Origin of the sequence: Streptomyces sp. NPDC060366, assembly GCF_042725135.1 — a bacterium.
In the GTDB taxonomy this organism is placed as follows: domain Bacteria; phylum Actinomycetota; class Actinomycetes; order Streptomycetales; family Streptomycetaceae; genus Streptomyces.
Map to the genome: position 1 here is coordinate 224,113 of NZ_JBHXDC010000008.1, position 56,021 is coordinate 280,133.

A 56,021-nucleotide genomic window follows, 5' to 3' on the forward strand; every position below is an offset into this window, starting at 1 on the left:
CGCGATCGACGGCATCCAGATGACGTTCGACGCCCTCGCCGTCTTCAGCTTCGTCTACGGGCAGGTCGGGAAACCGTACGTCCTCGTCCTCGACGACTTCGAGAAGGTCTACAGCTGGCGGCGCAAAGAGCGCATGCTCTTCATCAACGCCTTCGAGATGCTGGTCAACTGCTATGTCAACGAAGGCGGTCTGCTCGTCTTCTGCATCCAGCCGGACTCCTGGGGCAAACTCCCGCCGTCCCTGCACGAGCGGGTGTCGCCGTTCTGGCTGAACAACTGGAACGCCCGGCGGACCGAAGAACTCATCAGCGCCTACGTGAGCGGCCCGGCCTCACAGACGGACGCGGCGGCGCCGGAGACACCCTTCGCGCCCTTCACCCGCCCCGCCGTGGGCGAGGTGGCCGTCATCTCCGACGGCGTCCCCCGCAGAGCGCTGCGCATCTGTGAGAGCGCCTGGAACACGGCGCTCGGGCCGCGCGGCGAACCGGCGCCCATCGACAGTCGCATCGTGCACCGAGCGGTACGCGCCGACTACGAGACACGCTCGACGGAGGAGGTCTACAGCCTCCTCGACAAGGCGCTCACCGAGGAGCAGTGGGGCCGCGCGGCCGGGCCGGAGGGGCTGAACGAGTCGGTCGTCGGCAGCCATGGGCACGCGCCGTACTGGGTACGGGTCGCGGCCGCCTCGTGGATCGCCATCGTCCCGGTGGGCTCCGTCCTCGGCGACGACGACGTCGAGGCCATCCGGCGCGTCACCGACACCGTGCGCGACGTGTTCCAGTCCAGCCACTGCGAGGTGCTCATCGTCGTGAACGGACAGGTGTCACGCACCATGCGGGACCGCGTCACGGCCGTGACGGACACCGTCCCGCTCGCCGTGGGGGAGCGGCGGTTCGCCCGTGACCTCACGCTCGGCGTCGCCAAGCTCGCCGACCGGCTCCGTACCAGCAGCCGCGACGCCCAGCTCGAACGGGTACGCGACCGGCTCGACACCATCACCGCCCAGCAGTCCGACATCATGCGGCGGCTCGACAGCGTCGAGGTCGGCATCACCCGGCACCAGCACGCGAGCGCGGTCCGCACGGACCGGACCCCCGAACTCCCGCTGCCCGACACCGTCCAGCCCTATTTCACCGCCGCGTTCGCCGGAGTGGACCGGCTGCTCGACGGCACCGGCGAACCGTCCCCCGATCTCGGGGTCGACGGCAGCGGCATGGCCGCCCCCGGTGGCCGCCCGCACCGCATGGACTTCAGCGAACGGCGGATGGAACTCCTGGGCACCGCCGCGCACGCGCGCAATCTCATCAAGGCGTTCCAGCGATCCCTCGCCGACTGGTGGCGCACCGTCGGCGGTGACGAGGGCGGGCCCATCGACCGCGAACAGCACCAGAGCCTCTTCGTCATCTGCCGCAGCTTCGAGATCTCCATCGAGGTGCTGCCACCGCTGAGTCCCGTCGCGTCGCCCGGCGAAGTGCCCGGCGGCTCGTTCCGTACCGGTTCGTGGGAGGAACCGCCCGTGCCGTACGACAGCGATCCGGGGGAGCTGCTGACCGCGCTGGCGGGCGACGTGCTGCGCTCGACGCGCGCCGTCGTCAGGAGCCGGCTGCCGAGATCCCCCTGACCAGCTCGCGCAGCCGGGTCTCGGCGTTGGCCACCTCGAACTGGTCGAGTGTGACGCCGAGGACGAAGTCACCCTCGCCCCCGCCCAGCCAGTGGATGTACACGGCGCCCTCCTGCACGTCCAGCACCAGCCGGGTGAGCCCCGACAGACCGATCGACTGCAACGGCTCGGCCAGACTCGCCACCGTCGTACGGAGGCGGAACGCGATGTCGTGGTACATCGCGCGCTTGGCCGCGGCCACGACACCCACCAGATGGGGACTGATCAGCCGGTCGCCGAGAGCGTCACCCGCGCACACCAGCGCCCAGTCGCGGTAGTACGCCGCGTACTGAAGGTCGTGCCGGTTGACCAGCGACTGCCAGTCGCGGCGCAGTGCGGACACCAACACCTGGTCCGCCGTCCGGTCCGCCTCGAAGTTGATGTCCTGGGGGCCGTCGAGCGCTCGCAGCGGACGATTCTTGTCACCGCCCAGATGCTCGTCCGGCTGATGCAGTACCGCTTCGCGGATGTCCGCGACCGTGTCGTTCATCATCCAGTCCAGCCCATCCACCCCGGCGTCCGCCAGGGTGACGGAGACCAGATGCTGACCGCGCTTCAGCCGTCCGTAGTGCATCGCCCCGCCGGTGGTGACGGCCAGCACCCGCATCAGATAACCGGTTTCCAGCCGGTCCAGTGTCGTGCTGAAGTCCGCCACGCAGCGCAGCAGTTGGCGGCCGGGCCGACCCTCGGTCTCGACCTCCTCGTCCCACGGCAGGCCACCGGCCGCGGGGAACGGGGGCGCGCCCGCCGGCCGGACCGCGAAATCCACGATGTTGTTGCTGAAGTGCGCGATACCCCGGAACAAGGGCGTTTTCCGGGCCGCGGCCAGACACCGCTGGGCGAACTCCTCGTAGGCGTCGTCGGTCCAGTGGTCCGCCTTCAGCAACTCGGCACGGGTGCCCGCCGATTCCTCGAGGCCGGCCTGTTCCGTCATGTCCACTCCGTTCCCCTCCCCGGGCCGCCGCCCGCCGATGTCACACGCCGGGCAGTTCCACGTCGATGTCCCCGCGCCGCCGCGCCATCTCCGGAGTGAGAGGCCCACCCCTCAGCTCGGCCTCGGTGATGGCCAGGTTGTCCGCCGCGACGGCCCGGAACGGGTGCCGTGCCATCTCCAGCCTGTCGTAACCGTCGCGGGCGAACTTCTCCAGCGCCGCCGCCTCGTCCAGCCGGCCGCTCGCGAAGAGCGCGCCGGCGACACCGACGGCCGCCGCCATGACCCATGGATGCCCGGCGCCCATCCGCTCAGTCAGCGCCGACTGCGCGGCGGTTCCGATCTCCAGCGCGGGCGCGTGCCGCCCGGCGTACCGCAGATGAACCCCGAGCCGTACCCGGCAGAGCTGCGCGAACGGATGGGCGGCGCCCAAGGTGCTCTCGATACGGGTCAGACAGCGCTCCGTCTCGGCGACCGCCTCCTCGAACTCACCCAGCACACAGAGATCCACCGACAGACTGAACCGGCAGCGCAGCGTGGCCAGATGCTGCTCCCCGAGCCTTTCGAGTGCCAGCTCCAGCACCCGCAGATCGCGCTCCCTGGCCTCGTCGGGGCGGCCGAGCCGGCGCTCGCTCACCGCGAGCCCGTTCTCGGCGTCGACCCGCAGAGGCACCCCGAGCGGGTTCGCGTCGGAGGACGAGCGGCGCAGCATCAGCCGCTTCAGCAGGTCGAACGACTCCGCGTTCTGCCCGAGATTGCGGTGCATGGCGGCCAGGAACGGCACCAGCTCCACCACGCGCGCACTGTCCGGGCCGCCGATCGCCCGTCGTTGGTTGTGCAGGTTCTGAAGCAGCCGCAGCGCCTTGTGGTAGTCGCCGTTCAACGCCAGGGACAGCGCGAGCGTGTGTTCCACCAGGGCGGTCGCCTCGTGCCGGGGCCCCAGCAGTTCCAGCATGCTCTGCGCGGCGCTGTCGTCCTCGGCCAGCCCGTCCGAGAAGTTGCCCACGGCCCTGAGGCCCGCCGAGTACAGCCTGTTGGTCTGGAGCGCGCGGGGGTGGCTCGGACCGAGGAGCGCGCGGTAACCATGGAGGGAGGTGCGCGCCAGCCGCCCCGCGTCGCCGTACTGGCCGAGCCGCCGGTGCGCCTGGGACTTCAGGGCGAGCAGCCGCAGATACTCCGGGGTCCGACCGTCGTGCCACGAGTTGACCGCGAACTCCGCGACCCGCAGGGCCTCTTCCAGCGACACCTTGTCCCCCGACCGCACCAGATCGTGGAGATGGCCCAGCAGCCGGCCGCGCACCTGGGGGCGCTCGTCGTCCCACAGTTTCAGTGCCTCGATCTGGCGGGCCCGGCGGTCCATGTACTCCTTGGCCCGGGGGCCCTCCCGGCGTCCGGTGCCGTCGGCCGCGGGCTCGTACCGGCCGACGACCTCGCGCAGCTCCGCCTCACGCCCGGCCCGCCGTGACCCCATGCGCCGTACGACGAGCTCCCGGACGACTCCGTGCATCCGTACCGGTTCGTCGGGGCGGGCGAAGTCGAACTCGACGAGGCCGTAGCGGTTCAGCGCCCACAGGGCGACGTCGACCATCAGCGGCTCGTCGAGATGCGCGCCGTCACCCGGCTCCGGGGCCGGACCGGACATCGGCGCGTCCCCGGGTGACGGAGGTTCGCGGCGCCGGCGGACCACGGCCGCCTGCATCTGGGGCGACCGCAGCAGTGGCAGATCCATCCCCGCGCCGGCCAGCAGGGCGCACACCTCGGCCAGCCAGACCAGCGGGTCGCTGCCGCCCGCCACCCGGGCCCACACATGGGCCGCCGCCGTCTCCTCCAGCGAGGCGAACGCGACCTCCAGCAGGACACGCGGCAGCGGTACGTTCGGCATGTCACGCAGCAGCCTTCGCTGATGCCTGTCGAACAGTTCGGTGAACCGCTCCACCGCCCGCCGGATCGCCTCCGTACGCATGAGGTTGTCCGTGTCGACGCCCCGTGCCGTCTCCACGCCCAGCCACGCGGCGGCCAGATACACGCTCAGCGGCAGCAGTCCGACCGTCTGGCCGACCCGGCGGGCGGCGGCCGCCGGCAGGTTGGGGACCATCACCGAGAGCAGCAGTTCGCTCTCCTCGGCGGTGAACGGCTCGACCACCACCGCCCCGGAGTCCGCCGCGCTGTCGGTGCCCCGGACCGTCGCCAGTACATGACAGCGCTCCGACGGGCGAGGCAACAGCCCCCCGATCTTCTCCAGTTCGGCGGCGGTCGCGATGTCGTCGCAGATCAGCAGCCACCGCTCGTCACGATTCGCGGCCGAGCGCTGCAACTCCCTGACGGTCTCGACGACATCACCGGCCCCGTCCAGGCGGAAGGCCCGCACCAGGCCGGTGAGGCCCCGGTCCAGCTCCTTCGGCGTGACGGCCCGCAGCCACCACACCACGTCGTAGCCGCCGCTGAAGCGGTGGCAGAACTCCAGGGCGATCTCGCTCTTCCCGACTCCCGGACGCCCCGTCACCCGGCAGATGCCGCCCGTCCGGCCCGCCGTGGTGAGCGCCGCGCGCAGCCGGTCGAGGGTCTCGTCGCGCCCGACGAAAGAGGCGTTGCGGGGAGCGATGTTCTGCCTTCTGGGCCGGTTGGGGAAGTTGAGCCTGCGCGGTCCGGGGGCCGGCGGGGCGGCCGTCATGTTGAGACCGCGCATCAGCGTCTCGACCGCTCCGGGCTCCGGCAGATGACGCAGATCGATCTGCTGATGATGGGAGAGCCGGCGGGGCGGCGCCTCCTGCTCGACCAGCACCAGACGCACATTGGGGTGCGAGAGGTCCGCGAGGAGGTCACCGCGCTCGGGGCGCAGGCCCGTCGGGGAGAGCAGCAGCACCATGGCGTCGGAAGACGGGCGCTGCCCGTTGTACGCCGCGAATTTGAGCCTGGTCACCGTGACCCCGGCCGCCGCGAGCTGTGCCTCGATCCACTCGGCCCAGGCGAGGTGGTGCGCCGCGTGGACCACGAGGGCGTGCTGGGAGCCCCCGGCCCGGCCGGAGCCGAGCGCGTCGGCGAGCTGGGTGAAACTCGGCGCCAGGGGCCGGTCGGCGGGGGCCTCCCCCTGTCCGGCCGTCAGCGCCAGGGCGCGCTGGTACGTCGCGTCGTACGGAATCTCCACGTACCCGGTCCGGCCCGCGCCCCACAGCGGCTGGAAGCTCTCCCGCACCCGGTCACGGGCCAGGCGCAGCTGGTCCTCCATCCGGGGGTCCGCCTGGAGGCCCACCGCCACGACGTCGATCCGGCGCGCGTCGGCGGCGGGGACACCGGCGGCGAGCGCCGACGCGGCCTGGATCGACCACGAGTTGAGCGAGAAGCAGGTGACCAGGGTGTGGGGGAGATGGGCCCACCGGGTGAGCTCGTCCTCGGTGCGGAAGACCGGCGCGTCGATGAGGACCCGGTCGTACTCGCCGAAGGGGAACTCGTCGCGGCCCGGCAGAGCCTTGAGACCGTCGAGTTCGTCGAGGGTGACCAGGCTCAGGACGGGGCTGTTGTCACCGGGCGCGATCCGCCACCGACGCTCGGGAGGCAGGGCGGGCGGCGTCGACGCGCTCACCGCCGGGAGGGTTACGGGACCGGGCGCGGCGCCCCCGTCGTCGGGCTCCGCGCCGGGCGGAAGCAGTCGGCGGAGCATGTCGGCGGCCCGTACTCCCGCCCGTCGGGCGTCCAGCACGAGCACCCGCCGTCCGGAAGCGGCGAGCGTCACGGCGACACTGAGCAGGGTCGACGTCTGCCCGATATTCTCCGCCGTGGAACAGAACATGGCCACCCGCGGTCCGCGGATGTCGACATCGGCCTCGGACATCGTCGCTCCACTTCTGGCCGCGGAATCCCTCGCGCGAGCGTGCTCAGTATATGAGTTGAGAAAAGGAACGTGGCGGAATCGGGGCGCCCCGGTCCGCGGTTTTGTCGTCGGGCGTGTCCGTGCTGAGCAGGAAATCGGGCCGATCGGCGGACTCGCGGACACTGCGCAGCGCGTGGGCGAGTACGTCGCCGGGCAAATGCTCGATTTCTTCGAAAGACAGCTCCGACAGATCCACCATCAGAGATTCCAGGTCGTCGCGCGGATCACCGTGCGCATCGCCGTGGTCGGTCATTGTGGATCACCCTCACCGTCCGACGGAATTCGTGGGAATACGTCACCGAGACGAAGAAGTGCCGGATCGGCATGGTAACGGACCGTCAGAACCGCTACCAGGGCGTTGCGGGAAATGATCGAGGCACGTTCGCAACTCCCGTCCGCGCCCCCAGGCCAATTCGCGCCCTTGACTGCCGAACCGCAGGGCAAGAATCCTTGGCGTGCAGGGGCCGAATGATCGTCACGGGGAGACGCACAGTGCTGCACGAAGGCGGCGTGACCCTTTCCTCGTACCGCATGACCGGAGCACTGTTCGACCGGATCGCCACGGGCGGCGGCGGTGCCGAGGCGGTCGCGGTATTCGCCGGCTCCGAACACAGCAGACGTCTCGTACTCCTGCGCGCCGTGGTGGCCCGCGCCGAGGAGCGGGGCGGGGCGCCGGGAGCCGACGCGCGCCGCGCGTGGTCGGTGCTGAGCGCCGCCCGGCACGTCTCGCCCGCCGTGGTGCGTGAACTCCTCTGCTATCCCGCGACGGGCCTGGGGCTTCTGCACGGTCTGCGGGCCCTCGACGAACCGCGTCCGGCACCGACCTCGCCGGCGCCGCTGACCTCCCTGTCCGCGCTGTCCGCAGCGGCGGCGGTGCGGACCGGGCTGACCAGGACGCTCGCGCTGCCCGTCAGCGCCGAAGGGGTGCTGCTCCCCTCCATGGGACTCGCCCGGTTCAGAGGCGTCCGGGACGGTGAAACGGCCCTGGTGCACAGTGGCCCGGACGCCGCGGTCGAGGTGGACGGCCGACGCGTGAGCGTCCCGGCGCGGCACTGGGAGGACGGCGAGGACTGGCTCGCGGTGCGCCGGGCGGCGGTCGTCGGCGACGGGGAACCGCTGCTGCTGGACGACCTCGATCCCTACGCCTTCCCCTCGGCCCAACGCGCCCCCCGGCTGACCGAACGGCAGTACGCCCACTGGCGGACGACGATCCGTCAGGGGTTGCGGCTGCTGCGCTCCGAGCACCCCGAGACGGCCGCCGAGGTCGAGGGCGGACTGCGCACGCTGGTCCCTCTCCGGTCGCCAGGACCGGCCGGAACGAGTTGCAGTTCGGCGGAGGCGTTCGGCTGTCTGGCGCTCTCCTCACCGTCGTCCGCGGCCTCGGTGGCTCTGGCGTTCACCCACGAGACGCAGCACAACAAACTGAGCGCGCTCCTCCATCTCTTCGACTTCTTCGCGACGGACGACCCGGCCGCGCGCTACTACGCGCCCTGGCGCGGCGACCCCCGGCCCCTCTCCGGACTTCTCCAGGGCACGTACGCGTTCCTCGGCGTCGCCCAGTACTGGAACAGGTGCCTGGGTTCGGCGCACGGACCGGACGAAGCGCACATGGCGGAGCTGGAGTTGGCGCGCTGGCGCCAGGCGGTGCGCACGGGCGTGGCACAGCTGACGGACTGTCATGCCTTCACCCCGACGGGGCGCCGCTTCGTGTCGGGCATGCGGACCGCGCTGCGTGAACTGAGCGTGCGGAGCCTTCCGTTGACGGTTGTGGCGCGGGCCGACGACCTGGCGGCGGAGCATCGCCGTCGGTGGGTCGAGGCGAACGGGGCCGTGCCCGGCACACCCGAGTGGGCCGGCTGAGCGGGCGGGACACGGCCGCCCGCGCGGCGTCGCGGCGGCCGTTGCCCGTGTCAGGGCCGGTAGACGCGGAGCCTCGCCACCTCGTAGGACATCTCCGTGGTCGCCGGATCCGGGGGCGGGTGGTAGCGGCCCGCGCACACCGAGAGGTTGACGATGAGATGGGCCCGCCAGTCACCGCCCACGCCGGTGCGGTCCTCGAAGGCGCGGGCGCCGTTGATGTGCCAGACGACCGAGCGGGCGCCGAGGTGGATCTCGAAGTCCACCCAGGCGCCGGGGCGGATCGCCCGGTCGCGGTAGTAGCGCCGACCGCCGTTCACATGGTTCGACAGCTCCAGCAGGTCCGGATTGTCCGGGTGGTACTCGAACACGTCGATCTCGTTGCCGCCGTCCAGCCAGGTCCAGATCGCCGGCCACGCCCCCTGCTCACGGGGGAGGCGGACCCGGGTCTCCAGGATGTCGCCCGAGCGGACCATGAAGTCGTCGGCGCTGCCTTCGGTGGTCAACAGCCCCGTCTTCCAGGTGCCCCGGGGCATTCGCGTCGCTCGGAAGACACCGGACCGGCTGTAGTCGGGATCCGCGGTGAGGTGGTCCAGTTTGTCGTCGCCCGGGTTGGTCGGGCCGCCGTCGGGATACGCCCAGGAGCGGCCGGCCACCCACTGGTCCCGCGACGAGAAGTCGGCGGTGAACACAGGTCGGCCGTGGGGGGATTGAGGAGAGTGGGAGTTCGCGGATTCGTCCGCCGTACCGCTGGATCCGAACATGCCGTCGATCACCTCGATCTCGCACCGCACCACGCGTCCACGGTCCGGAACGGTCCGGGTCCAGGGCGGTGACCTTGGGATACGTACCTGTCGGGGCGGAAGACGAAACGCCATGAAAGCCCGCACAGTTGTGTGGTCCGTCGCCATGGCCGCGTACGGGAGACGCTTCCTAGTCTCGGGCGGAGTCGACGAAAGGCATCGGATGAGTGTGGACAAGGTGGTCGCCCGCGCGGCGGACGCGATCGCGGACATCGGGCGCGGAGCGTCGCTGGGGGTGGGCGGTTTCGGGCTGTGCGGTGTCCCCGGAGTGCTGATCGACGCGCTCCTGGCGCGTGGGACCGGCGAGTTGCGGGTGGTGTCCAACAACTGCGGAGTGGATGACGGGGGTCTCGGGCTGCTGCTGCGGCGCGGGCTGATCTCCCGGATGACCAGCTCCTACGTGGGGGAGAACAAGGAGTTCGCGCGCCAGTACCTCAGCGGCGAGCTGGAGGTGGAGCTGGTACCCCAGGGGACCCTCGCCGAGCGGCTGCGCGCGGGCGGATCGGGCATCCCCGCGTTCTACACGCCGGCGGGCGTGGGAACCGCGATCGCGGACGGCGGACTGGCGTGGCGTTACGGCGCCGACGGCTCCGTCGCCGTCGCCTCGCCGCCCCGCGAGACCCGCACCTTCGCAGGGCGCGAGCATCTCCTCGAAGAAGCCATCACCACGGACTTCGCCCTGGTCAGGGCGGCGGCGGGCGACCGGCACGGCAATCTCCGGTTCCACGCCTCCGCCCGTAACTTCAATCCGCTGGTGGCCATGGCCGGACGCGTCACCGTCGCCGAGGTGGAGGAGCTGGTCGAACCGGGCGAACTCGGCCCCGACCGGGTCCATTTGCCCGGCATCTTCGTACAGCGGGTCGTTCCGGTACGGGCCGGGGACCCGGCTGCCGGGAAGCGCGTCGAACGGCGCACCGTACGCGTACGTCAGGAAGGGACGGTGGGGCATGGCTCTGACGCGTGAGGGGATGGCCGCCCGCGCCGCCCGCGAGCTGCGCGACGGCGCCTACGTCAACCTCGGCATCGGTCTGCCGACACTGATCCCGGAGCATCTGCCCGACGGTGTCGAGGTCGTCCTCCAGTCGGAGAACGGCATCCTGGGCACCGGCCCCTACCCGTACGAGAACGAGGTGGACCCCGATCTGGTCAACGCGGGCAAGGAGACGGTGACGACCCTGCCGGGCGCGTCGTACTTCGACTCCGCGCTGTCCTTCGCGATGATCCGCGGCGGGCACATCGACGTCGCCGTGCTGGGCGCCATGCAGGTCTCCGCGTCCGGCGATCTCGCGAACTGGGTGATCCCCGGGAAGATGGTCAAGGGGATGGGCGGCGCGATGGATCTGGTGCACGGAGCCCGGCAGGTGATCGTGCTCATGGAACACACGGCGAAGGACGGATCGCCGAAACTCCTGACGGAGTGCACCCTGCCGCTCACCGGTTCCGCGGTCGTGAACCGGGTGATCACCGATCTCGCCGTCCTCGACGTCACGGCGGACGGCCTGCTGCTGCGGGAGCTGGCACCGGATGTGACGGTGGACCAGGTACGGGCCGCCACCGGTGCGGAACTGACGGTCGCCCTGTCGTCGGGCGCCGGACGGGCTTAGCAGCGCGGCGCGCTTCCCGCAACAGGTGGTGACCCCCCTGTGGTGGCCGGGTTGTGGAGCGCCGACACATTCCGGGGCGGGTGAGACGCTTCCTACTGTGACCGCACCCCACTGGAGGTCACGTTGTCTCACACACCGTCGTCCGAGCCGAACCGAACCACATCACAGCCCCCCACCCGGCGTGGGCGGCTGCGCCGCGTCCTCGGGCGCGTCGCGGCCGCCCTCGCCCTGGCGACCGGGATCGCACTGCTCCCGCCCGCGCCCGAGGCACAAGCCGCCGTCACCCTGGAGCGGGTGACCAGTTTCGGTGCCAACCCGGGCAGCCTGAACATGTACGTCTACCGGCCCTCGTCCCTGCCGGCGAACGCGCCCGTGGTGGTCGCGCTGCACGGCTGTACGCAGTCCGCCCAGATCTACGCAGACAACTCGGGCCTGACGACCTTCGCCGACCGCCAGGGCTTCCTGCTGGTCTTCGCCGAGACGACGTCCCTCAACAACGCGAACAAGTGCTTCAACTGGTTCCAGGCCGCCGACATCCGGCGAGGCCAGGGCGAGGCCGCGTCCATCCGGCAGATGGTCGCCCACGCCGTCTCGTCCTACGGCGCCGACGCCGGAAGGGTCAATGTCACCGGACTCTCCGCCGGCGGCGGCATGACGGCGGTCATGCTCGCCGCGTACCCCGACGTCTTCAAGGCCGGCGCGGTGATGGCCGGACTGCCGTACGAGTGCGCCACGGACGTCGTGGCGGCGTTCACCTGCATGAGCCCCGGCGTGGACCGTACGCCCCAGGACTGGGCGCAGCGCGTACGGAACTCCTATCCCGGTTACACGGGCCCGTGGCCGAGGGTGTCCGTGTGGCAGGGCGACAACGACCCCACCGTCGTCCCGAGGAACGCCGACGAACTGCGCGACCAGTGGACCCAGGTGCACGGACTCGACCAGACGCCGGACCGCAGCTCCACCATCGGAGCCAACAACACACGCCGGGACGAGTATCTGGCCGGTGACGGCACCGTCGCCGTGGAGGTCAACCGGGTCCCGAACATCGGGCACGGCACGCCGGTCGACCCCGGCACCGGCGCCGAGCAGTGCGGAGCGACCGGCACCGCCCACTTCATCGACTCCATCTGCTCCAGCCACTGGGTCACCCGCTTCTTCGGACTCGACACGTCCGCGCCGGGGCCCGGCCAACTGCCCGCGCCGACCGGACTGCGGGCCACGGGTACGACCGCTTCCGCCATCTCCCTTGCCTGGGAGCCGGTGGCAGGCGCGACCGGCTACGCCGTCTACCGAGGCGGTACGCGCCTGGCCCAGCCGGCCGATCCCCAGTACACCGACAGCGGTCTGAGCGCCGGGACCACACACGCGTACAGCGTGGCCGCGCGTGGCTCGGACGGAGCCGAAGGCGCGCGCTCGGCGCAGGTCACGGCCGGCACCGGCGGAACGGCGGCGGCCTGCTGGACGGCGAGCAACTACGAGCACGTGCGCGCCGGGCGGGCGACCACCAGCGGTGGCTACGTGTACGCCAAGGGTTCGAACCAGAACATGGGCCTCAACAACACGTTCGTCATCCGCACGTTGAAGGAGTCCCCGACCGGTTACTACGTCCTCGCCGACGCTCGCTGCCCCTGACGGGTGGGTAGCGTCCCGCAGCCCCGCACATGCCGTGTGTCGTGTCCTCGCAACGGAGTGATGGTCCATGCCACTTGTTCCACAGAACGTCCCACCCGTCCCACCCGGCGGTCCCGCCGGCAGAGTCCGGGCCCGGTGGATCCGCGCCACCGGCCTCGCCGCGGCGGCCCTGATGGTGGCCGTCGCGGCCCCCGCGGCCTCGGTCTCCGCCGCTGACGCCGACACCGGCCGACCGGGCCACTGCGCCGGGATGAAGGCGATCGTCGTCCCCGGCGCCGAACACCAAGAGGCCGCCTGCCTCGACGAGTTGACGACCGCCGGGACAGTCGCCTCGGGCCACACCGACGAGGCCGACTGGGCGGGGCTCACCCCCAAAGACCTCGCCACCCCGAGCGGCGTACCGGGAATCCAGCTCGACGGCTACTTCCCCGACTCCTCCACCACCAACACCAGCCACGGCTGGAACCACGACTCGCAGTTCGTGATCCGGCTGCCCGACCGCTGGAACGGCGGCCTCGTGATCGCCGGATCGCCCGGGGTCCGTAAGCAGTACGCCAACGACCGGGCCTTCGGCGACTGGGTACTCGCCCGCGGCTACGCGTTCGCCGCCACCGACAAGGGGAACACCGGCGCCACCTTCCACCGCGACGGCTCCGCACCCGGCGACGCCCTCGCCGAATGGAACAGCCGGGTCACCCAACTCACCCTCGCCGCCCGCGAGGTGGCCGCCCAGCGCTATCAGCGGCCGGTGACCCGCACCCTCGCGATGGGCATGTCCAACGGCGGCTATCTCGTGCGGTGGCAGTTGGAGAACCACCCCGAGCTGTACGACGGGGGCGTCGACTGGGAGGGCACCCTCTGGCGTACGGAGGACCCGAACCCGCTCACCTTCCTGCCGCCCACCCTCCGCGCCTACCCCACCTACGCGGCCGGTGGCGCGGGAGCCGGCGCCGCACACCGGCAGATCGTGAAGGCCGGATTCCCTGCCGGCTCCGAATTCCTCTGGCCGTACCACCACCAGTACTACTGGGACCTCACCCAGCGCATCTACCGCGAGGAACTGGACCCCGGGTACGACGGCGCGGTCGAGGCCGGGACGCCCTTCTGCGCCCCGGGAACACCCGCCTGCGACGCCGACTACGACTACGGGTCGCGGCCGGCGGCCGTCCGTGACGCCGTCGAGAAGATCGAACTGACCGGCCGGATCGGCAAACCGCTGATCAGCTTCCACGGCACGCTCGACGTACTGCTGCCGATCTCCAAGACCTCGGACACCTACGCGCGGATGGTGCGCCAGGAGGGCCGTGGCTCGCTGCACCGGTACTACCGGGTCGAGGGCGGCACCCACGTCGACTCGCTCTTCGATACCTTCCCCGACCGGCTCCGCCCGCTGGTGCCGTGTCACCGCTCGGCCGTCACCGCGCTGGAGCGCTGGCTGGACGACGGCAGGCGCCCGCCGCCGAGCCGTACGCTGCCCCTGCCCGACGGGGCGGATCCGGCCAAACTGCTCACCCGCTGCCCCCTCGGACGGTGAACGGAGGATGACCGGACGGCCCAGGAAAGTCACATAGCGTGACGGTGCGCCGCTCCTGGCGAACCCTATGGTGTAGGACACCATCCGACCGGCATCCACTGTGGTGAACCGTCACATGGGATGTCGGTTCAGGTGTCTCTACCGTTCCGGCCATGAAGAGCCCAAGTCACGCAGGCCCCGATCCCTCCGCGCCGAGCGCGGGGGGAAGGGCGCTCAAGGGTCGCACCGCCCTGGTAACCGGTGGTGGCAGCGGCATCGGACGGGCCTGCGCCGTGGCGCTGGCCGAAGCCGGCGCGCTGGTCCATATCGTCGACCGCGACGCCGAAGCGGCCAAGGCCGTCGCCGCCGACACGGGAGGCGTGAGCCACGCCGTGGACCTCGCCGACACAGGCGCGATCGACAGGCTCCCCGCCGACGTGGACATCCTGGTCAACAACGCCGGACTACAGCACGTCTCGGCCATCCAGGACTTCCCGCCCGACAGGTTCGAGCTGATGCAGAAGGTGATGCTCACGGCCCCGTTCCTGCTGATACGGCACTGCCTGCCGCACATGTACGCCGGCGGCTGGGGCCGCGTGGTCAACATCTCCAGCATGCACGGACTGCGCGCCAGCCCCTTCAAGTCCGCCTACGTCGCCGCCAAACACGGCCTGGAGGGGCTGAGCAAGGTGGCCGCCCTCGAAGGCGCGCCGCACGGTGTGACCAGCAACTGCGTCAACCCCGGCTACGTACGGACCCCGCTCGTGGAAGGGCAGATCGCCGCCCAGGCCGCCGCCCACGGGATCCCCCCGGACGAAGTCGTCAGCGACGTACTGCTGGACCGCTCCGCGATCAAACGGCTGATCGAACCGGAGGAGGTGGCGGCGGTGTGCGTATGGCTCTGCGGCCCCGACACCGGCTACATCACCGGCTCCTCACTCCCCGTCGACGGCGGATGGGGCGCCGGCTGACCCACCCGGCGCCCAAGCCCGCGACCAGAGAATTCCGCTCCCGCCCAGCTCCGCACCCCCGTCCCTGCCCGCCCAACGAAACGCGGTGACTCCACCATGAGCGACCCCAGCTCCACACCACCCCGCCGAGCCAACATCGGCCGCATCGTCGCGGCCAGCCTCGTCGGCACCACCATCGAGTGGTACGACTTCTTCCTCTACGGCTCCGCCGCCGCGCTGGTCTTCAACACCCTGTTCTTCCCCAGCAGCGACCCGCTCGTCGGCACGCTGCTCGCCTTCCTCACCTACGCCGTCGGCTTCGCCGCCCGCCCGCTCGGCGGCATCGTCTTCGGCCACTACGGGGACAAGATCGGCCGCAAGAAACTCCTGGTGTTCAGCCTCCTGCTGATGGGCGGCGCCACCTTCGCGATGGGCCTGCTGCCCACCCACGCGACCATCGGCGTCGGCGCGCCGATCCTGCTCACCGTGCTGCGGCTCGTCCAGGGCTTCGCACTCGGCGGCGAATGGGGCGGCGCGATCCTGATCGTCTCCGAGCACGGCGGCGACAAGCGGCGTGGTTTCTGGGCCTCCTGGCCGCAGGCGGGCGCGCCCGGCGGCAACCTGCTGGCCACCGGTGTACTGGCGCTGCTCGCCGCGGTCCAGTCCGACGAGGCGTTCCTCGCCTGGGGCTGGCGCATCCCGTTCCTGCTCTCCGGAGTGCTGGTCGTGATCGGCCTGTGGATACGGATCTCGGTCGAGGAGTCGCCGGTCTTCCTGGAGGCGCAGAAGAAGGCGGCCGACGAGGCGGCCGAGGCGGCGAAGGCCCACGAGGCGGCCGGGGGAGCCAAGGGCGCGGTCGCGGGAATCAAGGAGGAAGCCCCCGTCGTCCAGGTGTTCCGCAAGAGCTGGCGCGAGGTGCTGGTCGCGATCGGCACCCGGTTCGGCGAGAACGTCTCGTACTACATCCTCACCGCCTTCGTGCTCGTCTACGTCACCGTCCACCTCGAACTGCCCAAGAGCGACGCCCTCAACGCGGTCCTGATCGGCTCGGCGGTCCACTTCGTCACCATCCCCCTGTGGGGCGCCCTCTCCGACCGGCTCGGCCGCCGTCCGGTCACCCAGATCGGCGCGATCGGCATGGTCGGCTGGGCGTTCGCCTTCTTCGCCCTGCTGGACACCGAGTCGTTCCCGGTCATCGCCCTCGCGGTCACGGTGGGTCTGCTGTTCCACGGGGCGATGTACGGGCCGCAGGCGGCCTTCATCTCCGAGATGTTCGACACGAAGGTCCGCTACTCCGGCGCCTCGATGGGCTCCCAGCTCGCCTCGATCATCGGCGGCGCGCTCGCACCGCTCATCGCGGTCGAACTGCTCAGGGACTACGACTCGTCCATGCCGGTGTCCATCTACCTCAGCGCCGCCGCGCTCGTCACCGTCCTGACCGTCTGGGTGGCCAAGGAGACCAGGGGCCGTGACCTGACCAAGGACGGACTGGTCGGCTCCGTCCCGGCGCCCGCCGCGAACGCGGCCGGGGACCGGGCGAAGGGTTCCGCGGCGAGCCGTACCGAGAGCGACGCCAAGGACTCGGCCCGGCTCGGCGGCTGACCCGCCACCCCGACCCGGGGCCGTATCCCACCGCCGCACCCGTGCCCGCCTGGAGGTGATCACCGTATGCTCGCCGACGTGACAGCTCCAGGCACCCGGCACTCCGTGGCTGCCCTCCGCCGGCTCCTCGACCTGCTGGCGCGGGGCGCGCCCACGGAGGAGTTCGCCCGCCCCGCCGCCGACGCCCGCGAGGCCGGCGTGCGGGGCGGTGAACTGGCCGCGATCACCGACGCCACCGACGTCGCCCTGCGCATCAGGCGGACCCTGAGCCAGCACCGGCGCCGCGAGGCGCAGCTCACCGCACTCTTCGACACCGCCAGCGACCTGGCCGCGCTCCGTGACCTGGACGCCGTGCTGCGCGCCATCGTCCACCGGGCCAAGCTTTTGCTCGGCACGGACGTCACCTATCTCTCCCTCAACGACGAACTCGCCGGCGACACCTACATGCGGGTCACCGACGGCTCCGTGGCCGCCGCTTTCCAGCAGGTACGGCTCGGGATGGGCGAGGGCCTCGGCGGACTCGTCGCGCAGACCGCCCGCCCGTACGCCACCGGCGACTACCAGCGCGACACCCGCTTCAACCACACGACCACCATCGACAGCGCCGTACTCGACGAGGGCCTGCGCGCGATCCTCGGCGTACCGCTGCGCGTCGGCGCGCGGATCATCGGGGTGCTGTACGCGGCCGACCGGGCGCCCCGCGAGTTCGCCGCCGAGGAGGTCGCCCTGCTCTCCTCGCTGGCCGACCACGCCGCCATCGCCATCGACGGCGCGCGCCTGCTGGAGGAGACGCGGGCCGCGCTGGTCGACCTCAACTCGGCCTCGGAGACGATCAGAACGCACAGCGGGCAGATGCGCCGCGCCGAGGAGGCGCACGACCAGCTCACCGACCTCGTGCTGCGCGGCGGCGGAGCCGACGACGTGGCCGCGGCCATCGCCGACATCCTCGACGGCGGGATCCTCATCCACGACGCGGACGGCGCCGAACTCGCCCGCGCCCGCGCCGAATCACTGGCGCCGCTCACCCCCGCGGTCGCCGCGTCCAGGGCGAGCGGCCGGGCGGTCCCGATGAACGGCACCTGGGTCTGCGCGGTCCTCGCCGGCCCCGAACTCCTCGGCAGCATCGCCCTCACCGGGCGCGCCGACCTCGCTGACGTCGACCGGCTCCTGTTCGAACGCGCCGGAGTCGTCACGGCGCTGCTCCTGCTGCTGCGCCGCTCGGTCGCCGAGGCGGAGGACCGGGTACGCGGCGAACTGCTGGGCGACCTGCTCATCGGCTCCGGCGATCCGGGCGCCCTGTCGGCGCGGGCCCGGCGGCTGGGAGTCGACCTGGCCCGCCGGCACTGTGTCTTCGTCGCCGACAGCGAGACGACCGACCGGCACCGGCTGCTGGCCGTGGCCGCCAGGAGCGCCCAGGCCGGCAACGGTCTGGCCGGACTCCACCAGGGACACGTGGTGCTGGTCGCGCCCACCGACACCCCCGGCCCGAGCGCGCGCAGGCTCGCCGCCGAACTCGGCCAGGCACTCGGCTCCCCGGTCACCGTCGGCGCCGCGGGCCCGGCCGCAGGTCCCGCCGAACTGCCCACCGCCCACACCGAGGCGTGCCGCTGTCTCTCCGCCCTGCGCGTCCTCGGCCACACCGGGCACGGCGGCGCCACCGACGACCTCGGCTTCGTGGGCGTACTCCTCGGCGAGCGCGCGGACCTCGGCGGCTACGTACGCGCCACGCTCGGCGCCGTACTCGACTACGACGCCGAGCGCGGCACCGACCTCGTGGGCACGCTCGACGCCTACTTCGCAGAGGGGGCGAGCCTCACCCGGACCAAGACGGCGCTGCACGTCCATGTGAACACGGTCGTGCAGCGCCTCGAACGGGTCGGCCGGCTCCTCGGCCCGGACTGGAACTCCCCGGCCCGCACACTGGAGATCCAACTGGCCCTGCGACTCCACGCGTTGACGCGGAGCCCGGACCTGTCGCCGACGTCGACCGACTAACGGACCTTGACGAAGACCGGGTTGGAGTAGAACCAGAGGTCGTCCCACGGGCTTTCGAGACCGTCCGCGAGCGGCTCGGCCTCGTCCGTGCTGGTGCCGCGGACACGGGCGTAGAGGTCACCGTCCACATCGCGCAGCGTGTGCTTGATGACGTACTCGTCGCCCTGCTTGCGCCAGTCGCGCTTGCCGAACCGCGCCACCACCTTCGTGGTGGGGTTGGTGTCGGAGTCGCGGTTCTCGCTCCTGCCGGTGATCTTGCCGACGATCAGGTCGACGCGACGCACCTCGGGACGGTCGCCGTTGGCGTTCTCGCCGTCCAGCGGACGGAAGCGGATCTCGATCTCGACATCCGTACGGCCCCGGTTGGTGACCGTGATCGTCTCGCCCACGGACGCCTCGTTGCCGCGGTTGCTCGCCGTGACGTCCAGGGTACGGATGAGGTCGCCGGTGCCGACCCAGATCCGGCCGTTGCGCAGACCGTCCATGATGTCGGCGTAGTCCTGCCGAGCCAGCACATGGGTCTTGCTGTACTCGCCCGGCCAGAAGTCGGAGCCGCCGCGCGTCCAGTGCACGTGCGAGTCGGACGTCGCGGTGATCCACCAGCGCCGGCCCTCGCCGAGCAGCGCGTCCCAGAGGCCGCCGACACGGGCTGTCATCTGGTCGAAGCCGCCGTGCGTCGGGTAGTTGCCGTACCCGCCGCGCGCGCCGCCGTTCAGCGGGCCCGCCTGGTGACCGGGAGCGCCCTCGAAGCCGACGTAGATGTCGGGAGCCGCGTCGTTGCCGTTACGGAACTCGCGCGGCGTGTCCTGACCGTAGACACCGAGGCCGGGCGCCGAGCGGGAGGCGTGGTGGGCGATCACCAGCGGCTTGCGGCGCATGTCCTTCGCCGCCTTCAGGAACTCCACCATCTTCGCCTCGGTGTCGCGGCCCGGGTCGGCGGGGAAGGGATCGAGCTTGGCGAAGCGCTGCTCCAGCTCGAACAGCTGCTGCGCCTCGTCGGTGTGGTGCGGGATCATCAGCGTGTGGTGGTCGAGCGCCGGGGCGTCGAACTCCATGCCCCAGAACTGGAGCACCTCGGGTACGAGCACACGCGAGCGCAGCAGATCGGGGTAGGCCTGCTCCAGGTTGACCTTCGAGTGCGTCGGACCGCCGTGGTCGGTGCACATCGCCCAGCTGAGACCGAAGTTCTTCGCCATGATCGCGTTGGTGACGATCGGGTAGACCGCGTCGGCGCCCTTCTTGAACACCGGCGGGTTCTTCGTCGTGTCGAACGAGCCGCTGTACTCCGAGTGCACGTGGTGGTCACCGGCGCGCCAGGCGCGTCTGCGGGAGTCGCCGGAGCCGCCCGACTTGCGGCGCTCGTCGTCGTCCTCGTTGCCGAAAGCGGCGCCGGCGCCGACCAGCGGGGCCGCCGCGGCGAGGGTCGCTCCGACGCCCGCGAACTTGACGAGTCGACGCCGTGAGAGTGCGGAGCGCTCGGGGTCCTCGGTGTTCTTGTCCTTCACGGTTGAAGCCTTTCGTTCAACTTCCGGCGCGGGGGGTGCCAACCGCAGAGTCTCGGAGGGCAAACCGAACGCCGGGTGAACGGAGGTCAGGTCCATCGAGAACAAAGAACGCTGCCCGATACACCGACCGTGGGATCAGTCCAGGGCGCTGCGCTCCCGCCACTGGCGCCACGAGAGATTCCAGGCCCCGAAGCCGTTTCCCGGCTCGACCGTGCCCTTGGTGTCGGCGCCCTTGATCTCGAACGGGTCGCCCACCCGGACCTGCCGGTAGAACCAGGCGGCGTCGGCGGTGCTCATCCCGATGCAGCCGGAACTCCGGTTGGCGACGCCGAGATACTTCGCGTTCCACGGCGCCGCGTGCGCGTACATGCCGGACCAGGTCAGCCGCATCGAGTGGTCGACCATCTTGTCGTAGGCGTCACCGAGACCCACGGTCTCGGAGTTCATGTTGATCGTCCCCTCCTTGGCCATCAGCACCGCCGTGCCGCGCCAGGACCGCTTGTCCCCGCCGGGGGTGCCGCCGGAGACCGGGATCTCGCGTACGGTCTCGCCGTCGCGCTCCAGGGTGAGGCGGTGCTTGTCCAGATCGACCTCGACCACCTGGCGGGCGCCGACGGTGAAGGTGGTCGAGTAGTCCCGTACGAACCAGCCGCCGGCCGTCCCGGAGTCCGTGCCGTTCAACTCGGCGCGCAGCGTGACCTTCGTGCCGGGCCGCCAGTACGTCTTCGGCCGCCAGTCGACCCGGTCCCGCCCCGACCAGTCCCGGACCCAACCCCAGGAGCCCTGCGTGTCGTTGGAGGTGGTGACCTTCAACTGGCGTTCCACCTCGGCCTTGTTGGCGACCGGGTTGTCGAAGACGAGTGAGACCGGCTGCGCGACGCCGACCGTGGCGCCCGCGCCGGGCCGCCAGTCCGTCTTGTTGACCTTGCCGGCGCGGGCGGTGCTGAAGGCGGCCTCGGCCCTCCCCGTCCTGCCGTCCTCCGTGCGGGTCGCCGCCGTGACCGTGTACGAGGCGCCGGGCACCGCCTTGCGGTCGGAGACCCAGGCCTTGCCCTTCGGCGCCATCGAGCCTCCGAGGGTCCGGCCCCGGTCGTCGGTGACCGTGACGGACGTGAGTGTGCCCCCGTGTGCGGTGACCTCGACGGGATGGCCCGCCTCGGCGCCCTTCCCGCTCGGGGTCACGGTGACGGTGGCCGGGCTCGCGGCGGCCTGAGTGGCTCTGCCGTCCGCCGAGCGCTTGCCGTCCGCGGTCTCGCCCGAGGCGGCGGACGAACAGGCGGTGAGTGAGGCGGCCAGTGAGACAAGGACGACGGGCGCGATCGCGAAGCGTACGGACGCGAGGCGTCCGGGTGCGAGACGTACGGATGGGTGGCGCAACGGAAACCTCCGTCGGAAGGCATGGGCAAGGGGACAACGCGACTCTAAGCACGCGAAACACGCAGGTGAGAGGCGTGCGGCCAATGTGACGGCCACTGATGGAAAACGGTCGTCGTCCCGTCACATTCGGCGCGCGGAGCGGTCACGGGCGGCTGTGAGCATCCTCGACGTCCCCGCGAGCAGGCCGGGGTGGAAGAGAGGCTCACACTGTGTCAGCACTCCTTGTGACGGCAGGCCGGACCGGGCAGAGGCAGGACGGCCGGGACTTACGGCTGGAACCGGTCACCGCCCACGCGTACCGCGCGTTCCTCGCCTCCCGTACGGGAGAGGCACTGGGCCCCGGATTCCTCCAGTGCCCCTCGTGGGCGCAGGTGAAAGACGGCTGGCGGCCACTGCTGCTGGGCTGGGGACCCGCACCCGCAGCCGGGGGGCTGACGGGCGTGGCCCTGGTTCTGCTGCGTCAGTTCCCGGGCACGAGAAGGTACTTCGCGTACCTGCCCGAGGGACCCGTCGCCGACTGGGCCGATCCGGACGTCGACGGCTGGCTCACGCCGCTGCTCCGGTACCTCAAGGGCGTCGGCGCGTTCGCCGTCCGGATCGGCCCCACTCCCGCGCACCGCCGCTGGCACCCCGGCCCGCTCAAGTCACGGACCGGCACGGGCATGCGGCTCGCCGACGTCCTCGACTGCGAGGTCGACCCGCTCGGCACGGCGGTCGCCGAGCGTCTGCGCGCCCGGGGCTGGCGGCGCTGCGGCGACGATACGGGGGACGGCGGGGACGCGCAGCCCCGCCATGTCTTCCGGGTGCCGCTCGCCGGCCGCACCGTCGACGACCTGTGGTCCGGCCTCAACCAGGAATGGCGGCGCAACGTACGCCGAGCACGCAAGGCCGGGGTCGAGGTGGTCGTGGGCAGCGCGGCCGAACTCCCCGACTTCTACCGGCTGTTGTGCGTCACCGAGCAGCGCGACGGCTTCCGGCTCGGCCGCTCGGCGGCGTACTACGAGCGTCAGTACGCCGCGCTCAACGCCGAGGAGCCCGGCCGGATGAAGCTCTATCTCGCCTGTTTCGAGGGCGAGATACTCGCCGCGCACACCATGATCACCGTGGGGCGGCGGGTCTGGTACCAGACCGGGGCGTCCGCCGACCACCGGCGGGAGGTCCGTCCCTCGAACGCCCTCCAGTGGCGGATGATGCTCGACGCCCACGCGGCGGGCGCGGAGGTGTACGACATGCGCGGGGTACCCTCCACACTCGATCCGGCGGACCGCACCTTCGGGCTGCTGCGATGGAAACTCGGCACCGGGGGACAGGTCGTCGAGACACTGGGGGAGTGGGAGACACCGTTGGCAGGGACCGCCAATCACACGCTGTACCGGGCCTTCCAGGCGTATCTGGCCCGCCGATGAGTACGACGTCCGTCGCCGGGCCGCCCGCGTCACCCGCTCCCGGCGGCGAGCCGGGCCCGCCCGGGACGAGTACGACAGCGGGCGAACCGTCCGTCGCCCGCAGCGGTGTGATCATGGCGGCGGGGTCCGTGGTCTCCCGCGCCGCCGGCTTCGTACGGTCCGCCGTGGTCGCCGCCGCACTGGGCGTCGGGCTGACCGCCGACGGCTACGCCGTGGCCAACTCCGTCCCCACGATCGTCTACATGCTGCTCATCGGCGGCGCCCTGAACGCCGTCTTCGTACCCGAACTGGTCCGCGCGGCCAAGGAACACCGGGACGGCGGCGCCGCCTACACCGACCGGCTCCTCACCGTCTGTGTCGTCGCCCTGCTGGCGATCACCGCCGGCGCCGTGTGGGCGGCGCCCGCTCTCGTCGACGCGTACACCGGCTACACCGGTGAACAGGCCACGATGACCGTCGCGTTCGCCCGCTACTGCCTGCCGCAGATCTTCTTCCTCGGCGTCTTCACGCTGCTCGGCCAAGTGCTCAACGCCCGTGGCCGGTTCGGCTCGATGATGTGGACGCCCGTCCTCAACAACGTCGTCGTCATCGCGGTGTTCGGCCTGTATCTGGTGACGGGCGACGGCGGAGAACTCACCAGCGGCGAAACGGCCCTCCTCGGCTGGGGCACCACGGCGGGCATCGCCGTCCAGGCGCTGGCGCTCCTGCCCGCGCTGCGCGCCGCCCGCTTCCGCTGGCGACCCCGCTTCGACTGGCGCGGCAGCGGCCTGACCCGACCGCTGCGCGCCGCCGGCTGGCTCGTGCTGCTCGTGCTCACCAACCAGGCCGCGTACTGGGTGGTGACCCGGCTCGCCACGCTCGCCGGGGCGCGGGCGGCGGCACAGGGCATCGACGGCGGCGCGGGCTTCAGCGCGTACAACAACGCCTATCTGCTCTGGGCCGTACCGCACGGCATCGTCACCGTCTCCCTGGTCACGGCCCTGATGCCGAGGATGAGCCGGGCGGCGGCCGACGGCGACCCGGACGGGATACGGCGCGACGTCTCGTACGCACTGCGGAGCAGCGCGGCGGCCATCGTGCCGGCCGCGTGTCTCCTGCTGGCTCTCGCGCAGCCGCTGATGGCGGTCGTGTTCCAGTACGGCAGGACCGACGCGAGCGACATCGCGACGATGGCCGGGATCCTGGTGGCGTTCGCCCCCGGACTGGTCGCCTTCTCCGGGCAGTACGTCCTGTCCCGCGCCTTCTACGCGCTCTCCGACACCCGCACCCCGTTCCTGCTCAACCTGGTGATCGCCGGACTCAACGCGGGCCTGTCGCTGGCCGCGTACGCACTGCTGCCGGCGCGGTGGGCGGTGACCGGGATGGCGGGGGCGTACTCGGTGGCGCTGCTGGCGGGGTGGGTGGTGACGGCGCTGGTCCTGCACCGCCGACTGACGCGCGGCGCCGGATTCACCCCGGCGGCCCGTGCCCGGCTGTGGCGGTCCGCCGCCGTCGGCGCGCACGCCCGGCTGCTCGTCGCCGCCGTCCCGGCCGCCGCACTCGGCCATCTCGCCGCCGCACGTACGATGCCGGTCGGCGCCGTCGCCGCCTGCGCCGCGGGCGCCTCTGTGGTCGTCCTGGTCTTCGCACTCCTCGCCCGCCCGCTCCGGCTCACCGAACTCGACGAACTGCTCACCGGCCTCACCCGCCGCCTCACCAAGCGCCCCGCCCGGCGCTGAGAAAACCCCTGGGACAGACCGCCTATGCCACGCGTGCTCCTCATAGAAGACGACCCCGCCGTACGCGAAGGGGTCGAACTCGGCCTGCGTCGCCGGGGGCACGAGGTGCGGACCGCCGCCACCGGCGAGGCCGGCCTCGCCCTCCTCGACGAGTTCCGCCCCGATCTGCTCCTGCTGGACCTCATGCTGCCCGGAGTGAACGGTGTCCAGGTCTGCCGCCGGGTGCGCGAGACCAGCCAGTTGCCGATCATCATGCTCACCGCGCGCGGCGACGACTTCGACGTCGTCGTGGGTCTGGAGGCGGGCGCCGACGACTACATCGTCAAGCCCGCCCGTACCGAAGTGATCGAGGCCCGGATCCGGGCCGTACTGCGCCGGATCGACGAGCCGGGCAACGGGCGTCCCGCCGTCGAGTTCCACGGCGAACTCGCCGTCGACCGCACAGGACTCACCGTCACCAAGTCCGGACAGCACCTCGCCCTCGCGCCCTCCGAACTGCGGCTGCTGCTGCATCTGAGCGCCGCGCCGGAGCAGGTGTTCAGCAGGCAGCAACTGCTGGAACACGTGTGGGAACACAGCTACCACGGCGACGCCCGGCTGGTCGACGCGTGCGTCCGGCGGCTGCGCAACAAGATCGAGGAGGAGCCGGGCAGCCCCCGCTACATCCAGACGCTGCGGGGCTTCGGTTACCGCTTCGGACCCCTGTGACGAGCCTCCGCGCGGTCCTCGCGCGCCGCCCACGTGGCCCTCGCCGCCCACGCCGTCCCGCACGGGAGCGCGGCGGGCGGCGGTCCATGACCCCGTTCAAACTGCGGACCCGGCTGATCCTGGCGTTCCTGCTCGTCGCCGCCGTCAGCGCGGGCACCACCGCCACACTCACCTTCCGGGAGGCGCGCATCAGCGTCCTCAGGACGGCACAGGACACCGCCGTCTCGTCCTTCCGCGACGAGGTCCAGCAGATCGGCGTCCAACTGCCCCTGCTGGACGACGGATCGCTGGAGGAACTGCTGCAGGGCATGGCCCGCAAGGGCAAGCCGCGCGCCTGGGTCGTCTTCGCCGAGTACGGCACGCTGCGGGCCTCCTCGGGGACCAGCCCCACTTCCACCGTGATCACCCCCGAACTGCGCCGCAAGGCCGCGGGCTATCCGCACGGCAGCTTCCAGCGGGTCGTCAAGGACGGTGTGCCGTATCTGACGATCGGCATGCCCACCGTCTTCAAGGTCGGGCCCGGCGGCGTCCTGCCCACCGGCCTCGTGCTGTATGCCGTGATGCGCATGGACGAGGAGGAGATCCAGGTCGAGGCGCTGATCACCGCCGCCAGGAACGGCGCGGTGCCCGGGCTCGCGATCGCGCTGTTCCCGGCGCTCCTCGCGGCGCGCAGCGTCCTGCGTCCCGTGCGCGAGTTGCGGCGGGCCGCCCTCAGCATGGGCAGCGGGCGGTTCGACACCCGTATCCCGGTCCGGGGCAGCGACGAACTCGCCGATCTGGCCCGTACGTTCAACGAGTCCGCCGGTGAGATCGAGCGGTCCGTGGCCGAACTCCGGCAGGCCGAGGCGCGCGCCCGGCGCTTCGCCGCCGACGTCTCGCACGAACTGCGCACCCCGCTCGCCGGGATGCTCGCCGTGACCGAGGTGCTCGACGAGGACGCGGGCCGGCTCGACCCCGACACCGCGCAGGCGGTCCGGCTGATCAGCGCCGAGACCGGAAAGCTCGCGGTGCTCGTCGACGACCTGCTGGAGATCTCCCGATTCGACGCGCGCGCCGCCGAGTTGAACACCGACGAGGTCGACGCGGCGGAAACGATACGCAGGACCATCCAGAGCCGGCACTGGACCGACCGGGTACGCACCGAACTGCCGGACGGTGTACGGGTCAGGCTCGATCCGCGCCGCTTCGACATCGTCGTCGCCAACCTCGTCGGCAACGCGCTGCGGCACGGCGCCGCGCCGGTCACCGTACGGCTGCGCACGGCGGACCGCGAGGACGGTACGGCGCTGCTGGTGATGGACGTCGAGGACCGGGGTCCCGGTATCCGGCCGGAGGTACTGCCGCACATCTTCGACCGCTTCTACAAGGCGGAAGCGGCCCGGACCCGGTCGACGGGCAGCGGTCTGGGGCTCGCGATCACGCGGGAGAACGTGCGGCTGCACGGAGGCACCATCCGCGCCGCCAATCGCCCGGGCGCGGACGCCTGTGCGGCGCCCGCCGCCGACCCCGCCGCCGACGCGGAAACCCATTCCGCCGGCGCGGTCTTCACCGTCGAGATACCCCTCAACTCGGGGGAGGAGCCCGCGTGATACGGCTGCCCGCCCCCGTACTTCCAGGGGTCGTACTGCCCGGCGCCGCTCTCCTCGCCGCGCTGCTGCTCACCGGCTGCGAGATCCGGTCGACCGACGCGATCGACGCGGGCGGCCCCGCCACCATCCAGGTCTTCCCAGGCGGAGGCGGCGATCGGACGCTGCTCTTCTTCCGTGTGAAGGGAGCCCTGATGCCGGTGGCCCGGCCCGGAGCGTACGAGGCCCCCGTGGATCCGGCTGCGGCGGATCCACCCACGACGGATCCGAGCACATCCGGCAAGGCCCTGGTCGCGCTCTTCGCCGGACCGCTCCCCGACGAGCGCGCCGCCGGACTCACCGACGGTCTGCCGGATGTGCCGGGCCTGCCCGACCTGGCGGACGGTGAGGGCGGTGAGGGCGGTGGAATCGGTGAGAGCGGCTTCGAGGTGGAACAGACCGAGGCGGGGCAGACATCCGTCACGCTGCCGGTCGCACTCGGTCGTCTCGACGACATGGCGATACGGCAGGTGATCTGCACCGTCGCGTACGTGCACGATGACGAGGGCAGAGGGACGGTGCGACTGCGCGGTACGGACGGCGCTCTGGAGGCCGCCAGTTGCGACGCGGACGTCGACATGGGCAGCCTGCCCCGCCCGCGATCCGAACCCGACAGCCCGTAGGAACGACCACGGCTCGGGGCTCGGTCGGACAGCGGTTACGCCCGGTCGTTGTCCCCGGCCGCGAGGCGGACCTTGATGCGCTTGCCCACGGGCTCCCGGCGGACGTCGTATCCCTCGCACAGCGCGATGACGATCTCCATCCCGTGCTGGCCGATCCGGCCGGGCTCGGCGGCGCGCGGCACCGGCAGCGTGGAGTCCGTGTCCCACACGGTGATCTCCACGACGTCCCCGTCGAACACCAGGTCAAGCAGGCAGGGGCCGGGTGCGTACTTGCACGCGTTGGTCACCAGCTCACTGACGACCAACTGCGCCGTACCGATCACACGGGACGGCACCTTCCGGCCCTGTTCCGTCTGTACGCCCCCGAGGAAGTCGGCCGCGAAGCGCCGTGCCTCCCCGATCATCGCCGAGTCCCCGTCGAACACCGCGCCACGTCTGAGCACCCGGCCCGTGTCAGGGCAGCGGTCCTCTGTCTCTTCCACGCGCTGGTCCATATGTCGATCCATTCCCCGTGGCGACCCGTCGGCGCGGGCCCTTCTTACGTCCACTTCTCCGGCTACGTCACCGCCTGCCCCGCTTCAGCCACTCCAGTCCCAGCGATGGCCGAAAATCCATGAAGATCTCTCCGCGACGTCACTGCGGTCCCTCGCGCCCCACCGCGCGCGCCGTCCCACAACTCGGGTCGCGCCGAACCGTACGAGCCTGGTAGATACCCGGACCGTTGGTTCTCCGGTGTTATAGATTTTGATCCACTTTTCAGTCCGAACAGCAGGAGGAGATCGTGGGCGTTTCCCTGGGCAAGGGTGGCAATGTTTCGCTGAGCAAGGAGGCTCCCGGCCTGACCGCCGTGCTCGTCGGCCTCGGCTGGGACGCGCGCAGCACCACCGGCGCCGACTTCGACCTCGACGCGAGCGCGCTGCTTGTGAACAGCGCCGGCCGGGTGCTCTCCGACCAGCACTTCATCTTCTACAACAACCTTACGAGCCCTGACGGTTCGGTCGAGCACACCGGTGACAACCTCACCGGTGAGGGCGAGGGCGACGACGAGTCGCTGAAGGTCAACCTCGCCGGTGTCCCCGCCGACGTCGACAAGATCGTGTTCCCGGTCTCCATCCACGAGGCGGGATCACGCGGGCAGAGCTTCGGCCAGGTCCGCAACGCGTTCATCCGCGTGGTGAACCAGGCCGGCGGCGCCGAACTCGCGCGCTACGACCTCACCGAGGACGCCTCGACGGAGACCGCGATGGTCTTCGGCGAGCTCTACCGGCACGGTGCGGAGTGGAAGTTCCGCGCCGTGGGCCAGGGTTACGCCTCCGGACTGGCCGGTATCGCGGCCGACTTCGGCGTCAACGTCTGAGAACGGCGCGACCACAAGTACGAGCGCGAGACGAAGTACGAGCGCGGGTACGAGCACGAGCGGGACGGCGGCGGCCGACGACGGATCCGCCGCCGCCCGGCTCGTACGCTCCGCTCAGAGCCGGGGATCGACATGGATCTTGGGCCCCGGCCCGGCCCCCTCGGGCCGTACCCCAGCCAGCACCTGCGCCAGCGACTCCAGCGCCACGGTGCTCGCGACCAGCGGCCGCGGATCGACAGCGCCCGACGCGTAGTGCCCGATCGTGCGGGCCAGGGCGGGTGACGCGCTCAGCACGCCCACGGCGGTGACGTCCTTCAGTGCCAGCGCGCGGGTGTCGATCCGGCTCGCCACACTCGCCAGACCGATGTACACGACCCGCTTGCCCGGTTCGACCAACTCCAGTGCCCGCGCCGGGAGATGCGCCGCGTTCGACGCGTCGATCACCGCGTCGAAGGGCAGATCGGGAAGCCCGTCGGCGGTCCACGCGCCGTGCGCGCCCACGGAGCGGGCGAAGTCCAGGGACTCCGCCGTCAGCCCCTGTACATGCACTTCCGCGCCCCGCGCGAGGGCGAACCGCGCCGCGAGCAGACCGATCGCGCCGGGTCCGAGCACCAGCAGCCGGTCGCCGGGGGACAGCGCGGCGGCCTCGACGGCGCGCAGCGCGTTGCCACCGGGCTCCACCAGGGCGCCGGCCGTCGCGTCGACGCTGTCCGGCAGCGCGTGCAGCGAGGAGACGGGAACGGCCACTCGCTCGGCGAGCGCCCCCGGCCGGCCGTGCCGGATGCCCAACTCGTAACGGTCCTCGCACACATGGTGCAGTCCGCCCAGGCACCGTCGGCAGCGACCGCAGCCGAGCATGGTGTCCCCGGTGGTGCGCCGCCCGAGCCAGCCGCTGTCGACGCCCTCGCCCACGGCGGAGACGGTGCCGCACCACTCGTGGCCGATACGCATCGGATACGTGGCGTGGCCGTCGTGCAGATAGCTCATCTCACCGGTGTAGAACTCGATGTCGGTGCCGCAGACACCCACCCGCTCGACGTCCACGACGACCTCACCCGGCCCGGCGACGGGCGATTCGACGTCCTGAACCGCGCACAGGCCCGGCCCGGTGATGACAAAAGCACGCAAGGGCGACCTCCTGACGGGGTGGCCGGACGGGCGGGCGCGCCCAAGGCGCGCTCTTCCCCGGTACGGCCCGGGGAAGTTAGGGTGCCAGCCAAGTCGCCCGTAAGTAAGTAAGTCATGGCCCCAGGGGGTGTCTTTCCGATCAGCCCGGAGCAGCGCAGCTCTCAGTGGTACGCGGGAACGGACCGTAACGCCTACATCCACCGGGCCTGGATGCGGCGGGGACTGCCCGCCCACGCCTTCGACGGCCGCCCGCACATCGCGATCGCCAACACCGCGTCCGACCTGACACCGTGCAACGCCCACCTCGGCGAGGTCGCCGAGAGCGTGAAGCAGGGCATCTGGGAGGCCGGCGGTGTCCCGATGAACCTCCCGGCCGTCTCCCTCGGCGAGACGCTGGTCAGACCGACCGCCATGCTGTGGCGGAACATGGCGGCGATGGCCACCGAGGAGATGCTGCGGGCCAACCCCATCGACGGAGTGGTCCTCCTCGGCGGCTGCGACAAGACCATCCCGTCACTCCTGATGGCGGCGGCGTCCGTCGATCTGCCCGCCGTGGTGGTGCCCGGCGGCCCGATGCTGACGGGCACGTTCCGCGGCAAGCCGCTCGGCTGCGGCACGGACGTGTGGAAGCTCTCCGAAGAGGTACGGGCGGGGACGCTCTCGGAGGAGGAGTTCCTGCGCTCCGAGTCCTCGATGATCCGCAGCCGTGGGCACTGCAACACCATGGGGACCGCGTCGACCATGGCATGCGTCGCGGAGGCGCTGGGCACCACCGTCCCCGGCGTCGCGGGCGTCCCCGCCCCGGACAGCCGGCTGCTGGAGAGCGCCCACGGCACGGGGCGGCTCGTCGTGGAGATGGTCGCCGACGGCCGCCGCCCCAGCACCACCCTGACCAAGGGGTCCTTCCTCAACGCGATCGTCGCCCTGGCCGCCGTCGGCGGCTCGACCAACGCCGTCGTCCATCTCCTCGCCATCGCCGGGCGCCTCGGCATCGACCTCACGCTCGACGACTTCGACCGCACCGGGGGCGGTGTGCCGCTGCTGGTCGACCTCCAGCCCGCCGGACGGCACCTCATGGAGGACTTCCACCGGGCCGGCGGCCTGCTCGCCGTCCTGAACGAGGTGCGTGACCTGCTCGATCCGCAGGCGCTCACCGTCACCGGCAGGCCCCTGGTGGACCATCTGGACGGGGCCCGGATCTGGGACGACTCCGTCATCCACCGGCGTGAGGAGCCGTTGCAGGCGGACGCGGGGATCGCCGTGCTGCGCGGGAACCTGGCCCCGTCCGGTGCTGTCGTCAAGCCCGCCGCCGCGTCACCCGAGCTGCTGAACCACCGGGGCAGGGCCGTCGTCTTCGACAGCATCGAGGACATGCACGCCCGTATCGACGATCCGGATCTCGATGTCGACGCGACATCGGTGCTCGTACTCCGCGGCTGCGGCCCCAAGGGCTACCCCGGAATGCCCGAGGTCGCGAACCTGCCGCTGCCCACCAAGCTGCTGGAGCAGGGGGTCCGCGACATGGTGCGGATCTGCGACGGCCGGATGAGCGGTACGGCGTACGGCACGGTCGTCCTGCATGTCGCGCCGGAGGCCGCGGCGGGCGGCCCGCTGGGACTCGTCCGCACGGGGGACTGGATCGAGCTGGATGTCGCCGGACGCCGACTGGACGTCGACGTACCGGCGGACGAGCTCGAACTACGGCGCCCCGCCCAGGAGATGATGGGCGCCTTCGCCGCACCCACCCGCGGCTGGGAACGTCTCTATGTCGACCATGTCATGCAGGCCGACACCGGCGTCGACCTCGACTTCCTCGTCGGGTCGAGCGGCCACGAGGTGTCGCGCGAATCGCACTGAGCGCACCCCGCACCGAGCGCACTTCGCACAGAGTCCACCTCGCGCACCTCGCACACGACTCGGCGGAAACGAGGGCTCAGACGTGGTCCGGGTCGCCGCCGTGGCCCGGGTCGGGGTGCACGGGGTCGTGCTGCCCGGCTCGCGCGGATTCCAGTTGCGCGGCCAGCGACAGACCGAGGAAGAGCGAGATGCCCGCCAGGTTCGACCAGAGCAGCAGCGCGACGAACGCCGTCAGCGGCCCGTACACCGAGCCGAACGACCCGCTGAACCCGACGTACAGCGTGAGCAGCCACGTCGCGCCGACCCACAGCAGCAGATGTACGGCGGATCCGAACGCCAGCCACGTATAACCGGGTTGGTCACGGCGCGGGGCCCGACGGAACAGGACGGCCGAGGCCAGCCACGTCAGCAGGACGCCCACCGGAATCCGCAGGAGCCCCCACGCATCCTGCGCCGACTCGCCCCACCCGAACGTCTCCGCCAGCGCGCTGCCGACGGCCTTGCCGCCGACCAGCACGAGAAACCCGCCGATCAGCGGCAGCCCGGCCGTGACGACGAGGACGAGTGCGCGCGCGTACTTGGCGAGGAACGGGCGGTCCCGCTCCACCCCGTAGATACGGTTCGCGCCGCGCTCGATCTGCGCCATGGCCGACGCGAGATTCAGCGTCGCGAACGCGAGGCCGAACCAGACCGCCAGCTCACCTCCGGCACCGGAACCGACCCCCTCCTCGGTACGGCCCAGCGAGGTGCGGATCAGCTCCGCGCTGGGACCGGGTGCTATTCGGGTGAGCGTCAACTCGACGACGCGGCCGACACTCTCCGTATGCAGGGACGTCGCGACGCCGACCAGCGCGATGCTGAACGGCACCAGCGCCAGGACGAACTGGAAGGCCAGCGCCCTGGCGAAGCTGAATCCGTCCGCGTAGCGGAACCGCAGGAACGCGTCCGTCAGCAGCTTGCGCCCGCCGTAGGTGCGCAGCGCCGCCCACGCCTCGTCCCCCGACAGCTCTTCCCCGATCATGTCCCGGGTCTGCGGTACCCGCACCACCGTGCCCATCGTGCCCCCGACTCATGTTGATCCACTGGCGACGGATTCTCCCAGGCGGGAGGATGTGAGAGGTTGCTCGGGGGCCGATGTGGATCCCCGCAGAGGTGATCGAGGTAGAGGTAAGGCCGTGGAGGTAGGGGCTGTGCTGCATGTAGGGCGAGTGCTGAGGTTCGACGAGGTACGCGGATACGGGTTCATCGTCCCCAGTGAGGGGGACGAGGACGTGTTCATGCACGCCAACGATCTGCTGGACGAGAAGTACCAGTACAAGGCGGGCAGTGAGGTCGAGTACTACCTGGAGATGGGGGACAAGGGTCCCAAGGCGTCACAGATCAGGCTCGTGCACGCCCCCGCGCCGCAGGCGCAGCGGGGCTCGTCCGGCGGGGGACAGGGACAGGTGGACCCGCACGGGGAGTATTCGGACGTGCTGTCCTCGGTGGAGCTGCGGAACGAGCTGACCGAGGCGCTGCTCCAGGCCGACGGGACGCTGACCGGTGACCAGATCAAGCGGGTGCGTACGTCGGTGATCGAGCTGGCGCGCTCGCACGGCTGGCTCGAATCCTGAGAGCGGCGGTGGGCGGGCTCCCCGCCCACCACCAGGAGGCCCCCCGCCCACCGTCCCTCTACGCGTTCGAGGCTGTCGGGGGCGTCGCGGGAGCGGGCCGCCCCGCCTTGCCATGTCCCGCCTTCCCCCGCCGGGGCGCGAGGAAGAAGATCATCGTCGGGACCAGATACAGCGCCCACACCGTCACCTGGACGACGGTCGGATCGGGCTGGAAGTTGAAGACGCCCTTCAGCAGCGTCCCGTACCAGCTGTCCGGCGGCACGGCGCCGGTGATGTCGAACGCCTTGGTCTGGAGCCCGCCGACGAACCGCGCCTCCTGAAGGTCGTGCACGCCGTACGCGAGGACGCCCGCCGCCACGATCACCAGCATCGAACCCGTCCAGGTGAAGAACTTCGCCAGGTTGATCCGCAGCGCCCCCCGGTAGAACAGCCAGCCGAGCACGATCGCGGTGGCGATCCCCAGCAGTACGCCGACGAGCGGCCCCGATCTGCCCTCGCCGCCGGCCCGCACCGACGCCCACACGAACAGCGCCGTCTCCAGCCCCTCCCGGCCCACCGCCAGCAGCGCGGTGGCGACGAGCGCGCCCGTCCCCATTTGCAGCGCGGCGTCGAGCTTGCCGTGCAGATCGCTCTTGAGATGCCGCGCGGTACGCCGCATCCAGAAGATCATCCAGGTCACCAGGCCCACGGAGATGATCGACAGCGATCCGCCGAGCAGTTCCTGCGCCTCGAACGTCAGCTCCTGGGAGCCGAATTCGAGCGCGGCGCCGAAGGCCAGCGAGACGGTGCACGCGATGCCGATGCCGAACCACACGGGCCGCAGCGCGTCGCGGCGGTCGGTCTTGACCAGATACGCCACGAGGATGCAGACGACCAGACTGGCCTCCAGCCCCTCGCGCAGACCGATCAGATAGTTGCCGAACATGCCCGCCGTCCTTCCGCCGATATCACCGTGTGGAGCACGGTCCGGGTGTGCGTCATGTGAACAGCTCCCGTCCCCACCAGTCGTCCCTGTCCCGGACGCCCGGCGGTACGGCGAAGACCGCCGAACCCACGTGCTGGATGTACTCGTTGAGCGCGTCCGCGCGCGACAGGCCCCGCTGTACGGGGATGAACGATTCCCGTACGTCGTGCTGGTACGCGAGGAAGAACAGTCCCGCGTCGAGGCGGCCGAGTCCGTCCGTACCGTCCGTGTAGGAGTAGCCCCTGCGCAGCATCCGGGCCCCGCCGTTGGAGTCGGGGTGCGCGAGGCGCACGTGTGACGTCGGCAGCATCGACTTGAGGAACGGTTCGTCGTGCTCCTTGGCCTTGCCGACCGCCGCGCCCTCGCCCTTGTCCCGTCCGAAGACGTCCTCCTGCTCCTGGAGGGAGGTACGGTCCCAGGACTCGATCCGCATGGCGATCCGGCGGGCCACGAGATAGGAGCCGCCCGCCATCCAGGCGGGCCCGGCCTTGGGGGACACCCACACATGGCGGTCGAGCGCGGCGCTGTCGGTGCCGGCGACGTTGCGGGTGCCGTCCTTGAAGCCGAAGAGATTGCGCGGAGTCTGCGCCTCGGGCGTGGTCGACGAGGTCTTGCCGAAGCCGAGCTGCGACCAGCGGATCGCGATCCGGCCGAAGCCGATGCGGGCGAGATTGCGGATGGCGTGCACCGCGACCTGCGGATCGTCGGCGCAGGCCTGTACACAGAGATCGCCGCCGCTGCGCGCCGGGTCGAGATTGTCGCCGGGGAACTTCGGCAGGTCCACGAGGGCCTCGGGCCTGCGGTCCGCCAGGCCGAAGCGGTCCCTGCCGCTCCTGCCGCTGCCGTGTCCGTCGCCGCTGTCCGCGGTGAACAGGGACGGCCCGAAGCCGATCGTCAGCGTCAGCCGGGACGGTTTGAGGCCGACCGCCTCACCCGTGTCGTCCGGCGGAGCTTCCGGGAGCCCGCCGAACGCGCCCTCACCGACCGGCCGCCCCTCGGCCATCAGCGTGGCGGCGGCGGTCCACTCCTTGAGGAGCTGGATCAGCTCGGCCCGGTCCTCGGTGGTCACGTCGAAGGCCGCGAAATGCAGCCGGTCGGGGACTGCGGTGGCGATGCCGGCCTGGTGCGCGCCGTGGAAGGGGACGGCCGCGCCGGCGGACCCGGCGGGCTCCGTCCCGTCCGTGCCGCGCAGCGCGACGGCGGCGGTGCCGGCCGCGGCGGCGCCGAGCGCGAGCCCCGCACCGCCCCAGCCGAGCACCGAACGCCGGGAGGGCGAAGGGTAGGACGGCGAACGGCTGTCGGCCGCCGTCGTCGCCTCGGCCCCGAGGTCGTCGGCCGGGCCTTTGGAATCGGTCTCGTCGGTCATGGCGGTTCGGCTACTTCACGACCGCGGCGGCGAGCTTCGACAGCGGCTCGGCCAGCGCGTTCACCGCGTCGGACAGCTCCTTGCGCTCCGGCTCGCCGACCTTGTCGTACGACGTGAACACGTAACTCGTCTTGTCCGCACGGTACTTGTCGAGCAGCGTGTTCAACGCGGCGAACTGGGTGTCCAGTTCGGCGGTCAGACCCGCGTCGTTCTTCGACGCCACCGGCTTCAGCAGGACGTACGACTTCTCGGCGCCCTCGACGTTGGCCTTGAAGTCGACGAGGTCGGTGTGGCTGTACCGCTCCTCCTCGCCGGTGACCTTGCCGGCGGCGACCTCGTCGAGCAGCTCCTTCGCGCCGTTCGCCATCGACGTCGGCGTTATCTCCGCCGTACCGACCTTCTTCTGCCAGACGGTCAGGTCCTTGATCAGCAGATCGGCGAGTTCCTTGTCGCGCGCGGTGATCTTCTTGTCCTGCCACAGCGCCTTCTCCAGGCGGTGCCAGCCGGTCCAGTCCTTCTCCAGGTCCTGGCCCTCCTCGAGACCGTCCTCGCGCAGGTCGACCTTCGGGTCGATGTCACCGAAGGACTCCGCCACCGGCTCCGTGCGCTCCCAGCCGATACGGGAGTCGGCGTACGCCTTCTTCGCGGCCTCGATGTCACCGGACTTCACGGCCTCGGCGAAGACCTTCGCCTTGGGCAGCGTCTCCTCGGCCTGGTCCAGTGTGTACTGGCGGTAGGCGGCGACCGCCGCGTCCAGCTTCGGGTCGCGCTTCGCGATCTTTCCGCCGCCGGTGGCCTTGACCTGCTGCCGGATGCCCTTGCCCTTCATGCCCGGCTTGCAGGCGATCTCGTAGTCACCGGCCTTGATCTCGGCGGTGATGTTCGCCTTGGTGCCCGCGCCGATGTTCTCGCGCTCGGTGACGATGCGGTCGTCGGGGAACAGGACGTACACCTCGGTCACCTTGGAGCCCTTGTTCTCCACGGCCAGTTGGAGATGACCGGCGGGGAACTCCTTCCTGGACACCTCGCAGGAGGTGTCGGTGGCCGTGACCTGTATCGCCCCGTCACCTCCTGCGTCGCTCTTCTCGGCGCACGCGGTGACGGCGGTGAGGGCTGCGACCGTCGCGAGGGCGGTGAGGGAGAGACGGACGGGGCGCATGCGGGCTCCAGCGGCTGAGGACGGTGTTCGTCGTGGCCCCGGATGTGAGGCGAGCCTAAGTTAGCTGAGCCTTACTCGTTAGAAAACTGAGCAAATCGCAAGATACTGGAGTCAATGGGTGGCTTGCCTTTGCTCATCCTTTTGAATGGCCACACTCCGTGTCCGCTCGACGCCTCCAGTCGACGCCCCCACCAGCGAGAGGCCGAACCCCACATGCAGCTGACCATCCGCAATCAGATCGCAGGCACCGTCACCGCCGTCACTCCCGACGAGGTCATGGCGACGGTCGGGGTCCATCTGTCGGGCGGGCAGGACATCACCGCCGCCGTCACCCTGGAGGGCGTACAGGAACTCGGCATCCAGGTCGGCACCGCGGTACACGTGCTGGCCAAGGCGACCGAGGTCTCCCTGGCCACCGGACCCGTCGAGGGGCTGAGCATCCGCAACCGCCTCGCCGGCACGCTCACCGAGATCGTTCTCGGCGCCGCCCTGGCGAACGTCAAGGTGGCCGTGGGCGGCGCCGAGCTGACCGCCGTGGTCACCAGGGAGGCCGTGGAGGATCTGGGGCTCACCCCCGGAACCGGCGTCACCGCGCTGATCAAGTCGACGGAGATCGCCCTCGCCACCGTGTGAGCCGCTGTACGTCCGACCGGATCTCCGCTCGTCCGGTGTGATCCGGGTCCCCCGTCTCCACTGCGATGAGTTTCGGGCGGTGCGACAGTCAGAAGGGGAGAGGCAGAAGAAGCCGCCGACACCGGGAGACAGCGATGCCGAAGACCACGCCCAACCTCTGGTTCGACACCCAGGCCGAGGAGGCCGCCGAGTTCTACGTCGGGATCTTCCCGAACTCCAGGATCACGGCCATCACCCACTACGGCGAGGCCGGACCCGGGAAGGCCGGCACGGTGCTGACCGTGGAGTACGAGCTCGACGGCCAGTCCTACATCGGAATCAACGGCGGCCCGCAGTTCACCTTCGACGAGGCCATCTCGTTCCTGATCGAGTGCGCCGACCAGGACGAGATCGACTACTACTGGACGAAGCTCACCGAGGGTGGCGAGGAGGGCCCCTGCGGCTGGCTGAAGGACAAGTACGGACTGTCCTGGCAGGTCGCGCCGACCGGGATGACCGAGCTGCTGAACGGACCGGACCCGGAGCGCGGTCAGCGGGCGATGAAGGCCATGTTCGGCATGAAGAAGATCGACATCGCCGGACTGACGGCCGCCGCCGACGGAACCGGCTGATACTTAAGTGATCCCTTGACTGTTGGCGTCCGGAGCTTCATAGTTAAGTACATGCCTAACTATGAAGGCTCGTTGGACGCGGTGTTCCACGCGCTGGCGGACCGGACCCGGCGGGAGATCGTCGAGCGGCTGATCAGTGGCCCGCTCTCCGTCAGCCAACTGGCGCGGCCTCTTGAGATGTCGCTGCCCGCAGTGATGCAGCACCTCCAGGTGCTCGAAGCGTGCGCGCTGGTCCGGTCCGAGAAGACCGGCCGGGTCCGCACCTGCCACATCGAGCCGGCCGGGCTGCGGACGGCCGAGGACTGGATCGGGCGGCAGCGCACCGACTGGGAGCACCGTCTGGACCGCCTCGGCGACCACCTGTCGGAACAGGAACAGGAACAGAAGCAGGAGCAGCAGCAGGAGCGACTGCGGGAGCCGGCAGATCGAGGACCCACAGATCGAGGGAGCACACCATGACCGACCGACCCGTGACGGACCACACCGTCACCCACGCCACGTTCACCATCGAGCGCGTCTACGCCGCGCCGCCCGCCCGCGTGTTCGCCGCCTGGGCGGACCCCGAGGCCAAGGCCGGTTGGTTCGCGGGCCCGGAGCCCATGCACGAGCTGGACTTCCGGATCGGCGGCCGGGAGATCAACCGGGGCAGGCACCCGGACGGCACCCTCATGACGTTCGAGTCCGTCTACCACGACATCGTCGTGGACGAGCGGGTCGTGTACGGCTCCACCCTGCACGCGGGGGAGACCCTGGCGACCGCCTCGCTCACCACCGTGGAGTTCGAGCCGGACGGCGACGGCACCCGCCTGGTCCTCACCGAGCAGGGCAGCTTCCTCGACGGCCACGAGAAGCCGGAGTGGCGCGAACAGGGCACCGGCGACTGGCTCGGCGCGCTGGGCGCGTATCTGACCCGTACGGACGCGCCGGCGCGATGACCGGCCCTTCGTCGATCGCCGGACGGGCCGCACCCGCGGTCCGTCCGGCGACCGAGCCCCCGTTCGCGGTGGTTCAGGCAGCCGCCAGCGCCTCGGTCGGCGGCAGGCGCGCGGCGCGTACGGCGGGGTAGAAGCCCGCCAGGCCGCCGATCAGCAGCGTCGCCGCCACTCCGCCGGCCATCGCCCACAGCGGTACGACCGTCGGCCAGCCCTGATACCCCGCGTATCCGGTCGTGACGCCGATGCCCAGCAGGACCCCGCCGACCCCGCCCAGCGCGGACAGCAGCAGCGACTCGCAGAGGAACTGCGTACGGATCTGTCCCCGCGTCGCGCCCAGCGACCGCCGCAGCCCGATCTCGGCCCTGCGCTCCAGCACGGAGATCACCATGGTGTTGGCCACCCCGACGCCACCGACCAGCAGCGCCACCGCGCCGAGACCCAGCAGCAGACCGGAGAGCGTGTCGTCCGTGGCCTGCTTCGCGGCCAGCGCGTCGGACGGCCGGGAGACCTCCACCTCGTTCGGCCTCCGCGGATTGGCCGTGGCGCCGAGCACGCTCTGTACGTCACCGACGGCCGCCTCCTGTGCCCGGGTGTAGACGGTCGTCGGATGGCCGTCGAACCCGAGGACGTCCTCCGCCGCAGGCCAGCCCACGAGGGCGGCGGCGTCCAGCTCCGGCGCCAGCTCGTTGGGTGCCAGCAGCCCCACGACGGTGAACCACCGCTCTCCCAGCCAGACTTGGGACTCCGGGCCCGCCTCCAGGACACCGAGCTGACGGGCCGCCCTGGCGCCGAGCACCGTCGACGGGTACCGGTCGTTGGCCGCGTTGAGCCAGCGGCCGTCGACGACGTCCATCCGTACCGTCTTCGTCAGATCGATACGGGCGGCGAACACGCCGATGCCGCCGGTCTGTTCCTCCGGGATGTGGTCGGTCCGGTAGACGGCCGCACCGGTCCGGCCGACGGCCGAGACCGACTCCACACCGTCGGTCGCCGCGATCATCCCGACCGCCTCGTCGGGCAGGGACGCCTGGTCGCCGCCGAAGGACTGGCCCGGTGCGACGGTGAGCAGATTGGTGCCGAGCGCCGCCATCCTCCGGTTCAACTCCTCCTGACTGGAGGTGGAGATGCCCACGACGCCGATCATCGCCGCGATCCCGATGGCGATGCCGAGCGCGGAGAGGAACACCCTCATCGGGCGTGAGCGCAGCCCCGACCCACCGACCCGTACGACATCGGCGGGACCGAGCCGGGCGGGACGCGGGCGGGCCGGCGGCGCGGGGCGCGGCGGTGACGCCGTGGCCGTGCTCATACGCCGACCCCTCGTTGTGCCCGGGCGGTCGTGTACGCGTTCCTGTTCAGGTCCGCGTTCGTGTCCGCGCTCGTGCGCGCGGCCGAATCGGGCGTGATCCGGCCGTCCTTGAGCCGTACCGCACGCGGGAGCGAGCCGGCGATGTCCCGGTCGTGGGTGATGACCACGATCGTCGTACCGGCCCGGTGCAACTCGTGCAGCAGCTCCATCACCACCGCTCCGGACGCCGAGTCCAAGGCGCCGGTCGGCTCGTCCGCGAGCAGCAGCGGCGGATCCCCCAGCACCGCGCGGGCGATCGCCACCCGTTGCTTCTCACCACCGGACAACTGGTGCGGCTCGTTGTACAGCCGGTGCCCGAGACCCACCCGGCGCAGGGCGCGTTCGGCCTGCCCACGCCGTTCGCCGCGCGAACTGCCGCTGTAGAGCAGGCCGTCCGCGACGGAGTCCAACGCCGGTACGCCGGGGGCGAGATGGAAGGACTGGAACACGAACCCGATGGACTGGGCGCGCAGCGCGGACAGTTCACGGTCGGACAGCTCGTCCACGGCGTGGCCGTCGATACGTACCGTGCCTGTCGTCGGGCGGGCCAGCGTGCCCATGATGTTCAGCAGGGTGGACTTGCCGGAGCCGGACGGACCGACGATCCCGAGCAACTCCCCGCGCATGACGGTCAGATCGGCGTCCGCGAGCGCGGCGACCTCTCCGTACGTCTTGGAGACCCCGGTCAGTTCGACAACAGGCCGGGTCGGTGTAGGCGTCACCCGGGCACCCCCACGCGCAGACCCTCGGTGATGCCCGAACCGGAGACCTCGACCAGGCCGTCCGCGAACAGGCCCAGCTCGACCGGGCGGTTCTCGACGCCGTCGTCCGTGATCGCCTGCACGGCGTAGCCGCCGCCCTGACGGGCGATCAGCGCGCCGACGGGCACGGCGAGTACGTCCGCGCGGCTCTCCGCGGCGAGCGTCACATCGACCGGCGCCGCCTGATAACGCCCGAGTTTCTTCTGGTCCTTGACGGTCAGTTCGACCGGAAGCGTGGCGTCCTCGGCGCTCTTGTCCTCACCCCCGTCCGAGGGTGCGGCGGTGGCCGCGGCGCCGATGTCCGTCACCTTGGCCATGACCGCGGTCCCGTCGGGGAGCGTGACCGTGGCCTTCGTGCCGTCCTTGACGAGCCCCTCGAACCGCACCTCCAGATCGACGGTGACCACGCGCCCGGTGCCGGTCCAGGTGAGGACGTCACCGGAGAGGGCGCCACCCCGCGAGGCCCCGACATCGGAGACTCGCCGGGCGCCGGGTGCCACCACCGCGTCGCCGGGTGTCACCTCGCCGGTCTCCTCCCTTCCGAGGTCCTCCTGCCAGGCCCGTACGGCGTCGGCGGTCGAGCCGGTGTACTCCTCGTCCACCGTGAAGCCGGTGTGGCCGAGCGCGGCGAGGTTGCGCTCCAGCATCAGGACGTCCTTGCCCTCGGAGCCGACGTCGAGCGTGCGGTACAGCGGCGTGGAGCCGTACAGCAGAACCGACTTCCGCTCGTCGGCGCTGTAGACGCTCTCGCCGCGCTCGATCTCGTCGCCCACGTCCGGCAGCCAGGTCAAGGTGCCGGTGCCGGAGCCCGAGCCGGCGTCGCTGTCGGCGCCGCCGGCCGTGGCCCCCCGCGCTCCGGAACCTCCTCCGGTGGCCGGGGCCCGTACGGTCGTCGCCTCCCCGTATCCGAGCGCGCCGTCCACGGTCTCGCCGCGGGTGAGCGTGGTCTTCTCCACCGTGGCCGATTTCGCGGGACTGGAGGGGGCGGCCTCGGCGGACTCGCCGCCGTCGCCGCCCAGTACGCCCGTCGCGCCGATGCCGCCGGCGGCGACCACCGTCAGCGCGGCCAAGGTGATGAGCGAGGCGCGCAGCGGACGGCGCCGGGGGCCGCGATGCTCCTCCGGCGAGCCCCCCGAGGAGATGTCGGTCGAGGAGGCGTCCGCCGTGGGGGCGGGCGGGGTGTGGGACGGGATGTCGGCAGAGACGTCGGACGGCGTGCCGTCGGCCGGTCGCTCGGAGGTCATGAGCCGCCGCCCCGCCTCATCATGACGCCGCCACCGGGGAACTTGTCGCGGCAGCTGTCCATGGCCTTCTGGAAGACGGAATCGTCCGGGTCGCTCCCCGCGGCCATGGTGATCTCCATCGAACCGCCGTTGATCTTCGGGTCGGTGAAGTCCGGTACGCCGTTCTCCCGTATGCAGTCGGCCCACGCGGCGACCTTGGTGGAGTCGAGCGTGCCACCACCGCCGCCCGTGCCCTGCGGGGACAGCTCCACGCAGGCCTCCTGCGCCTTCTTGAACTCCGGGGACTCGGGGTCCACGCCGCTGCTGGGATCGAGCCTGATGCCACCGCCCTCGCCGGGATCCGGAAACTTCGAAACCCCGTTCTCACGCATGCACTCGGCGTACGCGAGAGTCCGCTCCTCGGGACTGGTGGGGGAGGCGTCCGGCTTGGAGCCACCCTCGGCCGCCGAGGACGAGCCGTCGTCGGAGCAGCCGGTGAGGAGTACTCCGGCGAGCAGCAGCGGGACGAGGGGAAGGATGCGCGCACTCTTGCGCCTGTACGAATGGGTCATGCCGCCAAGAACTACCGACCGGCCGGTTACACGGCGGGAACGCACGCTGTTATGTCGCTGTAACCCCTGGTCCTGCATGCTGTGTGACATGCGCGTACTGATCGTCGAGGACCACCGGGAACTGGCGGAGACCGTGGGCGCCGGCCTGCGGCAGGACGGCATGGCCGTCGATCTCGCCCACGACGGGCCGCACGCGCTCGACATGACGGCTGTGTACGAGTACGACGTCGTCGTGCTCGATCGCGACCTGCCCGGCCTCCATGGCGACGACGTGTGTCGTGCCCTGGTGGCGGCGGGTGCCCACGCCCGCGTACTGATGCTCACCGCGTCGGCCACCATCGAGGACCGGGTCGACGGTCTCGGCATCGGCGCCGACGACTATCTGCCCAAACCGTTCGCCTTCGCCGAACTGATAGCGCGGATAAGGGCGTTGGCGCGCCGCGCCCAGCCGGCCGTACCCCCCGTCCTCGTACACGGCGATCTCTCGCTGGACTCGACCCGGCGCATCGCGCGGCGCGGCGGACGGCGACTCGAACTGTCGCCCAAGGAACTCGCCGTACTCGAACTGCTCCTGGCGGCCGAGGGCGGCGTCGTCTCCGCCGAACAGCTCCTGGAGCGTGCGTGGGACCACGCGGCGGACCCCTTCACCAACACGGTCAAGGTCACGGTCAGCAGACTGCGCCGCAAGCTGGGCGAACCGCCGGTGATCGAAACGGTGCCCCATGCCGGTTACCGCATCTGAGCGGGCGCGCCGACCGTGGCGCCCGCTACGAGTCCGGCGACCCGGTCAAGTCCGTTGGCCACGCCCGCCGTTCGTCCGTATCCGGTGGACGGCCCGGCTCCGTCTCACCCTTCTCTACGGCGCGCTCTTCCTCGTGTCGGGGGCCGCGCTCCTCGCCATCACGTACTTCCTCGTGGCGAACGGCTCCAAGCCCCGGCTCTTCCTCATCGGCAGCGGCCCCGAGGGTGGGCTCCCCGTGGACGGCGAGGCCATGCGTCAGGCCATGAGGAAGCACGCCGACCGCCAACGGGAGGCGACACTGCACCAGTTGCTCGTCCAGTCCGGCGTCGCCCTCGCGTTGATGTCCGCCGTCTCCGTCGCACTCGGCTGGCTCACCGCCGGCCGTGTACTGCGCCCCGTGCGGACCATGACCGAGAAGGCCCGCCGAATCTCCGAACGCAACCTGCACGAACGGCTCGCCGTCACCGGCCCCGCCGACGAACTCAAGGATCTCGGCGACACGTTCGACAGTCTGCTCGCCCGCCTCGACAGCGCCTTCGACGCGCAGAAGCGCTTCGTCGCCAACGCCTCGCACGAGCTGCGCACCCCGCTCACCCTCCAACGCGCCCTGATCGAGGTCGCGTTGTCCAACCCGGCGGCAGACGCGCGATCGCTGCGCGCCGTGTGCGAGAGAGTGCTGGCGGCGGGGGAGCAGCAGGAACGCCTCATCGAGGCACTGCTCACGCTGGCCCGCGGCCAACGCGGCCTGGAGCGACGGCGGCCGACCGATCTCGCGCCCGTCGTCGCCGAGGCGCTGCGGGTCGCGAACCCCGAGGAGGCCGAGGGCGTACGGATCGAGCGGTCACTCGCACCGGCCTGGACATCGGGCGATCCACGGCTGGTGGAGCGACTGGTCACCAACCTCGTCGACAACGCGCTGCGCCACAACGTCGACGCCGGCACCGGGGCCACCGGGTGGGTGCGGGTGTCCACCGGTACGCAGGGCGGGCGGCCGGTGCTCCGTGTCGTCAACAGCGGGCCGACGATCCCGCCCGACCGTGTCGAGACGCTCTTCCAGCCCTTCCAGCGCCATGAGTCCCGGCCCGGCGGCCCGGACGGTCTCGGGCTCGGCCTGTCCATCGTGGCCGCGGTCGCCACCGCGCACGGTGCGGAGGTGACGGCCGTGCCGGGACCGGAGGGCGGGCTCGACATCGCGGTGGCATTCCCCGAGCGCGGCCGGCCGGGAGTGCGCGGCCCGCGAGGAGCCGGCTCCCGGACCGGGGCGGCTACCGGGGGTCCCGCTCCGTCCCGCTCAGCCAGGCCTCGGCCGCCCGCGCCGTGAACTCGCTCTGCCCGCGCGCGAAAAGCAGCTCCGCCCCGTGGAACGCCGGATCGTCGGCCGTGTCCGGCACGTACGGCACGGCGACGCACCGCATACCCGCAGCACGCGCCGCCGCCACGCCCGGCGCCGCGTCCTCCAGCACCACGCAGTCGGCCGGATCCGCGCCGAGGCGCCGCGCGGCCTCCAGGAAGACGTCGGGTGCGGGCTTGCCGTGCGGGACCTCCTCGGCCGAGACGACGAGGGTGAAGTAGGGGTCCAGCCCCGTGCCGCCGAGCACGGCCTCGATGGCGGCGCGGGACGAGCCGGACGCCACTGCCATGGGCACCCCTCGCGCGTGCAGCCGCTCCACGAACTTCCGCATCTCGGGAAAGACCTCGGTCGAGGCGCGCGCCAGCTCCAGATAGAGGTGGTTCTTGGCGGTCAGCAGCTCGTCGACCGGCGCGTCGATCCCGTACTCCGCGCGCAGCGCCTCCAGCGTCTCCCGGGTACTGATGCCGATGTACCGGGTGTGGTGCTCCCAGCTGAAGTCGGGCACCCCGTGCCGGGCGAGCAGCCGCCGCCCCGCCTCGTAGTAGTTCGGCTCGCTGTCCACGAGGGTGCCGTCGAGATCGAAGATGACGCGGGGAACGGAGTCGGTACGCGCGGTGCTCATGGTCCCCAGCATGCCAAGCCCCACCACCCACCGCGCCGGGGCGTCCGGCGGACGTCGTCCGGCGCGGCCCCCGCGTACGCGGCCGGGTCCGCGCGCGGGACAATGCGAGCGGTCCAGGCACCGCTCTTGAGAGATCCCCGGATATCACGGAGGCCCCGAGATGCTGATCGTCGCAGGCAAGGGATACGTCGATCCGGAGAGCCGTGAGGCGTTCCTCGCGGGCTTCGAGGCGGCCCAGACGCGGGCGCGGTCCGAACCCGGCTGTCTCGACTACGTGGTGGCCGCCGACCCCGTCGAGCCGGGGCGCGTGAACGTGTACGAACGGTGGGAGTCACCGGAGCATCTGGCGGCTCATCTGGCCAGGACGGCACGGGAGTCACAGCCGTCCCCGGTCGTGCTCAGCATGGAGATCAGGCAGTACGAGATCGGCGCCCCGGGCCCGCTCTCACCGTGACGCGCGTGCCAGCAGCCCCGAGAGCACGACCTCCAGCACCTCCCGCAGCGTCGCGGTGAATTCGATCCGCAGCGCCGCCAGCGACGGGTCCGCCTCGTAGGCCGCCAGCATCGCCGCCGACGGCTGGGTGTGCGTCCATATCGAGCCCGTCGTCATGACGCAGAGGGCGGCGAACCGCAGCGCGTCCTCCTCGCCGAGTTCGGGCACACGGGCGCGTACCGACCCGGCCAGCGCGCCGACGTTCGCGATCGCGGTGCGTTTGAAATCGGCCGCGACGGCCGGCGAGACATTGCGCTCCAGGACCGCCGCCTGGGAGCTGGTCAGGTCGCACAGGACAGGGCGGTCCCCCAGTGAGCCGGCGACCACGGCCGCCACCTGGTCCCCGCGCTCGGGCAGCGGGGCGCCGGCGTCGACGCCCGAGGCGAGCGCGCCCTCCAGATGCTCCAGCCACTCCCTGCACGCCACGTCGAGCAGTTCGAGGAGTACGGCCTCCCGGGACTCGAAGTAGCGCAGGACGTTCGACTTGGCCAGCCCGACCCGGCGGCTCAGCTCGTTGAGGCTCACCTGTGCCACCGGCATCTCGGTCAGCATCGAGGCCGTCGTGTCGAGGATCGCCTGTCGGCGCTGGGCGCGCTGCTCCTCATTGCGTGCGCGCTGGAAGGTGTGTGCCATGGCACGAGTCTACAGACCTGCGGTCTGTTGTTATCGGACCGGCGGTCTGCTAGCTTCGGAAGTGCAAGAGACCGACGGTCTTCTACGGCCGCCGTGCACTGTTCCCGAATGTCATCCGAAGGAGTCGCCATGTACACCGTCCCCGACCAGACCGGTAAATACGCCGTCGTCACCGGCGCCAACAGCGGCACCGGCAAGGAGGCCGTCCGCCGTCTCGCCGACGCCGGGGCGCGCGTCGTCATGGCTGTCCGTACGGTCGCCAAGGGTGAGCGGGCCCGCGACGAGATCCTGGCGCGGCACCCGCACGCCCGCCTCGACGTGCGCCGTGTCGACCTCGCAGATCTGGCGTCCGTCCAGGAGTTCGCCGACGGGCTCATCGCCGACGGCACCCCGATCGACCTGCTGGTCAACAACGCGGGAGTGATGGCCCCGCCCTCCCGGCTGGAGACGGTCGACGGCTTCGAGCTCCAGATGGGCAGCAACTTCCTCGGCCCGTTCGCCCTGACCGTACGGCTCCTCCCGCTCCTGCTCGCCGCCGAGTCCCCGCGCGTGGCGACCATGAGCAGCGGCACCGCCAACTACGGCCGGATCGACTTCGCCGACCTCCAGTGGAATAGCCGGCGCTACAGCGCCAACCGCTCCTACGCGCAGTCCAAGCTCGCCGACCTCATCCTCACCAGGCAGCTCGCGCGTATCTCCGCCGAGCGCGGCTGGAACCTGCTGAGCACCGGCGCGCACCCCGGCTACACCCGTACCAATCTCCAGACGGCGGGCGCGAGCCTCGGCACCGGCAGGACGACCATCACGCGTCTGCTCACCAAGCTCGACTTCCTGCCCTCGCAGGAGGTGGACCAGGGCACCGAACCCCTGCTGTACGCCGCCACCAGCCCCGACGCGGTGGCCGCCGGCTACTACGGCCCCGGCGGACGCTTCGGCCTCGTCGGCCCCACCACCACGGCACGCACGACCCGCAGGGCGCTCGACGACGCCCTCAACGCGCGGCTGTGGGCCGAGTCCGAACGTCTCACCGGCGTCGCGCTCCCCACGCACGCCGTCTGAGCGGTGATGTGCTTCCGGCTCGTCCAAAAGGGTGAACCGGCCGCCGGGGTGGGTAGTTCACGCGGCAGTGCCCGACGCGGCCGGTTGGTCTAGACCCCCTGCTACCGTCGGCCGAAGGACAGAGCCGCGAGCGTGGCGAACACACCACGCGCGGAGGCACGGAGCGATCGAGCGACAGGGGACAGCCAGTGGACGGCACGAGCGACGGGCGGACCGACGGGCGGACAGAGGGACGGGCCGACAAGCGGGCCTTCATCGGGTCGTTCACCTCGGCGGGCGGTCGCGGCATCATCGCCGCCACCGTGGACCCGGACACCGGCGCCCTGACGGAACTCGGCGCCACCGACGCCCTGGCGGACCCCTCCTACCTGACGATCGCGCCCGACGGCTCGGTGCTCTACGCCGTCTCCGAGGGCGAGGAGGGCGCGGCCGCCGCCTTCGAGGTCACGCCCCGCGCGTCCGGCGGTACGTCCGCACCGCGGCTGATGGGGGAGCCGGTGGCGGTCTGCGGATCGGGCCCCACCCATCTCACCCTCGCCGCCGGCCACCTGGTGACCGCCAACTACGGCTCCGGCAGCGTCACCGCCCTGCCCGTCCGCGCCGACGGCACCCTCGGCGCCGCCGCCGGAATCCTCCAGCACGAGGGGAGCGGACCCCACCCCGACCGGCAGGAAGGCCCGCACGCGCACCAGGTGCTCCCCGACCCCGGCGGACGCTGGCTGCTCGCCGTCGACCTGGGCACCGACTCCGTACGGACGAGCGCCGTCGACCCCGACAGCGGCGACATCACACCGCACGGCGAGACCGTGCTGCGCCCCGGCACGGGACCGCGCCATCTCGCCTTCCACCCGGCGGGCACCCACGTGTACGTGCTCAACGAACTGGAGCCGACGCTCACGGTCTGCCGCTGGGACGCCGACAAGGGCGCGCTGGAGCCGGTCGGCGAGGCACCCGTCCTCCCGGACGGCGCCGAGGAGGGGAGCTACGCCTCCGAGATCGTCGTCTCGCACGACGGCGGGTACCTCTGGGCCGCCGTACGCGGACACGACAGCATCGCCGTCCTGAGGCTCGACGAGAGCCGCGAGAGGCCCGTCCTGGTCACCACCGTGGACTGCGGCGGACGCTGGCCGCGCGACCTCACGCTGGACCCGGCGGGGCGCAGGCTCTATGTGTCGAACGAGCACTCCGGGGACGTGACCTGGTTCGACATCGATCCGGCGACCGGTGTGCCGTCGCGTGCGGGCTCGTTCGAGGCGCCCGCCGCCTCCTGCGTGATCTTCGGCTGAGGCCGCACACGAAGCTCACCGGGTTACGCGACCGATCCGGCGAACGGGTCGCGCCGGACGGGCCGACAGCCCGTCCGGCGCACGAGGCCGAACCGGTCAGTGCGCCGGCGACCCTTGCGTCTGTGCCGAGATGCCCAGCGCGCTCGTGTACTGCGACAGAACGAGCTTGCCGACGGCCGGGTACGCGCCGAGCGGCTCCGACGCGGCGCAGTCGGCCTCCTTGAGCGCGACGTCGAGCAGGCCCCCGGGCAGCTCGGGTCCGATCAGGTACGGCGCGAGCGCGAGCTGCGTCGAACCGGAGTCGCGCAGCTGCTCGGCGATGGCCGCGACCGCGCCCTCGTCGTCGAGCGCCGCCGCCATCACCGGCACGGCGAGGCGCGCGGCGAGCAGCATTCCGGTGATTCCCGCGGCCTGGACGGCCTCGTCGCCGCCCACCGTGGCGAGGATGATGCCGTCGGCGGCCGTGGCCACCGTGAAGAGCCTCGCCCGGTCGGCGCGGGCCAGGCCGGCCTCCGACAGACGCACGTGGAGTGCCTCGGCGAGCAGCGGGTGCGGACCGAGGACATCGGTCATCTCCGCCACGGCCTTGCTGTCCACAACGGCCTGACGTATGCGCCTTACCAGGGAGTTGTCGGGACCCGCGAGCAGCGGCACGACAACCGCCGAGATGCCCTCGGGCTCGTTGACCTCACGGCCGGCCGCCTTCGCCAGCTCGTAGCGCTCGACACGCTGCTCGGCGGCGTGGGCCAGGACGGTGCCCAGCGCGGGGTACTCGTCGTCGTCGCCGTCCAGATAGCCGATGCGGGCGTCGAGGCCCGGCAGTTCGGAGCGGGCGATGCTGACGACCTCCTCGCCGAGGCTCCGCACCTCGGGGCTCGGGTCGCCGGGCATGGCGAGCACGAGCGCGGGCGCGCCCTCGGGCGCCGCCACGGGTTCGGGTCGACGGTGCCGCCCCGACTGTCGAGGTCGGGGCATTCGTACAGGCAGGCCGGGTGCCGGCCCAGTGGGGGAGCTCATGGCGCCGAATGCTACTGGTTTTGTGGGGTCGGCTGTTCGGGGAGGGTCCGGTCGTGTGTTATCTGTCCATATTTTTTCGATATGCTGCTTAACTCTTATTCGTCCCGCTCTGTCGGGACGGTCAACAGTCGCTCGTCGCGCGGCAGTCGGAGCGATCCGGTCGCGAGGGCCGCGGCGATCCGCAGCGCGCCCGTCAGCGGATCGCCCTCGGCCGACACCGTCCGGGCCCGCGGCAGCCGGTCGGCCAACTCGGCGCGCAGCGGTACGAGCAGCGGGTCACCCATCTTGAACAGCCCACCCGTCAGGGCGACTTCGCACCCCTCGACCTGCGGACACACCGCGACGGCCGCGTCCGCGACATGCCTCGCCGCCTCGTTGACGATCTCCGCGGCGACCGGGTCGTGGAGTGCGCAGCGGGCCACCTCGGGGGCGAAGGAGGCGAGCACGGCGGGCCGGTCGGTACGCGGATAGACGAGCCCCGGCATTTCCGGCGCGGGGCCGAACACGGCTTCCATCCGGGACAGCAGTGCGGCCGAACCGCCGCGCCGCCCGTCGTACGCGCGCATCGCCGCCTCCAGCCCCGCCCGGCCGATCCAGGCACCGCCGCCGCAGTCGCCGAGGAGGTGTCCCCAGCCGTCCGCGCGCTGCCAGGTGATCAGATCGGTGCCGAGCGCGATCATGCCCGTACCGGCGGCGACGACGGCGCCCGGCCGCTGGCCGAGCGCCCCCGCGTAGGCGGTGACGGCGTCGGCGGCGAGCGCCAACCGCCTTACCCCCAGGGCGCTTTCCAGTGCGGCGGGCAGCTCCGCGCGGAGCCCGTCGCCGAGCGTCGCCATGCCGGCGGCGCCGATCGCGACGGCCTCCGGCGCCTCCGCGCCCGCCCGCGCGAGCAGTGTCTCCACGGCGGGCAGCAACTGCTCCAGCAGATGAGCGGGGTCGATGCCCGAAGGGCCGGTGCGGACCGGCTCGGTGGACACGGCGGTGCCGATCGTCCGGACCGACGCTTCACCGTCCGCCGATGCGTCCGAGGCCGGGCCCGCCGATCCGAGAGCGATCCGCAGACCGGACCCGCCCGAGTCCACACCGAGGATCCGGCTCACGGGAGTTGCCACTCGACGGGCTGAGCGCCCTGCTGGACGAGGAGTTCGTTGGCACGGCTGAACGGACGCGAGCCGAAGAAGCCCCGGTCCGCCGACATGGGGGAGGGGTGCGACGACTCGATCGCGGGCAGCTGCCCGAGGAGCGGACGCAGATTGCGGGCGTCCCGCCCCCACAGGATGGACACCAGCGGCTTGTTCCGGGCGACCAGTGCCCGGATGGCCTGCTCGGTGACCTCTTCCCAGCCCTTGCCCCGATGCGCCGCCGGTTTACGGGGAGCGGTGGTGAGCGCCCTGTTGAGCAGCAGCACACCCTGCCGGGTCCACGGCGTCAGATCCCCGTTGGACGGCCGGGGAGCACCGATGTCCGCGTGCATCTCCCGGAAGATGTTGTCCAGACTCCCCGGCACCGGCCGCACGTCGGGCGCGACCGAGAAGCTCAGCCCCACCGCGTGTCCCGGAGTGGGATACGGATCCTGGCCGACGATCAGGACGCGCACCTCGTCGAACGGCTGCTGAAAGGCGCGCAGCACATTCGGCCCGGCGGGCAGATAGGTGCGTCCGGCGGCGATCTCCGCGCGGAGGAAGTCGCCCATCGCGGTGATGCGTTGGGCGACAGGGGCGAGGGCGTCGGCCCATCCGGACTCGACGATTTCTTTGAGTTCACGTGCCACGGGGCGTCACTCTAATGGGCCGTCGGGCTTCGCGATCAACGAACCGGCCAAGGACCACGGCCCGCGCCGTCCGTGCCGGTTCGCGCACAGCGCTTCGCGCGGCACCACCCCGGAGCGGATGTGCTCGCGGTTGCGGTCGCGAAGCCTGGGGGCGGGGCTCCAGGGCCCCGCCCCCGCCCACGCCGAGGTCCGGCGGGTCCGTCTACCCGACGTCTCGGCGGACGGAGCCGAGGAGCGCGATCTCCTCGGCCGACAGGCGGATCGCGCCGGCCGCCACGTTCTCGGCGAGATGGTCCGGATCGCCGGTGCCGGGGATGGCCAGTACGTGCGGACCCTGTTCCAGGGTCCAGGCCAGCCGGATCTGCGCGGGCGAGACGCCGTGCGCGCGGGCGACGGTGAGCACCGCCTCGTCGTCGGCGGCGCCCGCGCCCTGCTCGCGCCGGCCGCCCGCGATCGCGAAGAACGGTACGAAGGCGATACCGAGTTCACCGCACTCCCGCAGGAGTTCCTGCTCCGTCCCCGGCGCGTCGACGCTGTAGGCGTTCTGCACACAGACGACCGGCGCGATGGACCGGGCCTCGGCCAGATGCGCGGAGGTCACGTTGGAGACGCCGAGATGGCGGACGAGCCCGGCGTCGCGCAGATCGGACAGCACGCCGAAGTGATCGGCGAGCGAGCCGTCCCCCCGGCTCGGCGGGAGACGCAGATTCACCACGTCCAGGTGGTCACGGCCGAGTTGACGCAGGTTCTCCTCCACCTGGCCGCGCAACTGCTCCGGCTCGGCCCACCAGAACTCGCCCGACGGGTCCCGGCCCGGCCAGACCTTGGTGGTGATGACCAGGTCGTCGGGGTACGGCGCGAGCGCCCGGTTGATCAGCTCGTTGGCGGAGCGCGTCGGGGAGAAGTAGAACGCGGCGGTGTCGATGTGGTTCACGCCGAGTTCCACGGCGCGCCGCAGGACGGCGACGGACCGCTCGCGGTCGCTCGCCCCGCCGGCCGGTCCGAAGGGAGTGCCGCCGGTGAGACGCATCGCCCCGAATCCGAGGCGGTTGACGCTCAGGTCACCCAGCTTCCAGGTACCGGCGGCCGTCGCGGGACGCGCACGCGTATCTGACATGGATCTCCTCTGAGGATGGGAACGAAGGTGCTCAGGAGGCCGGCCCGGCCGGGCGGGAGCCGGCTGCGGGCACGCAAAAAGCCTCCCCGCGGCTCGGAAATCCGTGCCAAGGGAGGCTGGAACGATGAGTCATCTTAACATTTCGGCGGCTGCGGGCCGGTCGCTTTCACCGTTCTCGTACGGGAGTAGGGGAGCACGGGAGTAGGGGAGAGCGCGCCGGGGAACCGCCCGCCGTGCCGCCCCCCCCCCGCTATGTACGAGACGGCCCGTCCGCCCCGCGCGCCGCTGCCAGCAGGCCCTCCCAGTCAGGGATCTTCACCGACCGCCGTCCCAGCGACGCTCCGAGCGCCGCCTCCGCATCCTCGATCGCCAGCCAGCCCGGCCACTCGACCGGGTGGTGCCCGGCCGCCCGGAGCGCGTCGACCGGGTCCCGCACGATCCGGCGCCCGGACAGCCGCGGCGCGTCCGCGAGGAGCGAGACGACCGTCTCCTTCGCGCAGGCGCGATTGGTGCCAATCACGCCAGTCGGGCCGCGCTTGATCCAGCCCGCCACGTACTCGCCCGGCGATGCCACCGCGTCCCGCAGCACCCGGCCCGCCAGATGCGGCACCGTGCCCGACGTCTCGTCGAACGGCAGCCCCGCGAGCGGCACCCCCCGGTAGCCGACCGCCCGCAGTACGAGCCCCGCCTCGATCTCCTCGTAGCTCCCGGTGCCGCGCACCGCCCCCGACCCGTCCGGCGCGGTGCGCTCGAACCGTACGGCCGTCACCCGTCCCTCGGTCCCGAGCAGTTCCACCGGCCGCAGGAAGAACCGCAGGTGGATACGGCGCGCCCGGCCCTGGTCGGGCATCGCGGCCCAGCCGCGTACGACCTCGATGTTGCGCCTGTTGACGGCGGCGAGCGGATGGGCGGACGGCGCCGAAGCCCGCCCCGGCCGGACCGCACCGGTGACCGGGGCCGGGGCCGGGGCCGTGGACGGGACCGGGGCGTACGCCGGGTCGAGCGCCAGATCCGCGGGCTCCACCCGTACCTCCGCCGAGGGCAGCGCGCCCAGTTCACGAAGCTCCTTGGTGGTGAACTTCGCCTGCGACGGACCCCGTCTGCCCACCATGTGCACGTCCCGGACCGCGCTCCCGGCCAGCGCGCCGAGCGCCGGGTGCGGTACATCCGTCGGCCGGAAGTCCTCCGCGCCACGGGCCAGGACACGCGCCACGTCGACCGCGACGTTGCCCACGCCGATCACCACGACCGAGCGCGCGCCGAGCCCGAAGCCGGCCGGCGCGGCGTCGGGGTGCGCGCTGTACCAGGAGACGAAGTCGGTCGCCGAATGGCTGCCCGCCAGTTCCTCGCCGGGGATGCCGAGCCGGCGGTCCCGGGCGGCGCCGACGCAGTAGACGACCGCGTGGTAGAGACCCAGGAGCCGCTCGGGCGTGAGGCCGCGCGCGCCGATCTCCACGTTGCCCAGGAAGCGGACACGGTCGTGCTCCAGCACCGAACGCAGCGTGTTCTGGAGCGACTTGATCTTCTCGTGGTCCGGTGCGACGCCGTAGCGCACGAGTCCGTACGGGGCGGGGAGCCGGTCCAGGACATCCACGAGGATGCCGGGGACCAGCGGCTGCTGGACGAGGGCCTGGGCGGTGTAGACCCCGCTGGGGCCCGATCCGACGACGGCGATGCGCAGCACGGCGCACTCCTTCCGGCGAGAGGCTTCCAGCATCGCACCGGTTGGTGGAGCGGGGGAGGAGCGGCGCCGTCGCCTTTTCAAGAAGCGCTGCCGGTGGCGGCACGGCAGTGCGCTGACCGAGTGCGATGCGGGCCGAGGCGTGTCTACCACGACGATAAGGGAGAATTGCCTGATTAAGTGGTGAATGTGTCAGAACTTGAGAATACTTCCGCCGGTCAGCCCGCGATGCCTGTCTGGCCCCGGTGGGAGGTGCAGGGGTATGGAACCGTCAACTGCGACACGCCGCCGGGTGGCCGCTGCGAACTTCCGCCGGACGCGCTGGTGCCGCCCTGGGTCGACATCCGGCTGACATTCGCCGACGGGGCCCGTGTCGACGTGCTCGCGGTCCTGCGGGACGGCGTGATCGCCGTCGAGGGCGCGCAGGCCGACCCGCCTCTGCCGCTGGACGATCTGACCGAGCTCGGTGCCTGGATCGAGGCGCCGCTCGCGTACGCCCACCGGGTGGTGGCGGGACAGCACCGTGTGGAGACCGCACCGCTCACCGACGGTGACCGGACGCCGGGCCCGGCGCCGGCCGACGCCACATCGCGTCGTACGCAGGAGGCGGCCGTCGCCGTGATGGCGGAGGACGAGGGCTACGAGTACGAGGGCGGCTCCCCGGACACCGGCGTACGGCTTCTCCCGGAAGAGGAACCCGCGCCCGTCGGCCGCCACCGCGCCGACGACTCCGCGTCGTCCGACCGCGCGGACCGGCGCGGCGTGGCGGCGACGTACCGCAGGGCGCAGCAGTTGGGCCAGGACCCGGTCCTCGTGGTGATGTGCGCGACGGGGTACGGGCGCCGCAAGTCGCTCAGCCTGATCGCGAGTGCCCGCGACGACGGATATCTGGCACCGCGTCACCGCCGTCGCTGAAGCCCCGCGCCCCCCTGGCCCGGGGTCGACTCCGGACGCTTCCTACAGCGAGCGCATCCGGTTGATCTCGGACGTCTGCTGCGCGATCACATCGCTCGCCATCTCTTCGAGCTGGACGTTGTTGCCCGCCGAGAGGGCGTCGGTCGCCATCGTGACCGCACCCTGGTGGTGCGTGATCATCAGGCTGATGAAGAGGTCGTCGAACGCCTTGCCCTTCGCGGCGCGCAACTTCGCCAACTGGGCCTCGGTGGCCATGCCCGGCATGTCCATCGCGCCGTGGTCGTGGCCGCCCTCCTTCTTCGCCTTCTCCTCGCCGCCGTTGAGCTTCAGCCAGCCCTCCATGGCGCCGATCTCGGGCTTCTGCGACGCGTTGATGCGCTCGGCGAGCCGCTTCACCTGGCCGGATCCGGCGCGGTCCGGGGCGAGTTCG

Annotated in this window: 51 protein-coding genes (2 of these 51 only partly in view); 27 read left to right on the forward strand and 24 right to left on the reverse strand. The window is 71.4% G+C overall.

Annotated features, from left to right (window positions below; all coding sequences use genetic code 11):
* A protein-coding gene (locus ACFWHU_RS21415; protein WP_387226369.1) for a hypothetical protein crosses the window boundary here: on the forward strand, positions 1–1,621 show its 3' portion. The gene continues 512 nt to the left of window position 1, outside the view; the window shows 1,621 of its 2,133 coding nt (coding positions 513–2,133); its start codon lies beyond the left edge, outside the window; the stop codon is at positions 1,619–1,621.
* Here the strand turns inward: ACFWHU_RS21415 and ACFWHU_RS21420 are convergent.
* The 3 genes from ACFWHU_RS21420 to ACFWHU_RS21430 are packed head-to-tail and all read right to left on the reverse strand — an operon-like array spanning position 1,593 to position 6,712.
* Positions 1,593–2,594, reverse strand: a complete 1,002-nt coding sequence (locus ACFWHU_RS21420; protein ID WP_385792429.1) for a hypothetical protein — start codon at positions 2,592–2,594, stop codon at positions 1,593–1,595. The genes ACFWHU_RS21415 and ACFWHU_RS21420 overlap by 29 nt on opposite strands.
* Before the next feature lie 40 nt (positions 2,595–2,634).
* The gene (gene fxsT, locus ACFWHU_RS21425) at positions 2,635–6,420 is read right to left on the reverse strand and encodes an FxSxx-COOH system tetratricopeptide repeat protein (RefSeq protein WP_387226371.1); all 3,786 of its coding nucleotides are present in this window, start codon (positions 6,418–6,420) and stop codon (positions 2,635–2,637) included.
* Positions 6,421–6,463: 43 nt separating this feature from the next.
* Positions 6,464–6,712 (reverse strand): hypothetical protein, encoded by a 249-nt coding sequence (locus ACFWHU_RS21430; RefSeq protein WP_387226373.1) that lies wholly within the window; start codon positions 6,710–6,712, stop codon positions 6,464–6,466.
* Positions 6,713–6,990: 278 nt separating this feature from the next.
* Between ACFWHU_RS21430 and ACFWHU_RS21435 the strand changes: the two genes are divergently transcribed.
* The gene (locus ACFWHU_RS21435; RefSeq protein ID WP_387226375.1) at positions 6,991–8,319 is read left to right on the forward strand and encodes an HEXXH motif domain-containing protein; all 1,329 of its coding nucleotides are present in this window, start codon (positions 6,991–6,993) and stop codon (positions 8,317–8,319) included.
* A gap of 50 nt (positions 8,320–8,369) precedes the next feature.
* Here ACFWHU_RS21435 and ACFWHU_RS21440 read toward each other — a convergent pair whose 3' ends face one another.
* A complete protein-coding gene (locus tag ACFWHU_RS21440) occupies positions 8,370–9,113 on the reverse strand; it encodes a beta-glucanase (protein ID WP_387226377.1) in 744 nt (247 codons plus the stop codon).
* Positions 9,114–9,282: 169 nt separating this feature from the next.
* Here ACFWHU_RS21440 and ACFWHU_RS21445 point away from each other — a divergent pair, with 169 nt between their 5' ends.
* The 7 genes from ACFWHU_RS21445 (at position 9,283) to ACFWHU_RS21475 (ending at position 18,415) form a co-directional block, all read left to right on the forward strand.
* On the forward strand, positions 9,283–10,083 hold the full coding sequence (locus ACFWHU_RS21445) for a CoA transferase subunit A (protein WP_387226379.1): 801 nt from the start codon (positions 9,283–9,285) through the stop codon (positions 10,081–10,083).
* On the forward strand, positions 10,067–10,723 hold the full coding sequence (locus ACFWHU_RS21450; RefSeq protein ID WP_387226381.1) for a CoA transferase subunit B: 657 nt from the start codon (positions 10,067–10,069) through the stop codon (positions 10,721–10,723). Before ACFWHU_RS21445 ends, ACFWHU_RS21450 begins: the two co-directional genes overlap by 17 nt.
* A 330-nt stretch (positions 10,724–11,053) precedes the next feature.
* Positions 11,054–12,355, forward strand: a complete 1,302-nt coding sequence (locus tag ACFWHU_RS21455; RefSeq protein WP_387226550.1) for a PHB depolymerase family esterase — start codon at positions 11,054–11,056, stop codon at positions 12,353–12,355.
* Positions 12,356–12,422: 67 nt separating this feature from the next.
* Positions 12,423–13,889, forward strand: a complete 1,467-nt coding sequence (locus tag ACFWHU_RS21460) for a 3-hydroxybutyrate oligomer hydrolase family protein (RefSeq protein WP_387226383.1) — start codon at positions 12,423–12,425, stop codon at positions 13,887–13,889.
* Between the two features lie 152 nt (positions 13,890–14,041).
* On the forward strand, positions 14,042–14,839 hold the full coding sequence (locus ACFWHU_RS21465; RefSeq protein ID WP_385792420.1) for a 3-hydroxybutyrate dehydrogenase: 798 nt from the start codon (positions 14,042–14,044) through the stop codon (positions 14,837–14,839).
* A gap of 96 nt (positions 14,840–14,935) precedes the next feature.
* Entirely contained in the window at positions 14,936–16,420 is a 1,485-nt protein-coding gene (locus ACFWHU_RS21470; protein WP_387226386.1) for an MFS transporter, read from the forward strand.
* 66 nt (positions 16,421–16,486) lie between these two features.
* Entirely contained in the window at positions 16,487–18,415 is a 1,929-nt protein-coding gene (locus ACFWHU_RS21475; protein ID WP_385792418.1) for a helix-turn-helix domain-containing protein, read from the forward strand.
* Here the strand turns inward: ACFWHU_RS21475 and ACFWHU_RS21480 are convergent.
* Together ACFWHU_RS21480 and ACFWHU_RS21485 are read right to left on the reverse strand one after the other, a co-directional pair.
* Positions 18,412–19,920 (reverse strand): phosphoesterase, encoded by a 1,509-nt coding sequence (locus tag ACFWHU_RS21480; protein ID WP_385792417.1) that lies wholly within the window; start codon positions 19,918–19,920, stop codon positions 18,412–18,414. The two genes, ACFWHU_RS21475 and ACFWHU_RS21480, sit on opposite strands and share 4 nt — an antisense overlap.
* Before the next feature lie 135 nt (positions 19,921–20,055).
* Positions 20,056–21,297, reverse strand: a complete 1,242-nt coding sequence (locus ACFWHU_RS21485; RefSeq protein ID WP_387226389.1) for an Ig-like domain-containing protein — start codon at positions 21,295–21,297, stop codon at positions 20,056–20,058.
* A 209-nt stretch (positions 21,298–21,506) separates the two neighbouring features.
* On the opposite strand from ACFWHU_RS21485, the gene ACFWHU_RS21490 reads away from it, so the two are divergent.
* The 5 genes from ACFWHU_RS21490 to ACFWHU_RS21510 all read left to right on the forward strand — a co-directional run bounded on the left by ACFWHU_RS21490 (position 21,507) and on the right by ACFWHU_RS21510 (position 27,377).
* Positions 21,507–22,703, forward strand: a complete 1,197-nt coding sequence (locus tag ACFWHU_RS21490) for a lipid II:glycine glycyltransferase FemX (RefSeq protein ID WP_387226391.1) — start codon at positions 21,507–21,509, stop codon at positions 22,701–22,703.
* Positions 22,700–24,421: a murein biosynthesis integral membrane protein MurJ gene (gene murJ / locus ACFWHU_RS21495; protein ID WP_387226393.1), complete on the forward strand. Its 1,722-nt coding sequence runs from the start codon at positions 22,700–22,702 to the stop codon at positions 24,419–24,421. The genes ACFWHU_RS21490 and murJ overlap by 4 nt, the downstream gene beginning before the upstream one ends.
* A 24-nt stretch (positions 24,422–24,445) precedes the next feature.
* Positions 24,446–25,129: a response regulator gene (locus ACFWHU_RS21500; RefSeq protein WP_387226395.1), complete on the forward strand. Its 684-nt coding sequence runs from the start codon at positions 24,446–24,448 to the stop codon at positions 25,127–25,129.
* An 86-nt stretch (positions 25,130–25,215) separates the two neighbouring features.
* Positions 25,216–26,718 (forward strand): ATP-binding protein, encoded by a 1,503-nt coding sequence (locus ACFWHU_RS21505; RefSeq protein ID WP_385792412.1) that lies wholly within the window; start codon positions 25,216–25,218, stop codon positions 26,716–26,718.
* Entirely contained in the window at positions 26,715–27,377 is a 663-nt protein-coding gene (locus ACFWHU_RS21510) for a hypothetical protein (protein WP_387226398.1), read from the forward strand. Before ACFWHU_RS21505 ends, ACFWHU_RS21510 begins: the two co-directional genes overlap by 4 nt.
* Before the next feature lie 35 nt (positions 27,378–27,412).
* Here ACFWHU_RS21510 and ACFWHU_RS21515 read toward each other — a convergent pair whose 3' ends face one another.
* On the reverse strand, positions 27,413–27,859 hold the full coding sequence (locus tag ACFWHU_RS21515) for an ATP-binding protein (RefSeq protein WP_385792410.1): 447 nt from the start codon (positions 27,857–27,859) through the stop codon (positions 27,413–27,415).
* A gap of 299 nt (positions 27,860–28,158) precedes the next feature.
* Between ACFWHU_RS21515 and ACFWHU_RS21520 the strand changes: the two genes are divergently transcribed.
* The gene (locus ACFWHU_RS21520; RefSeq protein ID WP_078078626.1) at positions 28,159–28,734 is read left to right on the forward strand and encodes a TerD family protein; all 576 of its coding nucleotides are present in this window, start codon (positions 28,159–28,161) and stop codon (positions 28,732–28,734) included.
* A gap of 114 nt (positions 28,735–28,848) precedes the next feature.
* On the opposite strand, the gene ACFWHU_RS21525 is transcribed toward ACFWHU_RS21520, so the two are convergent.
* Positions 28,849–29,862, reverse strand: coding sequence for a zinc-binding dehydrogenase (locus tag ACFWHU_RS21525; protein WP_387226401.1), 1,014 nt, complete (start codon positions 29,860–29,862; stop codon positions 28,849–28,851).
* Positions 29,863–29,976: 114 nt separating this feature from the next.
* On the opposite strand from ACFWHU_RS21525, the gene ACFWHU_RS21530 reads away from it, so the two are divergent.
* Positions 29,977–31,719 carry an IlvD/Edd family dehydratase gene (locus ACFWHU_RS21530; protein WP_387226403.1) on the forward strand — a complete coding sequence of 581 codons (1,743 nt, stop codon included), beginning with the start codon at positions 29,977–29,979 and terminating at the stop codon, positions 31,717–31,719.
* Between the two features lie 76 nt (positions 31,720–31,795).
* On the opposite strand, the gene ACFWHU_RS21535 is transcribed toward ACFWHU_RS21530, so the two are convergent.
* A complete protein-coding gene (locus ACFWHU_RS21535; RefSeq protein ID WP_387226405.1) occupies positions 31,796–32,776 on the reverse strand; it encodes a YihY/virulence factor BrkB family protein in 981 nt (326 codons plus the stop codon).
* 133 nt (positions 32,777–32,909) lie between these two features.
* On the opposite strand from ACFWHU_RS21535, the gene ACFWHU_RS21540 reads away from it, so the two are divergent.
* The gene (locus ACFWHU_RS21540) at positions 32,910–33,332 is read left to right on the forward strand and encodes a cold shock domain-containing protein (protein WP_387226552.1); all 423 of its coding nucleotides are present in this window, start codon (positions 32,910–32,912) and stop codon (positions 33,330–33,332) included.
* Positions 33,333–33,390: 58 nt separating this feature from the next.
* On the opposite strand, the gene efeU is transcribed toward ACFWHU_RS21540, so the two are convergent.
* The 3 genes from efeU to efeO are packed head-to-tail and all read right to left on the reverse strand — an operon-like array spanning position 33,391 to position 36,821.
* Positions 33,391–34,257, reverse strand: a complete 867-nt coding sequence (gene efeU / locus ACFWHU_RS21545; RefSeq protein ID WP_387226407.1) for an iron uptake transporter permease EfeU — start codon at positions 34,255–34,257, stop codon at positions 33,391–33,393.
* 52 nt (positions 34,258–34,309) lie between these two features.
* The gene (efeB, locus tag ACFWHU_RS21550; RefSeq protein WP_387226409.1) at positions 34,310–35,662 is read right to left on the reverse strand and encodes an iron uptake transporter deferrochelatase/peroxidase subunit; all 1,353 of its coding nucleotides are present in this window, start codon (positions 35,660–35,662) and stop codon (positions 34,310–34,312) included.
* Between the two features lie 10 nt (positions 35,663–35,672).
* Positions 35,673–36,821 (reverse strand): iron uptake system protein EfeO, encoded by a 1,149-nt coding sequence (gene efeO, locus ACFWHU_RS21555; protein ID WP_387226411.1) that lies wholly within the window; start codon positions 36,819–36,821, stop codon positions 35,673–35,675.
* A 213-nt stretch (positions 36,822–37,034) separates the two neighbouring features.
* Between efeO and ACFWHU_RS21560 the strand changes: the two genes are divergently transcribed.
* From ACFWHU_RS21560 to ACFWHU_RS21575, 4 genes are all read left to right on the forward strand, one after another.
* Complete coding sequence (locus ACFWHU_RS21560; protein ID WP_385792403.1) at positions 37,035–37,454, forward strand: molybdopterin-binding protein; 420 nt, start codon at positions 37,035–37,037, stop codon at positions 37,452–37,454.
* Positions 37,455–37,588: 134 nt separating this feature from the next.
* Positions 37,589–38,065 (forward strand): VOC family protein, encoded by a 477-nt coding sequence (locus tag ACFWHU_RS21565; RefSeq protein WP_385792402.1) that lies wholly within the window; start codon positions 37,589–37,591, stop codon positions 38,063–38,065.
* A gap of 51 nt (positions 38,066–38,116) precedes the next feature.
* A complete protein-coding gene (locus ACFWHU_RS21570) occupies positions 38,117–38,524 on the forward strand; it encodes an ArsR/SmtB family transcription factor (protein WP_387226414.1) in 408 nt (135 codons plus the stop codon).
* Positions 38,521–39,000 (forward strand): SRPBCC family protein, encoded by a 480-nt coding sequence (locus ACFWHU_RS21575; RefSeq protein WP_387226416.1) that lies wholly within the window; start codon positions 38,521–38,523, stop codon positions 38,998–39,000. The genes ACFWHU_RS21570 and ACFWHU_RS21575 overlap by 4 nt, the downstream gene beginning before the upstream one ends.
* 73 nt (positions 39,001–39,073) lie before the next feature.
* Here the strand turns inward: ACFWHU_RS21575 and ACFWHU_RS21580 are convergent, their stop codons facing one another.
* The 4 genes from ACFWHU_RS21580 to ACFWHU_RS21595 are packed head-to-tail and all read right to left on the reverse strand — an operon-like array spanning position 39,074 to position 42,904.
* Positions 39,074–40,309 (reverse strand): ABC transporter permease, encoded by a 1,236-nt coding sequence (locus ACFWHU_RS21580; protein ID WP_387226418.1) that lies wholly within the window; start codon positions 40,307–40,309, stop codon positions 39,074–39,076.
* Positions 40,306–41,070, reverse strand: coding sequence for an ABC transporter ATP-binding protein (locus ACFWHU_RS21585; RefSeq protein ID WP_387226421.1), 765 nt, complete (start codon positions 41,068–41,070; stop codon positions 40,306–40,308). Before ACFWHU_RS21585 ends, ACFWHU_RS21580 begins: the two co-directional genes overlap by 4 nt.
* Complete coding sequence (locus ACFWHU_RS21590) at positions 41,067–42,353, reverse strand: peptidoglycan-binding protein (protein WP_387226423.1); 1,287 nt, start codon at positions 42,351–42,353, stop codon at positions 41,067–41,069. The genes ACFWHU_RS21585 and ACFWHU_RS21590 overlap by 4 nt, the downstream gene beginning before the upstream one ends.
* Positions 42,350–42,904, reverse strand: a complete 555-nt coding sequence (locus ACFWHU_RS21595) for a hypothetical protein (RefSeq protein WP_385792396.1) — start codon at positions 42,902–42,904, stop codon at positions 42,350–42,352. The genes ACFWHU_RS21590 and ACFWHU_RS21595 overlap by 4 nt, the downstream gene beginning before the upstream one ends.
* Before the next feature lie 88 nt (positions 42,905–42,992).
* On the opposite strand from ACFWHU_RS21595, the gene ACFWHU_RS21600 reads away from it, so the two are divergent.
* Complete coding sequence (locus ACFWHU_RS21600; RefSeq protein WP_387226426.1) at positions 42,993–43,646, forward strand: response regulator transcription factor; 654 nt, start codon at positions 42,993–42,995, stop codon at positions 43,644–43,646.
* A gap of 133 nt (positions 43,647–43,779) precedes the next feature.
* Positions 43,780–44,967, forward strand: coding sequence for a sensor histidine kinase (locus ACFWHU_RS21605; protein ID WP_387226428.1), 1,188 nt, complete (start codon positions 43,780–43,782; stop codon positions 44,965–44,967).
* Here the strand turns inward: ACFWHU_RS21605 and ACFWHU_RS21610 are convergent.
* A complete protein-coding gene (locus ACFWHU_RS21610) occupies positions 44,912–45,619 on the reverse strand; it encodes an HAD family hydrolase (protein ID WP_387226430.1) in 708 nt (235 codons plus the stop codon). The genes ACFWHU_RS21605 and ACFWHU_RS21610 overlap by 56 nt on opposite strands.
* A 160-nt stretch (positions 45,620–45,779) precedes the next feature.
* Here ACFWHU_RS21610 and ACFWHU_RS21615 point away from each other — a divergent pair, with 160 nt between their 5' ends.
* Positions 45,780–46,073, forward strand: a complete 294-nt coding sequence (locus ACFWHU_RS21615) for a putative quinol monooxygenase (protein ID WP_385792392.1) — start codon at positions 45,780–45,782, stop codon at positions 46,071–46,073.
* Here ACFWHU_RS21615 and ACFWHU_RS21620 read toward each other — a convergent pair.
* A complete protein-coding gene (locus ACFWHU_RS21620; protein ID WP_385792391.1) occupies positions 46,065–46,745 on the reverse strand; it encodes a TetR family transcriptional regulator in 681 nt (226 codons plus the stop codon). The two genes, ACFWHU_RS21615 and ACFWHU_RS21620, sit on opposite strands and share 9 nt — an antisense overlap.
* A gap of 129 nt (positions 46,746–46,874) precedes the next feature.
* Between ACFWHU_RS21620 and ACFWHU_RS21625 the strand changes: the two genes are divergently transcribed.
* Both ACFWHU_RS21625 and ACFWHU_RS21630 read left to right on the forward strand, forming a co-directional pair.
* Positions 46,875–47,804 (forward strand): SDR family oxidoreductase, encoded by a 930-nt coding sequence (locus tag ACFWHU_RS21625; protein WP_387226433.1) that lies wholly within the window; start codon positions 46,875–46,877, stop codon positions 47,802–47,804.
* A gap of 188 nt (positions 47,805–47,992) precedes the next feature.
* Positions 47,993–49,090 carry a lactonase family protein gene (locus tag ACFWHU_RS21630; protein WP_387226435.1) on the forward strand — a complete coding sequence of 366 codons (1,098 nt, stop codon included), beginning with the start codon at positions 47,993–47,995 and terminating at the stop codon, positions 49,088–49,090.
* A gap of 96 nt (positions 49,091–49,186) precedes the next feature.
* Here the strand turns inward: ACFWHU_RS21630 and ACFWHU_RS21635 are convergent, their stop codons facing one another.
* From ACFWHU_RS21635 to ACFWHU_RS21655, 5 genes are all read right to left on the reverse strand, one after another.
* The gene (locus ACFWHU_RS21635; RefSeq protein ID WP_385792388.1) at positions 49,187–50,107 is read right to left on the reverse strand and encodes a sirohydrochlorin chelatase; all 921 of its coding nucleotides are present in this window, start codon (positions 50,105–50,107) and stop codon (positions 49,187–49,189) included.
* 95 nt (positions 50,108–50,202) lie between these two features.
* Entirely contained in the window at positions 50,203–51,207 is a 1,005-nt protein-coding gene (locus tag ACFWHU_RS21640) for an N-acetylglucosamine kinase (RefSeq protein WP_387226438.1), read from the reverse strand.
* Positions 51,204–51,878 carry a uracil-DNA glycosylase gene (locus ACFWHU_RS21645; protein ID WP_359990038.1) on the reverse strand — a complete coding sequence of 225 codons (675 nt, stop codon included), beginning with the start codon at positions 51,876–51,878 and terminating at the stop codon, positions 51,204–51,206. Before ACFWHU_RS21645 ends, ACFWHU_RS21640 begins: the two co-directional genes overlap by 4 nt.
* 202 nt (positions 51,879–52,080) lie before the next feature.
* Complete coding sequence (locus ACFWHU_RS21650; protein WP_387226440.1) at positions 52,081–52,995, reverse strand: aldo/keto reductase; 915 nt, start codon at positions 52,993–52,995, stop codon at positions 52,081–52,083.
* A 250-nt stretch (positions 52,996–53,245) separates the two neighbouring features.
* A complete protein-coding gene (locus ACFWHU_RS21655) occupies positions 53,246–54,679 on the reverse strand; it encodes an FAD-dependent oxidoreductase (protein ID WP_387226442.1) in 1,434 nt (477 codons plus the stop codon).
* 225 nt (positions 54,680–54,904) lie between these two features.
* Between ACFWHU_RS21655 and ACFWHU_RS21660 the strand changes: the two genes are divergently transcribed.
* On the forward strand, positions 54,905–55,591 hold the full coding sequence (locus ACFWHU_RS21660; RefSeq protein WP_387226444.1) for a DUF6214 family protein: 687 nt from the start codon (positions 54,905–54,907) through the stop codon (positions 55,589–55,591).
* A 42-nt stretch (positions 55,592–55,633) separates the two neighbouring features.
* Here the strand turns inward: ACFWHU_RS21660 and ACFWHU_RS21665 are convergent, their stop codons facing one another.
* Positions 55,634–56,021, reverse strand: the 3' portion of a protein-coding gene (locus ACFWHU_RS21665; RefSeq protein WP_387226446.1) for a DUF305 domain-containing protein. 326 nt of this gene lie beyond the right edge of the window; the window shows 388 of its 714 coding nt (coding positions 327–714); its start codon lies off the right edge, out of view; it ends in the stop codon at positions 55,634–55,636.

What these genes read in the sequence shown, in the direction of transcription:
- ACFWHU_RS21595 (WP_385792396.1), bottom strand. Translation starts at nt 42,904, where the DNA reads ATGACCCATTCGTACAGGCGCAAGAGTGCGCGCATCCTTCCCCTCGTC.
- ACFWHU_RS21570 (WP_387226414.1), top strand. Translation starts at nt 38,117, where the DNA reads ATGCCTAACTATGAAGGCTCGTTGGACGCGGTGTTCCACGCGCTGGCG.
- ACFWHU_RS21445 (WP_387226379.1), top strand. Translation starts at nt 9,283, where the DNA reads ATGAGTGTGGACAAGGTGGTCGCCCGCGCGGCGGACGCGATCGCGGAC.
- fxsT (WP_387226371.1), bottom strand. Translation starts at nt 6,420, where the DNA reads ATGTCCGAGGCCGATGTCGACATCCGCGGACCGCGGGTGGCCATGTTC.
- ACFWHU_RS21615 (WP_385792392.1), top strand. Translation starts at nt 45,780, where the DNA reads ATGCTGATCGTCGCAGGCAAGGGATACGTCGATCCGGAGAGCCGTGAG.
- ACFWHU_RS21625 (WP_387226433.1), top strand. Translation starts at nt 46,875, where the DNA reads ATGTACACCGTCCCCGACCAGACCGGTAAATACGCCGTCGTCACCGGC.
- ACFWHU_RS21620 (WP_385792391.1), bottom strand. Translation starts at nt 46,745, where the DNA reads ATGGCACACACCTTCCAGCGCGCACGCAATGAGGAGCAGCGCGCCCAG.
- efeU (WP_387226407.1), bottom strand. Translation starts at nt 34,257, where the DNA reads ATGTTCGGCAACTATCTGATCGGTCTGCGCGAGGGGCTGGAGGCCAGT.
- ACFWHU_RS21430 (WP_387226373.1), bottom strand. Translation starts at nt 6,712, where the DNA reads ATGACCGACCACGGCGATGCGCACGGTGATCCGCGCGACGACCTGGAA.
- ACFWHU_RS21500 (WP_387226395.1), top strand. Translation starts at nt 24,446, where the DNA reads ATGCCACGCGTGCTCCTCATAGAAGACGACCCCGCCGTACGCGAAGGG.
- ACFWHU_RS21475 (WP_385792418.1), top strand. Translation starts at nt 16,487, where the DNA reads ATGCTCGCCGACGTGACAGCTCCAGGCACCCGGCACTCCGTGGCTGCC.
- murJ (WP_387226393.1), top strand. Translation starts at nt 22,700, where the DNA reads ATGAGTACGACGTCCGTCGCCGGGCCGCCCGCGTCACCCGCTCCCGGC.
- ACFWHU_RS21450 (WP_387226381.1), top strand. Translation starts at nt 10,067, where the DNA reads ATGGCTCTGACGCGTGAGGGGATGGCCGCCCGCGCCGCCCGCGAGCTG.
- ACFWHU_RS21535 (WP_387226405.1), bottom strand. Translation starts at nt 32,776, where the DNA reads ATGGGCACGGTGGTGCGGGTACCGCAGACCCGGGACATGATCGGGGAA.
- ACFWHU_RS21635 (WP_385792388.1), bottom strand. Translation starts at nt 50,107, where the DNA reads ATGAGCTCCCCCACTGGGCCGGCACCCGGCCTGCCTGTACGAATGCCC.
- efeB (WP_387226409.1), bottom strand. Translation starts at nt 35,662, where the DNA reads ATGACCGACGAGACCGATTCCAAAGGCCCGGCCGACGACCTCGGGGCC.
- ACFWHU_RS21470 (WP_387226386.1), top strand. Translation starts at nt 14,936, where the DNA reads ATGAGCGACCCCAGCTCCACACCACCCCGCCGAGCCAACATCGGCCGC.
- ACFWHU_RS21505 (WP_385792412.1), top strand. Translation starts at nt 25,216, where the DNA reads ATGACCCCGTTCAAACTGCGGACCCGGCTGATCCTGGCGTTCCTGCTC.
- ACFWHU_RS21650 (WP_387226440.1), bottom strand. Translation starts at nt 52,995, where the DNA reads ATGTCAGATACGCGTGCGCGTCCCGCGACGGCCGCCGGTACCTGGAAG.
- ACFWHU_RS21560 (WP_385792403.1), top strand. Translation starts at nt 37,035, where the DNA reads ATGCAGCTGACCATCCGCAATCAGATCGCAGGCACCGTCACCGCCGTC.
- ACFWHU_RS21580 (WP_387226418.1), bottom strand. Translation starts at nt 40,309, where the DNA reads ATGAGCACGGCCACGGCGTCACCGCCGCGCCCCGCGCCGCCGGCCCGC.
- ACFWHU_RS21660 (WP_387226444.1), top strand. Translation starts at nt 54,905, where the DNA reads ATGCCTGTCTGGCCCCGGTGGGAGGTGCAGGGGTATGGAACCGTCAAC.
- ACFWHU_RS21420 (WP_385792429.1), bottom strand. Translation starts at nt 2,594, where the DNA reads ATGACGGAACAGGCCGGCCTCGAGGAATCGGCGGGCACCCGTGCCGAG.
- efeO (WP_387226411.1), bottom strand. Translation starts at nt 36,821, where the DNA reads ATGCGCCCCGTCCGTCTCTCCCTCACCGCCCTCGCGACGGTCGCAGCC.
- ACFWHU_RS21460 (WP_387226383.1), top strand. Translation starts at nt 12,423, where the DNA reads ATGCCACTTGTTCCACAGAACGTCCCACCCGTCCCACCCGGCGGTCCC.
- ACFWHU_RS21575 (WP_387226416.1), top strand. Translation starts at nt 38,521, where the DNA reads ATGACCGACCGACCCGTGACGGACCACACCGTCACCCACGCCACGTTC.
- ACFWHU_RS21565 (WP_385792402.1), top strand. Translation starts at nt 37,589, where the DNA reads ATGCCGAAGACCACGCCCAACCTCTGGTTCGACACCCAGGCCGAGGAG.
- ACFWHU_RS21610 (WP_387226430.1), bottom strand. Translation starts at nt 45,619, where the DNA reads ATGAGCACCGCGCGTACCGACTCCGTTCCCCGCGTCATCTTCGATCTC.
- ACFWHU_RS21590 (WP_387226423.1), bottom strand. Translation starts at nt 42,353, where the DNA reads ATGACCTCCGAGCGACCGGCCGACGGCACGCCGTCCGACGTCTCTGCC.
- ACFWHU_RS21435 (WP_387226375.1), top strand. Translation starts at nt 6,991, where the DNA reads ATGACCGGAGCACTGTTCGACCGGATCGCCACGGGCGGCGGCGGTGCC.
- ACFWHU_RS21600 (WP_387226426.1), top strand. Translation starts at nt 42,993, where the DNA reads ATGCGCGTACTGATCGTCGAGGACCACCGGGAACTGGCGGAGACCGTG.
- ACFWHU_RS21455 (WP_387226550.1), top strand. Translation starts at nt 11,054, where the DNA reads ATGTACGTCTACCGGCCCTCGTCCCTGCCGGCGAACGCGCCCGTGGTG.
- ACFWHU_RS21465 (WP_385792420.1), top strand. Translation starts at nt 14,042, where the DNA reads ATGAAGAGCCCAAGTCACGCAGGCCCCGATCCCTCCGCGCCGAGCGCG.
- ACFWHU_RS21530 (WP_387226403.1), top strand. Translation starts at nt 29,977, where the DNA reads ATGGCCCCAGGGGGTGTCTTTCCGATCAGCCCGGAGCAGCGCAGCTCT.